The sequence below is a fragment of the Bacillus marinisedimentorum genome (genome assembly GCF_001644195.2).
In the GTDB taxonomy this organism is placed as follows: Bacteria; Bacillota; Bacilli; order Bacillales; family Bacillaceae_O; genus Bacillus_BL; species Bacillus_BL marinisedimentorum.
Map to the genome: position 1 here is coordinate 1 of NZ_LWBL02000066.1, position 55,716 is coordinate 55,716.

Here is a 55,716-nt window from a genome sequence, read left to right on the forward strand (position 1 = left end):
GAAAGAAAGATTTCAGGCAAGAACAGTGTCCAGCACCAGTCGCAAGTTGCTATCGCCCTAACTGGTGATCCTCTCCGGAAGGGAATACTGCCTTCCTTCGGTCATTCCCCAATATGCATACGCCGATAAACGGGCGGCTGGCACATTTCTTGCCCGATGGGAAATTGCCGGCAAGGAGGTTATTGACGCAGGGCCAATTTTAAGAAAGATAATGGCCACCTGTGACTTTGTCTTCGTTTTAGGTGTGATAGTCGGCTTTTGGGCATGAATTCGGCGGTATTGCGCGTGAAAAACATATCACTCGGCGTGAAAGAACCGGGAATCCGCGTGAAAGTGCATCCCCTTGACCGCGGCTGTTCGTGAACGGCGTGAAATGCTCTTGGTATGGCGCGAAAGGACAGGCATCCGGCGTGAAATATGCCAACATGAAAGAAGAACAAATTGTTTTTTTATAAAATCAGACAAATCCGCCAGGTCTCCATCCAAAAAGGGGGTTCCTGTGATTACGTACATGAGTAAACAGCTGGCTTTTTGCCGCGGGCTTGCTTTATTCAGTGAACGGTCGTGCGAATTTCCATCCTGGGGAACTCAGTTCGTGCTGTCCATATCGGGATGCAGATCAATCGAAGCGTGAAAACAGGGAGGTTCGGCGTGAAAGTGAGGATGTACGGCGTGAAATAGTCACAACGGCGTGAAAGTCAGGCTGTTGGGCATGAATTCGGCGGTATTGCGCGTGAAAAACATATCATTCGGCGTGAAAGAACCGGGAATCCGCGTGAAAGTGCACCCCTTGACCGCGGCTGTTCGTGAAGGGCGTGAAATGCTCTTGGTATGGCGCGAAAGGACAGTCATCCGGCGTGAAATATGCCAACATGAAAGAAGAGCAAATTGTTTTTTTTTATAAAATCAGTCAAATCCGCCAGGTCTCCATCTATACAAGGGACTTCCCGTGATACCGCAACTGAGTAAATAGCTGGTTTTTGGCCCTCGGCTTGCTTTATACGGTGAATGGACGGCTGTCCGCCTTAAAAAACATCTTCCTGCGGGTACCGCTTATGCTTACACCGCTAAACGGACTCCCTGCGCTTTTCTTACACTTCTCGTGTGGCTGAACACGAGTTCCCGGGCGAAAACTCCCTTATTTTTCGCAGTCTGCGCGCAAAATCACTCCTTTTGACTAGAAAAAGTTACATGGGTTATGACGGCAAAATATATCCACAATAATAACACCATGTTTGTGAAGGGGGCAGAAGATGACTACCTTTACCCATTTAAAAAATGAATTGCTGCTTGCAAAATACGAGTTGGAACAACAGCTTACCGGATATAGCAGGGCAGACAGCACCGGTGGTTTATTGGTCGTTGACGATGAGAAAAAACAATTCATCCGGAAGCAAATCGAACAGGAGCTCTGTGACGTGGAGGCGGCACTTGCCAAATTTGACAATGAAACATATGGCTTTTGTGAAAACAGCGGCAAAAAAATTCCGCAATGGCAACTGGAAATCCAGCCTGCTGCCCGGTGTGCTGATGAGCCGCCCGCCCTTTATATTGCCCATTTGAAAACAGAATAAAGCGGGGCCTTGCGCCTGAATTTGAATCAATTAAAGCACTGGAAAAACGGTAAATATATGAAGACCATTGCCGAGGGGTGCGCCGACAGATTGTTTAACGGAGGAACGTGTGCTAAAATGCAATGGTACAGTTGTTCGCCCGCCGGCACATTTTCTGAATGGAGGCACTCCAGTGTTATATTATTTCATTGCATTTATTACGGTCATCATTGACCAGGTGACAAAGTGGCTGGTTGTCACAAACATGGAATTAGGCCAGCGTATCACCCTTATAGATGGTTTTCTGTATTTTACTTCTCACCGCAACAGGGGGGCAGCGTGGGGAATATTGCAAAACCAGATGTGGTTCTTTTATATCATCACAGTAATTGTCGTCGTGGCTGTCATTTATTATATGGAAAAGCATGCGAGCGGCAAACGGCTTGAACAGTGGGCATTCACCCTTATATTAGGCGGGGCAGTCGGTAACTTCATCGACAGGTTGTTCCGCAAAGAAGTGGTTGATTTCATTGATGTGCATATTTTTACATATGATTATCCGATCTTCAATGTCGCAGATTCCGCACTTGTAATCGGCGTGGCGCTGTTTTTTATTTATGCGCTTTTTTATGAAGGAAAAGAGAAGAAGGAGGCCTGAAATGGAAGCAGAAGTTTATTCGTTAACCGCAGGGCCTGAACACGAAAATACAAGAATTGATAAACTGGTCACCGATCAGGAAAGCGATTGGTCGCGGTCCCAGGTGCAGCAGTGGATAAAAGACGGCCTGGTGCTTGTTAACGATAAAGCCGTCAAAGGAAACTACAAAACCAGGTGTGGCGATCAAATCCGGATTACCGTTCCTGAACCCGAAGAGGTCAACGTGCTTCCTGAAGCAATAGAACTTGATGTCCGATATGAAGATCAAGATGTAATTGTTGTGAACAAATCGCGCGGCATGGTCGTCCATCCTGGGCCAGGGCATTCGTCCGGGACGCTTGTGAATGCGCTTCTCCATCATTGTGAGGATCTTTCCGGCATCAATGGGGAGCTGAGGCCGGGGATTGTCCATCGGATCGATATGGATACATCGGGTTTGATCATAGTCGCCAAAAATGATGCGGCACACCAGCACCTTGCCCGCCAGCTCTCAGAGAAGACCGTCACGAGGAAGTATAAAGCGATCGCTCACGGGGTTGTCAGCCATGATAAAGGTACAATCGATGCACCGCTCGGCCGAGACAAAAACGACAGGAAAAAGATGACAGTTACAGATGAAAACAGCCGGAATGCTGTCACACATTTCGAGGTGCTGGAACGGTTCCAGAATTATACGTATGTGGAATGCGTACTGGAAACAGGGCGGACTCACCAGATCAGGGTCCATATGAAATATATCGGCCATCCGCTTGCAGGGGATCCTAAATATGGACCGAAAAAGACGCTGCCGATTGAAGGACAGGCACTCCATGCTGAGGTTCTCGGATTCATTCATCCGCGGACAGGCGAATATGTAGAACTTCAAGCGGAACTTCCGGAGGATATGGAGAAATTGCTCGAACGGCTGCGCAAAACGAGTTGACATATCCGTTTAATTTTGTGATAATTACATTTGAAAACAAAATGAACCTTTAAGACAGTCCCGTGAGGCTGAGAAGGACCCGGTTCGGATGACAGGCTGCATGTCCCCTGCATCCATTTATTATGACAGAACCCGCAATCCTCCTGCCTTGCTGCTGGGGGATTTTTTAATGGAGGTGAAGGACAGTTGAACCAAAAAGCAGTGGTATTGGATGAACAGGCAATTCGCCGGGCCCTGACGAGAATTGCCCACGAAATTATTGAACATAATAAAGGAATTGAGGATTGTATCCTCGTCGGAATCAAAACCCGCGGCATATACATTGCTAACAGGTTAGCCGAGAGGATTGAACAAATCGAAGGGAAAAGCATACCTGTCGGGGAAGTCGATATTACGCTATACCGTGACGACTTAAGTAAAAAGAATGAAAGCAAAGACCCGGAATTGCACGGTACGAAAATACATGAAGACATTTTTGACAAGAAAGTGATTCTCGTAGATGACGTTCTTTACACAGGGAGGACGGTCAGGGCGGCGATGGATGCGGTCATGGATATCGGCCGGCCGGCCCAGATTCAGTTGGCGGTCCTTGTTGACAGAGGTCACCGGGAACTGCCGATAAGGCCTGACTATATCGGGAAAAACATTCCGACATCAAACTCAGAAATCATCATGGTGAAAATGACTGAGGTCGATGAGCTCGATCAAGTCAGCATATATGAACGTGACTAACCCTTTTAATTAAGTCCCGAGAGGCTTGGAAGGGGGCAGGATACGACGAAGCAGAATATCTGCGGAACACACGGCTGGTCCGTACGCAGTCTGTTGCTGTATCTTTAGCCTCTTTGCGCCTCTCGCAAAGAGGCTTTTCTTTTATCCGAAAATACTATATTCCGGGGAGGAATTATGCATGGAAAAAAATAATATCAAAATGGATGTCAGAGAGGTTCCAAAACTGCATGAGTGGCTGACGTTGAGCCTGCAGCACTTATTCGCGATGTTCGGTGCGACGGTGCTTGTGCCTTTCCTTACAGGATTAAGCCCGGCGGTAGCCCTCATTTCCAGCGGGCTCGGTACACTATCATACTTGCTGATCACAAAAGGGCGCATACCTGCATATCTAGGTTCGTCGTTTGCATTCATCGGTCCGATTATCGCGGCTTCTGCGGCAGGCGGCCCTGAAGCAGCTATGATCGGAAGCTTTATGGCAGGGCTGGTGTACGGAATTGTCGCTGTTCTTATAAAAATGCTGGGGCTGCGCTGGCTGCTTCACCTGCTTCCGCCGGTCGTTGTCGGCCCCGTCATTATTGTCATCGGGCTTGGCCTCGCAAGTGTCGCAATCGACATGGCCATGTATGTACCCGGAACAGAGGACTACAGCCTGACCCACTTTTCAGTAGCGCTTGTCACGCTTGCCATCACAGTAATCGGCTCGATTTTCTTCCGCGGTTTTTTCGGGCTGATTCCAATTCTAATAGGTATTATCGGCGGCTATACATTTGCATATATCATGGGGCTTGTTGATCTGGCAGCCGTCAAAGAAGCAGCCTGGCTGCAGGCACCGGAGTTCATCATTCCATTTATCACGTACTCGCCGGCTGAAGTTTTCAGCTGGGAAATTGGATTGATCATCGTTCCGGTGGCTATCGTTACAATTGCGGAACACATCGGCGACCAGATGGTTCTGAGCAAGATAGCCGGAAGAAACTTCCTTACGAAACCGGGCTTGCATCGATCGATTCTTGGTGACGGTGTTGCAACAATGATTGCTTCATTCATCGGCGGCCCGCCAAATACGACGTACGGTGAAAATATTGGTGTTCTGGCCATCACAAGAGTGTTCAGCGTCTTTGTCATCGGCGGTGCAGCTGCTTCAGCAATCATGTTCGGATTTATTGGAAAGATTTCAGCCCTGATTGAGTCTATCCCAACAGCTGTCATGGGAGGCGTTTCAATCCTCCTGTTCGGTATCATCGCCTCATCCGGTCTTCGGATGCTCATTGATAACCGGGTCGACCTCGGCGAGAAGAGAAATCTTGTCATCTCATCCGTCATTCTTGTGATCGGCGTCGGCGGAGCGTTCGTCCAGCTGTCTGATAATCTGCAAATTGCCGGAATGGCGCTGGCTGCCATTACTGGTGTCATTCTAAATCTTGTCCTGCCTGGCAAGGAAAGCGCCCAGGGAGATATGAGAATGTTTGAGAGAGAGGCAGACGGAAAAGAGGAAGTTGCATAAAAATACATCTTTAATTGAAGTCCGGAGAGGCTTTAAAGGTGTGGATAAAGGAAAGTTACATCTTCCGCACCCCGTATATGAAGAACGGGGCGCTTTTTTAAAAAATAGAACTTTTAAAGGGGATGGTGTAAAAATGTATAATTTATTAACAATGATGGATTTAAATACAGATGAAATCATGGTAATGTTAAAAGAAGCACAACATTTTGCCGAAGGCGGTGTATGGACTCCGGATGATAAACGGTTCGTTGCCAATCTTTTTTTTGAACCGAGCACGCGGACGCGTTTCAGTTTCGAGGTTGCGGAAAAGAAACTGGGACTTGAAGTGCTGAATTTCGAAGCAGGATCATCCAGTGTACAAAAGGGAGAAACTTTGTATGACACGGTACAGACCATGGCTGCAATCGGAGCTGATGCAGCAGTCATCCGCCATCCCCGGGACAGTTATTTCGAAGAGCTGGCAGGCAAGGTTGATATTCCGATTATCAATGCCGGTGACGGATGCGGAAACCATCCGACACAATCCCTCCTTGATTTATTGACCATTTACCAGGAATTTGGCCGGTTTTCAGGTCTGAATGTTGTGATAGCTGGCGATATCCGCCATAGCAGAGTTGCAAGATCGAACGAAGAAATCTTGAATCGTCTTGGTGCAAATGTATATTTTTCCGCACCCGGCCAGTGGCAGTCACATGTGTCCGCTCCCGGCCAGTACATTCCCATGGATGAAGCAGTGGAAAAGGCTGATGTCATGATGCTTCTCCGCATTCAGCATGAACGCCACCAATTAAAGGCAGTCCACTCATCTGAGGAATACCACCTGCAATACGGCCTCACGGCAGACCGTGCCAAACGGATGAAGCGGGAGAGCATCATTATGCATCCAGCACCTGTCAATAGAGGTGTTGAAATAGCAGATGAGCTTGTTGAAAGCAAACAGTCGCGAATTTTCAAGCAAATGAAAAACGGCGTATATGTCAGAATGGCTGTATTGAAGCGGGCGTTACAAATGAAGGGGGACTATGCACATGGATACTATCTTGAAAAATGTTAACGTACTGAATGAAGACGGAAAGCTGATGAAGCAAGATATCCGCATCGCTTCCGGCCGGATAGAAAAAATCGCTGAGACAATTGAACCTTCAGGAAGTGAAGAAGTTAAAGATGCCGGAGGCCTGTTTGCGGCACCGGGACTTGTCGACCTCCATGTCCATTTGCGGGAACCAGGCGGGGAAAAGAAAGAAACGATTGCGAGCGGAACCAGAGCTGCTGCACTTGGCGGTTTCACCACTATCGCCGCTATGCCGAACACAAGGCCGGTGCCGGATCATCCTGACAGGCTGGATTGGCTTAACAGGCGCATACAGGAGACAGCAGCAGTCCGCGTTCTCCCATATGCATCCATTACTGTACGGGAAGCAGGAAAGGAACTGACCGACTTTTCGGCCCTCTCGGAAAAAGGAGCGTTCGCTTTTACGGATGATGGTGTAGGCGTGCAGTCAGCCGGAATGATGCTTTCCGCAATGAAGAAGGCTGCATCGCTCGGAAAGGCGATTGTCGCCCACTGTGAAGATGACACGCTGAAAAACAACGGTGCGGTCCACGATGGACGTTTTGCTGAAAAACACCAGCTGCGGGGGATCCCGTCTGTTGCAGAATCAGTCCATATCGCAAGAGACGTGCTGCTTGCAGAAGCTTCAGGCTGCCATTATCACGTTTGCCATATAAGCACGAAAGAATCTGTCAGGGTCGTCCGTGACGCCAAGCGGGCAGGCATCCGGGTGACAGCGGAAGTCACGCCGCACCATTTGCTTCTGTCAGAAGATGACATCCCCGGACTTGATTCTAATTTCAAAATGAATCCCCCTTTGAGAAGCAGGGAGGATAAGGAGGCTCTGCTTCAAGGGCTGAAGGATGGAACAATCGATTTTATTGCTACGGACCATGCTCCCCACACCGAAGCTGAAAAAGCGGAAGGAATGGAACTGGCGCCGTTTGGGATTACCGGGCTGGAGACAGCTTTTCCTCTTTTGTATACCTATCTTGTGGAAACAGGGGAAATCAGCTTGAAGGAACTGGTCGAATATCTGACAGTGAAACCATCTGGCACCTTCGGACTGCCTTACGGCACACTGGAAGCCGGTAAGCCGGCAGATATCGTTTTAATCGATTTGGATCATGAAAAAGTGATTGATCCGGAACGTTTCGCATCGAAAGGAAAAAACACACCGTTTGGAGGCTGGAAATGCAAAGGCTGGCCAGCCGTCACATATGTTAATGGGAAACTTGTCTGGGAGAAAGGAAGTGTGCCTGAATGAAACGGCAGCTTATTTTAGAAGATGGATCAGTATTTATCGGAGAAGGTTTTGGAAGCCTTGAGGAAAAAGAAGGGGAAGTCGTTTTCAATACAGGCATGACAGGCTATCAGGAAATCCTGACCGACCCTTCATACTGCGGGCAAATAGTGACGCTGACCTATCCGCTTATCGGAAACTACGGGGTCAACAGGGATGACTTTGAAACGATAAAACCGGCAGTTCACGGGCTAATTGTAAAAGAAGCGGCCGAGTACCCTTCAAATTGGCGGTCAAAAGAACCGATCGGACAATTTTTAAAGGAAAGAGGGATTCCGGCTATCAGCGGCATTGATACACGAAAATTGACAAGAATCATTCGGGAACACGGAACATTGAAAGGCAAAATCTGTTCTATGGATAGTGATCCGGCTGCAGTGGCCGCTGAACTGCGCGCGAAAGACATGCCTCGGAACCAGGTTGAAAAAGTTTCAGCAAAGGATCCGTACCCGAGTCCAGGAACTGGATACCGGGTGGTTCTGGTCGATTTCGGGATGAAACACGGTATTCTGAGGGAACTTAACCAGCGCGGTTTTGATGTCGTCGTTGTGCCTTATAATACGACTGCTGAGGAAATTCTGAGGCTTCATCCTGACGGGATCATGCTGTCAAATGGACCAGGGGATCCGAAAGATGTCCCGGAAGCAGCTGAAATGATACAGGCGCTGCTCGGCAAAGTGCCGATTTTCGGCATTTGCCTTGGCCATCAGCTGTTTGCCCTGGCGTGCGGCGCCAATACAAAGAAAATGAAGTTCGGGCACCGCGGCGCGAATCATCCGGTCGTCGATCTTCAGACAGGAAAAGTTGCCCTCACATCTCAAAATCACGGCTATACCGTAACAGGTGATTCAGTGGATCAGACGGAGCTGATTGTAACCCACAAGGCGCTTAATGATGAAACGATTGAAGGCTTGCGCCATATACGGTATCCGGCTTTCACGGTTCAATACCATCCTGAAGCATCGCCCGGGCCGCATGATGCCAATCAGCTATTTGAAGACTTTCTCAGCATGATCGAAACGGAACAGAAGAAAGGGGAACAGACATGCCAAAGCGTAAAGATATAAACAAAATACTAGTGATCGGTTCAGGACCAATCATCATTGGCCAGGCGGCTGAGTTTGATTACGCCGGGACACAGGCATGCCAGGCTCTTAAAGAAGAAGGATATGAAGTCATTCTTGTCAATTCGAATCCGGCAACAATCATGACAGATACAAATATTGCCGACCGTGTCTATATTGAGCCGCTTACCCTTGATTTTGTCAGCAGGATCATCCGGAAAGAGCGACCTGATGCCCTTGTGCCGACACTAGGCGGACAAACCGGCCTGAACATGGCTGTCGAGCTTCATGAATCGGGTGTTCTTGAAGAGTGCGGAGTGGAAATACTGGGCACGAAATTATCGGCAATCCAAAAAGCGGAAGACCGCGAAGCGTTCCGCCAGCTTATGGGTGACCTCAACCAGCCGGTTCCGGAAAGTGAAATCATCCATTCGATCCCTGAAGCTTATGATTTCGTCGGCAAAGTCGGCTACCCGATCATCGTGCGGCCGGCATATACACTCGGCGGCACTGGAGGGGGGATTTGTAAAAATGATGAGGAACTTGAGGAAATCGTCGCGAGCGGCTTGAAAAACAGTCCGGTCAATCAGTGCCTGCTCGAAAAAAGCATTGCCGGGTATAAAGAAATTGAATATGAAGTTATGAGGGACAAAGACGATAATGCCATTGTTGTCTGTAATATGGAAAATATCGATCCTGTCGGTGTCCATACCGGTGACTCCATTGTTGTAGCGCCGAGCCAGACGCTCAGTGACAGGGAATACCAGCTCCTCCGCAATGTTTCGTTAACCATTATCAGGGCGCTTGAAATAGAGGGCGGGTGCAACGTGCAGCTTGCCCTTGATCCTGACAGTTTCGACTACTACGTCATTGAAGTGAATCCGAGGGTCAGCCGTTCGTCTGCACTGGCATCGAAAGCGACCGGTTATCCAATTGCCAAGCTGGCAGCCAAAATCGCTGTCGGCCTGACGCTAGCGGAGATGAAGAACCCGGTCACTGGTAAAACGGTCGCCTGTTTTGAACCGGCCCTTGATTATGTCGTAACGAAGATTCCGCGCTGGCCTTTCGATAAATTTGAATCAGCCAACCGGAAACTCGGCACCCAGATGAAGGCAACCGGTGAAGTGATGGCGATTGGCCGCAATTTTGAAGAGTCACTTTTAAAAGCGGTAAGATCTCTTGAAACAGGTGTGTATGACCTTGTGATGGAAGGAACTTCTGAACTGACGGATCAGGAAATCGAGGCAAGGATACGCACTGCTGACGATTCCCGCCTGTTTATCGTCGCAGAAGCATTCCGGAGGGGCTTTGACATTGAAACAATCTGGTCCTGGAGCAAAATCGACCGATTTTTTCTTCATAAAATCAGCAAGCTTGTCAGCATGGAAAACGAGCTCCGCGCCAATCCGGGCAATGCAAGTGTTTTGGATAAAGCGAAACACAGCGGGTACAGTGACAAGGGGATTGCCGGCCTGTGGGGAATGGACGAAGAGGAAGTGTACAAAATCCGTAAAGAAAGCGGCTTAATGCCGGTTTATAAAATGGTTGATACCTGTGCGGCGGAATTTGAGTCCCTGACCCCTTACTTTTATGGTACGTATGAAGAGGAGAACGAATCGGGGAAAACCGATAAGGAAAGCGTGCTGGTCCTCGGCTCAGGCCCGATAAGGATTGGCCAGGGGATCGAGTTTGACTATGCGACTGTTCATTCGGTCTGGGCGATAAAAGAAGCCGGTTATGAAGCGATTATCATCAACAATAACCCGGAAACCGTTTCGACCGACTTCAGCGTCTCCGACAAGCTGTATTTCGAGCCGCTTACAATCGAAGACGTCATGCATGTCATCGAAATTGAACAGCCGGCCGGCGTCGTCGTCCAGTTCGGAGGTCAAACGGCCATCAATCTGGCAGACGGTCTTGCCAGACGGGGAGTGAAAATCCTTGGCACGTCGCTTGAGAACATGGACCGTGCGGAAGACAGGGACAAGTTCGAACAGGCGCTTCTTGCACTGAACGTTCCCCAGCCGCTTGGCAAGACTGCGGTATCCGTCGAAGAAGCGGTTGCCATCGCGGAAGACATCGGGTATCCGGTTCTCGTCCGCCCATCTTATGTCCTTGGGGGCAGGGCGATGGAAATCGTCGACAGGAAGGAAGAGCTGCTGCGCTACATGGCAAACGCCGTCAAAGTCAGCCCTGCCCATCCGGTTCTCATCGACCGTTATATGATAGGCAAGGAAATCGAAGTCGATGCAGTATCTGACGGAGAAAATGTCCTCATTCCAGGAATCATGGAACATATCGAAAGGGCAGGGGTCCACTCCGGTGATTCAATTGCAGTTTATCCGCCGCAAAGCCTGACAGATGAAATCAAAAGCCAGATCATTGACTATACAACCTCTATCGCGCGCGGACTTGATATCAAAGGCCTTTTGAACATCCAATTTGTTGTCTATCAGAATCGGGCGTATGTGCTGGAAGTCAATCCGCGTTCAAGCAGGACGGTTCCATTCCTGAGTAAAATTACCGGAATCCCGATGGCGAATCTCGCGGCAAAAATTATTCTTGGCAAAACCCTGATCGAACTCGGTTATGCCGGGGGCTATCATCCTGAACCTGCCGACGTGTTTGTGAAAGTTCCTGTTTTCTCCTTTGCAAAATTGCGGAGAGTGGATATTACACTCGGACCTGAAATGAAATCAACAGGAGAAGTGATGGGGCGCGACCGGACGCTTGAAAAGGCACTGTATAAAGGCTTGATTGCTTCCGGCATCGACATTCCGACTTATGGTTCTGTTCTCTTCACAGTTGCTGATAAAGATAAAGAAGAAGCGCTGCCGCTTGTTGAGCGTTTTTATAAGATCGGTTACCAGATTCTTGCGACAGAAGGAACGGCAAGTCACATCCAGGAAGCAGGCATTCCGGTCACGGTTGTCAATAAAATCGGTGCACCGAGCCAAAACCTTTTGGATATCATCAGGCAGGGCGGCACTCAGTTTGTCGTCAATACACTCACGAAAGGGAAGCAGCCGGCACGTGACGGCTTCCGCATCCGCCGGGAATCTGTCGAAAATGGCATTGCCTGCCTGACATCACTCGATACGGCCGAAGCGATTTTGCGAGTCCTCGAATCGATGACTTTTTCTGCAGAATCCATTCATCTATTGGAACGAAATGAGGTCATGGGAGTATGAAAAGGACGGAAAGAATGAAGGTTGTTTCTCAAAAACTCATTGCTGAAGACATTTATGAACTGGTGCTTACCGGTACACTTGTAGAAGAGATGGGTGAACCCGGGCAGTTTGTGCACATCAAAGTGAGCGACGGTAACGATCCGCTGTTGAGGAGACCGATCAGCATTTGTGACATCGACCATGAGGCACAAACATTTACGGTGGTTTACCGGAAAGAGGGGAGAGGGACAGCCGTTCTTTCCGAAAAAAAGCAGGGAGCGGAAGTGGACGTGCTCGGACCGCTGGGCAATGGATTCCCGGCGGCTGCAACAGACGGAGGGCAGACAGCCCTTCTTGTCGGAGGCGGAATCGGCGTACCGCCGCTCTACTATCTTTCTAAAAAACTGAAGAAGCTCGGTGTGAAGGTCATTCATGTTCTCGGCTTCAAGACGGAAGGCGCAGTATTTTATGAAAAGGAATTCAACGCTCTCGGAATGACACATATCACGACAGAGGACGGCAGTTTTGGAACAAAAGGATTTGTCACTGATGTCATCGAAAAGGAAAACCTTTTATTCGATACGATGTACGCTTGCGGCCCAACTGCCATGCTTAAGGCGGTCAGCAGCGGGAAATCGGACAGCAGCGTCTTTATCTCTCTTGAAGAAAGAATGGGATGCGGAATTGGCGCCTGTTTTGCCTGCGTGTGCCACACAGCGGATGATCCTGATGGGTTTTCATATAAGAAGGTTTGCAGTGACGGACCGGTATTCCGTGCAGGAGAGGTGGTGCTTCCATGAATCGTTTAAGTGTCGATCTGCCGGGGCTTCAACTTAAAAATCCGGTGATGCCGGCATCAGGCTGTTTCGGCTTCGGGAAGGAATTTGCAGAGTTCTTTGATCTTTCTGTGCTCGGGGCTATCATGATCAAAGCGACCACAGAAGAGCCCCGCTTCGGCAATCCGACACCAAGGGTGGCGGAAACACCGGGCGGGATGCTGAACGCAATCGGCCTTCAAAATCCCGGTCTCATAAAAGTGATGGAAGAAGAGCTGCCGTGGCTCGAACAGTTCAATGTACCAATCATCGCAAACGTAGCAGGTTCACAGGTAAAAGATTATGTAAAGGTGGCTGAAACCGTTTCGGCAGCTCCGAACGTAGCTGCACTGGAGCTTAATATTTCCTGTCCGAATGTAAAGCAGGGAGGCATCACGTTCGGAACGATCCCTGCCGTGGCGGCGGAACTGACAGCAAAAGTTAAGGAAGTATCCGCCGTTCCCGTATACGTGAAGCTGTCGCCAAATGTGACCGATATCGTCGAAATGGCCAAAGCGGTCGAACAGGCGGGGGCCGACGGGATTACAATGATCAACACTCTTCTCGGCATGCGCCTTGATTTAAAAACGGCACGGCCTGTTTTGGCAAATGGGAGCGGTGGTCTCTCGGGTCCGGCGGTAAAACCGGTTGCCGTGAGAATGGTTTATGAAGTGAGCCGGAATGTGTCGATTCCCATTATCGGAATGGGTGGAATCCAGACAGCTGAAGACGCACTTGAGTTGATTTATGCTGGTGCCAGTGCTGTTGCGGTAGGCACAGCCAATTTTGTAGATCCATTCGTAACGCCAAAAATCATTGAGGCGCTGCCGGATGTGCTTGATCAATATGAAATCGGCCATATTTCCGAAGCGGTTGGGAGGAGTTGGAAACAGTATGGAACAGTCCCTCATTGTTGCACTTGATTTTTCCGGCCAAAAAGAAACGGCTGATTTTTTACGCAAGTTTAAGCATGAGCCTCTTTTTGTGAAAGTCGGGATGGAATTGTTTTACAAGGAAGGGCCGGCTGTTATGGAGATGCTTAAACAGGATGGGCACCGTATATTTTTGGACTTGAAGCTTCATGATATTCCGAATACGGTTTACAGAGCCATGAAAAATCTTGCTGCACTTGGGGCTGACATGGTTAACGTCCATGCTGCAGGGGGAAGCAGCATGATGGAACATGCTGTCGAAGGTCTGGAAGCCGGCACCCCCGCTGGTACAGACCGTCCCAGCTGTATTGCCGTCACACAGCTGACAAGCACCGATGAGCATATGCTTTTTCATGAACTCCAGATCCAAAGACCGCTTGAGGAAGTTGTCCTTCATTATGCAGGTCTTGCGCAAAGGAGCGGATTGGACGGCGTCGTTTGCTCTGTACATGAGTCCGCTTCTATAAGCAAGTCATTCGGACGGGAATTCATAAAGGTGACCCCGGGCATACGGCCGGCCGGAAGCGGAGCCGGGGACCAAAAACGAATCGCTATGCCCCATGAAGCAAAAAAGGCCGGCAGCACGGCGATTGTAGTAGGACGTGCGATTACACAAGCGGACGACCCGGTTTCCGCTTATCAGTCGATTAAAAAGGAATGGATGGGATACGATGAGTAAACAAATTGCCAGGCACCTTCTTGATATAGGTGCTGTCGCTTTGCGGCCCGAACAGCCGTTCACGTGGTCGTCCGGAATGAAATCGCCGATTTATTGCGATAACCGTCTCACACTTTCTTTTCCGGATATCAGGTCGGACATCGCTGCCGGTTTCAAGAAGCTGATCGAAGAAAAGTTTCCAGAAGCTGAGCTCATCGCCGGTACGGCTACTGCCGGAATCCCTCATGCCGCCCTTGTCAGCGATCTGCTGAACCTGCCGATGTGCTATGTCCGCTCAAAAGCGAAGGGACACGGGAAAGGGAATCAGATTGAAGGGGTAGCGACTTCAGGGCAAAAGGCGGTTGTCATTGAAGACTTGATTTCTACAGGCGGAAGTGCGCTCGCTGCAGCTTCAGCTTTGCGTGAAGCAGGAGTGGAAGTGCTTGGCATAGCGGCGATTTTCACATACGGCCTTGAAAAAGGGGAAAAGAATTTCCGGGAGGCGGGAATCCCGTTTTATACGCTGACTGAATTCGAAGAATTGATGACGGCTGCCCTCGAAATAGATAAGTTGAAAGCCGAAGATGTTGAAAAGCTGCATAAGTGGAAACGGAACCCGGCCGCTGAAGAGTGGATGGCTTAATTGATGATTGGATTAGAAAAACGCACCGGGCCGGTGCGTTTTCTTATACGGAATGGTTATAAATTCATCAGTTCAAGCAGGACTCTTGAATAATACTGGATTCAGTCAACAACAAGCAATCAGGATTCTGGCTTTTTCAGCCGGTAGACAAGGTCTTCATCAGGAGTCACAAAAACCGTCTGCTGATTATCGTAAGTTACATAGCCGGGTTTGGCCCCGTGTGGTTTGCGAACATTTTTTATCAATGTATAGTCGACAGGCACAGAACTCGAAGAACGGGCTTTACTGAAATAGGCCGCTAGATTAGCTGCTTCTATGATTGTTTGCTCCGATGGATTTTTCGCTCTGATAACAACGTGAGAACCGGGGATATCCTTCGTATGGAACCACAGTTCATCTTTACCGGCTAAACGGTTTGTCAAATATTCATTTTGTTTATTGTTTTTCCCCACGAACACTTCGTGTCCTTCTGAGCTGATATATCGCTCAAGGGAAGGTTTCGACGGCCTGGATTTGGTTTTGGAGCCGCTGCGGCTCCTTTTTTTCAGATACCCCTGGTCGGCCAGTTCTTCCCTGATTTCTTCAATATCTTTCGGTGCCGCTGTTTCCACCTGCTGAAGCAATGTTTCCAGGTACTTGATTTCTTCTTCCGTTTTATCCATCTGTCCTGTAATGACTGTAACGGAGTTTTTGGCCTTCTGGTATTTTTGAAAATAGGCCTGCGCGTTTTCTGACGGCGATTTTTGCGGGTCGAGCGGAATGTCGATTTGCCCGCCGTTTTCATCGTAATAGTTTGTCACTGTCACGCTCTTATCACCTCGGCTGACTGCATAGATGTGGGCGGTCAGCAGTTCGCCGTACAATTTCCATTTATCCGCATTTCGGCTGTCGGCAAGGGTTTTTTGCAGTTTTTTGATCTTCTTTTTGTATTTGTTTATTTCGTTTTTAAGAAGCCGCTCAAAATCGTTTCCCTGCTGTTTGACGCGGTCCCGCTCCGCTTTACCGTAATAAAATCGGTCGAGCATTTCACTTACAGAGCCATATGTGGTCCGGTCTCCATTCACGTGATCCAAGTCGGTAATGTAAAATACATCTTTGCCCCCATGCCTGATGATTTGCGGTGTATAATCATGCTGTTTCAGCCTGTCCATGAACCGAATGAAACTGGCAGGAAGAGTTTGCCTGTTAGGAAGTCCTGCACGATGGACGATTTCTTTTGCAGCAAGAGGAGACAGTCCGGCGAATTGCTGGACAAGCTGCATATGGAGCTTGCCGCTGTTGAAATCGATTTTCCGGACGATGTCTTCCTGTGACATATCGAACGGGTCGGCTTTATGCTGTTCAGGCGGTGCGATGTACTCCCTGCCCGGCATGACCGTCCGGTGCCGGTTGACAGCAGGGCTCAAATGCTTGATGCTGTCGAAGATGATTCCTTTTTCACTGTCCACCAGTATAATATTGCTGTGCCGGCCCATTATCTCAACGATGAGCTTTTTATATGAAAAGTCCCCGATTTCATTTTTTGACTTCATATGAAAGACAAGGATCCTGTCCATGTCCTGCTGTTCGATTTTTTCAATGATGCTGCCTTCCAGGTGTTTGCGCAGCAGCATGCAAAACATCGGCGGTTCCGCCGGGTTTTCGTATTGCTCTTTTGTCAGATGGACCCTTGCATAGCTTGGGTTGGCCGACAGCAGCAATTTATGTTTTCTTCCGGATGCCCGGATATGGAAAAGAAGATCGTATTTATACGGTTGATAAATTTTGGCTATCCGCCCGGTGCCGATTGCATTTTGCAACTCAAAAGCAGCAGCGCGCGTCAATAAACCATCATAAGACATGTAAGTCACCTCATCATTTCTCGGTCTTCAAGCAGGTATAGGTATGAAAATTACGGATGAGCCGATTCAGTTCGGCTGTTGATTGTGTACGCCGCTAAACGGAGCTCTCCGCATTTCGTCGTGTCCAGCTGCGAGCACCAGCGGCTAGCGACATAAGCAGTGGCCCCCTCCAGAAGGAAAGGGCGCCTTCCTGCGGGTACCCCTGCTTATGCGTACGCCGCTAAACGGTGCTCTCCGCATTTCGTCGTGTCCAGCTGCAGGCGCCAGCGGCTAGTGACATAAGCAGCCCATCCTCTGAAGGGAAAGAGCGCCCTTCCTGAGGACGTTCTGCTTATGCATACGCCGCTAACCAGGCGCCTTCCGCATTTCGCAGTGTCCAGCTGCGAGCACCAGCGGCTAGCGACATAAGCAGTGGCCCCCTCCGGAAGGAAAGGGCGCCTTCCTGCGGGAACCCCTGCTTATGCGTACGCCGCTAAACGGTGCTCTCCGCATTTCGTTTAATTATATCATTATTTCTTATTTTTCGAAGGTGTGAGGGTTTTGGGTGGGGGAATTATCATACATTACTTGTTGAAGATAGCAAAATTATATAAAATAGTGAAGTGGATGTGATAAGATGATAAAAAGTATGACTGGATACGGCAGAACAAAAAAAGAATCTGATCAGTTCGCTGTGACGGCCGAAATCAAATCGGTCAATCATCGGTTCAATGAAATTTCAGTGCGCATGCCGAGGCAAATGATGATGTTTGAAGATAAAATCAAACGGGTCATCGGCCGCGTGACGGCACGCGGTAAAATCGATGTCTTCATTTCTCTGGAAGGGGAAGGGGCTGTCAGCAGGGACCTTGAAGTGGATTGGACGCTGCTGGATGCCTACTATGAACAAATCAAATCCATAGCCGGCCGCTATCAGTTAAATGAAGAGATTCGCCTGTCGCATCTCATGAACTTGAAAGATGCATTCCAGGTAGTGGAACGGGAGGGCAATTCGGCAGAACTGGAGGGCGTCCTGCTCCAGGCTGTTGAGGAAGCGGCTTTGAAACTTGTAGACATGCGGTTAGAAGAGGGCCGTCAGCTTTATAAGGACATCTCTGCTCTTTTGGAGAAAATCAGCACGATCGTACAGGATCTGTCGGACTATAAGGATACTGTCGCGGATAAATATCGGACCCGCCTCATCGGGAAAATCGAGGATTTTTTGAATGGGACGGGGGAAATCGATGAAACAAGAGTTATTCAGGAAGTTGCGATCTTTGCGGAAAAGGCGGATATTAATGAAGAGCTTACAAGGCTCTGCAGCCACATCGAACAATTCAGTACGGCATTACATAGTGATGACTCCGTTGGGCGGAAGCTTGATTTTCTTGTGCAGGAAATGAATCGGGAAATGAACACGATCGGTTCAAAAGCGAATGATGCCGGAATCAGCCGCCAGGTTGTGGAAATGAAAAGCGCGCTTGAAAAAATCAAGGAGCAGGTGCAAAATATTGAATGACCATGAAGACGGTTAGCCGCTTTCATGTCGGGGAATAATAGACAATTGACCAGTAGGAGGACAACCGGATGAGCATTAAATTAATTAATATCGGCTTTGGTAATATCGTATCAGCCAATCGCATCATTTCTATTGTAAGTCCTGAATCTGCACCGATTAAACGGATTATACAGGAAGCGCGTGACCGAAATATGCTGGTTGATGCCACATACGGCCGAAGAACACGTGCGGTGATCATCGCTGACAGTGACCACGTGATATTATCTGCTGTCCAGCCGGAAACAGTGGCGCAGCGGCTGTTGAATAAAGAGGACATTCAGGACGAAGGGTAGGTTATTATCGTTATATGAAACAAAAAGGTTTGTTAATCGTACTTTCCGGGCCTTCCGGAGTAGGAAAGGGCACTGTCCGCAAGGCGCTGTTTGAAAAGGAAGAAACAAAGCTCCAATACTCCATTTCCATGACCACCCGCAAACCGCGTGAAGGGGAAGTCGACGGTGTCGATTATTTTTTTAAATCAAAAGAAGAGTTTGAAGAACTGATCCGCAACGATAAACTGCTGGAGTGGGCTGAATATGTAGGCAACTACTATGGGACCCCTGTGGATTATGTAAGGCAAACCCTTGATGAAGGCAAGGATGTGCTGCTGGAAATTGAAGTGCAGGGAGCACTGCAAGTACGCAAAAGGTTTCCGGAAGGCGTCTTTTTGTTCCTTGCACCGCCGAGCCTTGACGAGCTGCGCTCTCGCATTGAAAATCGCGGGACCGAAACTGAGGAACTCATTCTAAACAGAATGAACGTTGCCCGCGATGAGATTGAAATGATGTCGGCATATGATTATGTCGTTGTCAACGATGAAATTAATAATGCCTGTGACCGAATCAACGCCATCGTGACTGCCGAGCATTGTAAAAGGGAACGGGTGGAAGAACAATTTAAACAGATGATGGGAGCTGAGTAGATTATGATGCTTTATCCTTCAATTGACACATTAATGGAGAAAATCGATTCTAAATATACACTCGTTACACTGGCAGCCAAAAGAGCGAGACAAATCCAGGAGGACCGGAGAACGCTCATAGACAGTCCTTCGTCAAACAAGTACGTCGGGATGGCGCTCGAAGAAATACAGGATGGTAAATTGAAAGTTGATGTTCCTGAATAATTATCGTCAGTCTAACAACCTGTGTTTTTGCACATAGGTTGTTATTTTTTTCGTTTCCCTGTGAAGGTCCGAAATAGATGAAAGAGCAGAGAAAAATATTCCCATAACTTCCGGTTATGCCATCTTTGCTAAATATGGGATGTTAAAAAGAGAGGGGCATTGTTATGATGGAAGGCAAAAATATTTTGTTATGTGTAAGCGGCGGCATCGCCGTTTATAAGGCTGCGGCTTTGGCCAGCAAGCTTTCCCAGACTGGTGCGAATGTAAAGGTGATTATGACGGATTCAGCCCGGCAATTCGTATCTCCGCTCACGTTTCAATCGCTTTCCCGCAATCCGGTCTACACGGATACATTTGATGAAAAAGATGCAGCGGTCATCGCCCATATTGATCTCGCCGACTGGGCTGACCTCGTGATTGTCGCGCCTGCAACAGCGAATGTCATTGGGAAACTGGCCAACGGGATTGCCGATGACATGTTATCGACCACCCTGCTGGCTGTCCGCGCCCCGGTCTGGCTTGCCCCGGCAATGAATGTCCATATGTACGCCCACCCGGCAGTCCGGGAAAACATGGATAAGCTGGCCGAAAGAGGACACCAGTTCATTGAACCGGGTGAAGGATATCTCGCATGCGGTTATACTGGCAAGGGCCGCCTGGAAGAGCCTGAGACCATCGCCGGACACGCGGCCGAATATTTCCGTAAATCAGGTTCGCTCAAAGGGAAAAAGCTGATTGTGACGGCCGGCCCTACTGTTGAAAGGGTTGATCCTGTCAGGTTTTTCACAAACAGGTCAACAGGAAAGATGGGTTTCGCCATCGCTGAAGAGGCGGCTGAGCAAGGGGCCGAAGTCGTTCTCGTTTCAGGTCCTGTTTCGCTGGCTGATCCGCCGGGTGTCCATGTCGTAAGGGTGGAAACGGCCGAAGAAATGTTCAATGCGGTAATGGATCATTACGAACGGGCTGACATTGTCGTAAAAGCTGCCGCTGTTGCCGATTATCGTCCTGTTGAGATTCATGGGCAGAAAATGAAGAAGAGCGAAGGGTCTCTCATGCTCGAAATGGAACGGACAAAGGACATCCTGAAGACGCTTGGCAGCCAAAAAAGCGGGCAGGTGCTTGTCGGTTTTGCTGCCGAGAGTGAACGGGTCGAAGAATATGCCCGCAAGAAACTTGAAAGCAAAAACCTTGATATCATTGTCGCAAACAACATCAATGAAGCGGGGTCGGGCTTCGGTTCAGACACGAATTCGGTTCAAATTTATAAAAGGGACGGCTCTTCAAGGGAACTGCCGCTATTGGCAAAAAGGGAAGTCGCAAAGGTTATTCTTGCAGAAGCAGTCGAATTAATAAAGGGGAAACATGAATGATAGTAGCAAAAATAATAGTGGATGTGCCGGCCAACCAGACGGACAGGCCGTTTGATTATCTGGTTCCGGAACAATGGCAGCAGGTCATCAGGCCGGGCATGCGGGTAGCTGTCCCGTTCGGCCCCCGGAAACTGCAAGGTTTTGTCGTCGGGTTACAGGAAGGAAGCACTGTGAAACGGCTGAAGGAGATTGAAGAGATTCTTGATCCTGAGCCCGTATTAACCGGCGAACTGCTTGATCTCGGGTTCTGGCTGAGTGAAAACACCCTTTCTTTTGCCATCACTGCCTTTCAGGTTATGCTGCCGGCGGCGATGAAAGCAAAATACGAGAAAGAAGTGGCGTTGAGCGATGGGGTCGGCCAGGAGGATTTACACCCATCTGTGAGACCGCTATTCGAAGGGAAACAATCGATCCGCTGGAAGGATGCCGATCCACAACTATATGTTGAGCTTCAAAAAGAAATTACCGCAAAACATCTCGATGTCGTTTATCATGTAAAGGATCGGGCCGGGAAAAAAACGGACAGATACATCAAGCCTGCCTTTACCGGGGCAGCACTCGACCAATTGATGAAGGCTTTGAACAAGCAGGCGGTGAAACAGAAAAAGGTCCTTGCTTATTTCTCAGAATCGGAAAAACCGGTATTGCTGAAGGAATTGCTCGATGCCGCTGGAACTACGGAAGCACCTGTCAAAGCCCTTATCGAAAAAGGCATACTGATTGAAGAAGAAGTAGAAGCATTCAGAGATCCTTATGGAGAACAGGAATTCACCAGGACAGAAGCCTTACAGCTTTCAGACGAACAGCAGCGTGCATTTCGTTCCATATCCAGAGAAATTGAACGGGAGAACCATAAAGTATTTCTGTTGCATGGAATTACAGGAAGCGGTAAGACTGAAGTGTATCTGCAGGCAATCGATGAAGTTCTTAAGCAGGGAAAAGAAGCCATTGTCCTTGTTCCGGAAATTTCGCTTACTCCCCAGATGGTTGAGCGTTTCAAAGGAAGGTTCGGATCGCTTGTAGCCGTGCTGCACAGCGGACTTTCCATCGGAGAGAAATATGACGAATGGCGAAAAATTCAGCAAGGACGGGTAAAGGTTGCAGTCGGTGCCCGCTCGGCTGTTTTTGCGCCGTTTGAAAACCTCGGCATGATTATCATAGATGAAGAACATGAAACGAGCTATAAACAGGAAGAAAACCCGCGCTACCATGCGCGCAATGTTGCAATACAGCGGGGGATGCATCATCATTGCCCGGTCGTGCTCGGGAGCGCGACACCTTCTCTCGAATCGTATGCCAGAGCATCCAAAGGGGTTTACGAACTGCTTGAACTGGAAAACCGGCACAACGATCAAATGCTGCCTGAAGTGAAAATTGTGGACATGAGGGAGGAGCTGCGCGGCGGAAATCGGTCGATGTTTTCACGCGAACTTTTCGGAAAGCTTCAGGACCGGATTGAAAAAGGGGAGCAAAGTGTCCTGTTCCTGAACCGGCGCGGTTTTTCCACATTTGTCATGTGCAGGGACTGCGGATATGTGATAGAGTGTCCACATTGTGATATATCCCTCACATACCATAAACGCCATGGCAGCATGAAATGCCATTATTGCGGTTATGAAACGCGGCTGCCCCGTCAGTGCCCGGAGTGTGAAAGCGAGCATATACGCTTTTTCGGAACTGGAACGCAAAAAGTGGAAGAAGAGCTGAATAAGGTGCTGCCTGAAGCGAGGGTGCTGCGCATGGATGTCGATACGACCCGGCGCAAAGGAGCGCATGAAAAACTGCTCGGCACTTTTGGCAGCGGGAAAGCCGATATTCTTCTCGGAACCCAGATGATCGCAAAGGGGCTCGATTTTCCGAATGTGACGCTAGTAGGTGTCCTTGCCGCTGACACGATGCTGCACTTGCCTGATTTCCGGGCAGCGGAAAAAACGTTCCAGCTTCTGACTCAGGTGAGCGGGCGTGCAGGGCGTCATAAGCTTCCGGGTGAAGTGGTTGTACAGACATATACGCCTGAGCATTACAGCGTAGACCTCGCATCCCGTCATGATTATGGATCGTTTTATAACAGGGAAATGCTTATGCGGAAGCAGCACGAGTATCCGCCGTTTTACTTCCTGGCACTTATCAGCGTATCCCATCCGGAATTGGTGCAGGCAGCGGATACGACCGATAAGATCACAGCTTACCTGAAATCCCGGCTCTCCCCAAAGGCTGTCGTTTTGGGGCCTGTGGCTTCAGCTGTACCAAGGATTAAGGATAGATATCGCTATCAATGCATGATAAAATACAAGAATGAACCAAATCTGGCTTCCGTTTTGAGGGAGCTCAATAAACAGTATGCAAAACAGATGCAAAACGGAAATTTGCAAATTTCCATTGACATGAATCCGTATATGCTGATGTAAACGGAAAAAGAAATTGCAATTGAAAGGAACAAGCAGCCAATATGAGTATTTTAAAAATCGTCGAGTATCCGGCAGACATCCTGACCAGAAAATGTGAGCAAGTGGAGCAGTTTGACAGGGAGCTGTCGGTTTTTATTGATAATATGTTTGAAACGATGGATGCTGCGGACGGCGTCGGCCTTGCCGCCCCGCAAGTCGATGTTGCAAAACGCATAGCAGTCGTTGATGTCGGTGATGAAAACGGCAGAATCGAATTGGTCAACCCGGTCATTTTAAAAACAGCCGGAATGCAGACAGGACCTGAAGGCTGTCTGAGCTTCCCCGGCTTGTATGGTGAAGTGAAGCGGCCGGATTATGTGAAGCTGAAGGCGCGTGACCGGCACGGCAAAACATACATGCTTGAAGCGGATGGGTTTCTTGCCAGGGCGTTATTGCACGAAATCGACCATCTTGACGGAATCCTGTTTACGGAGAAAGTGACTCGCTATTTTGAACCGGAAGAGCTGGATGTTCAAGAGTAAACCTTGCTGAAAAGGATGAGACAGATGACGAGAATTATTTTTATGGGGACGCCTGACTTTGCGGTGCCTGTCCTCCGTCAGATAATCGAAGACGGATATGAAGTGGCGGCAGTCGTCACGCAGCCGGACAGGCCGGTCGGCCGTAAACGGGTCATCACCCCGCCGCCTGTGAAAGTGGAGGCAGAAAAGCACGGAATTCCGGTATTCCAGCCGGAAAAAATCAAGAATGAAAAAGAATATAAGCCTATCCTTGCTCTTAATCCGGATCTGATCGTCACAGCAGCTTTTGGGCAAATACTTCCAAAAGCGATTCTTGAAGCCCCTCCGTACGGATGCATAAATGTGCATGCATCCCTCTTGCCGGAGCTGAGGGGCGGAGCACCGATTCATTATGCCATACTTGAAGGAAAAGAAAAAACGGGAATCACAATTATGTATATGGCAGAAAAACTGGATGCTGGCGATATCCTCACCCAGGTCGAAGTGCCGATTGACGAAAATGACAGCACGGGGTCCCTGCATAATAAGCTTAGTGCCGCAGGAGCCAGGCTGCTTTCTGAAACAGTTCCGGAGCTGTTGGACGGCAACTTGAAGCCTGTCATCCAGGATGAAGAAAAAGCGACATTCGCCCCTACTATCAAGCGCGATATGGAGCGGATTAATTGGACAAAGACCGGTGAAGAGATTTATAACAAAATCCGCGCGCTTCATCCATGGCCAGTGGCATTCACCACTTATAATGGAAAGCCTTTGAAAATCTGGTGGGCTGAAAAAGTGCCCGGGACCTCAGGCGATCCCGGTTCGGTGCTTGCGGTGGAAACGGACGGATTCGTTGTGGCGGCGGGCAATGATACGGCAATAAAAGTGACTGACCTTCAACCGTCAGGAAAAAAAAGGATGACCGGAGAGCAGTTTTTGCGGGGTGCCGGCTCCTCTTTAGAATCCGGTGTAAAACTCGGTGATGCAAATGGCTGATAAAAATGTGCGGGAGGCGGCCCTCGATATCCTTCTGAAAATCGAAGAGCAGCAATCCTACAGCAATCTGCTTTTAAACCGAAAACTCAATGAATACAAACTGGATGCCAGGGATGCCGGCCTGCTTACCGAAATCGTCTACGGCACAATCCAGCGGAAGTACACACTGGATTACTATCTTGGCCCGTTTCTGAAAAACCCCCGCAAATTAGATAAATGGGTTCTCATTTTATTGAGGCTTTCCCTTTATCAGATGCAGTACCTCGATCGTGTGCCGGAGCGGGCTGTCATTCACCAGGCGGTTGAAATCGCAAAGAAGCGGGGCCACCGCGGAATCTCAGGCATGGTCAATGGCGTTTTAAGGAATATCCAGAGAAAAGGAGTTCCCGCCCTCGAGGAGATTTCCGGTCCTGTCAAACGGCTGGCAACGGCTACAAGCCATCCCGAATGGCTCGTAAGTCGATGGGTGGAACGATACGGTTTTGAAACGACAGAACAAATGTGCCAAACGAATCTGGAAGCACCGCCTGTAACTGCAAGGGTGAACGTGGACAGAGCCACCCGTGACGAGGTGATTGCGATCATGAAAGAGGAAGGCATTGAAGCAGAGGCCGGTGAGCTTTCCGATGATGCGATCAGAATTTTGAAAGGAAATGCCGCTGCCACATCAGCATTTAAAAACGGGCTCATAAGCATCCAGGATGAAAGCTCGATGCTGGTTGCCCGCGCGCTTGATCCGCGTCCTGATGAAGCGGTTCTTGACAGCTGTGCAGCCCCTGGCGGAAAATCGACGCATATTGCTGAGCGCATGCACAACACTGGAAAAGTGGTATCGCTCGACCTTCATGAACATAAAGTGAAGCTCATCCAGGATCAGAGTGAGCGACTTGGACTTTCGAATATAGAAGCAAAAGCGCTTGACAGCCGGAAAGCAGGAGAGGCATTCCACAAGGAAAGTTTTGACAGGGTTCTCGTTGATGCCCCGTGTTCAGGTCTAGGGGTTGTTAGACGGAAACCGGATATAAAATACAGCAAACAGGAAAAGGATATAAAGAGGCTGGCTGATATCCAGCTGGATATTTTGGAAGCGGCTGCTCCGCTTGTCAAGCAGGGCGGCACCATCATATACAGCACCTGTACAGTTGATGAGGAAGAAAACGGGGAACTGGTGAGGACGTTCCTCGGCAGGAATGAACAATTTGAATTTGATGAGTCCCTGATTGACAGGATGCCGGAAAAGGTGAAAGAACGTTTTCCGGATGCCAGAGGTGAAATCCAACTGATGCCCCAGCATTTCGGCAGTGACGGATTTTACATCGCAGCATTAAGGAAGAAGGTGTTACCAACATGATGGAACAAAATAAAGAAATAGTAAAAAAGGAAACGACAGAGGAGACCGGGCAGAAACCGTCGATTTATTCACTTGAGTTTGATGAAATTAAGGACTGGATGAAGGAGAGCGGTGAACCTTCCTTCCGTGCAGGCCAGCTGTTTGATTGGCTTTATATTAAGCGCGCATCCAGTTTCGAGGAAATGACGAATCTTTCGAAAGGGCTCCGTGAGAAGCTGGCTGCAGCTTTTACATTGACTACGCTGAAAACGATCATCCAGCAGACGGCTTCGGACGGCACGATGAAGTTTTTGTTCGAGCTTCATGACGGCTATTCAATCGAAACGGTGCTGATGCGTCATGAATACGGAAACAGCATATGTGTCACCACCCAGGTTGGCTGCCGAATCGGCTGTACGTTCTGCGCTTCCACGCTGGGCGGACTGAAGCGCAATCTTGAAGCGGGTGAAATCGTCGCCCAGGTCATGAAAGTCCAGAAGGCTCTTGATGAGACTGATGAACGCGTCAGCCAGGTTGTCGTAATGGGAATCGGTGAGCCGTTTGATAATTACAGTGAACTGATGTCCTTCTTGAGGACGATCAACCATGAAAAAGGGCTGAATATCGGCGCCCGCCATATCACGATTTCGACAAGCGGCATCATTCCGAAAATTTACGACTTTGCGGATGAAGGAATGCAGATCAATTTCGCAATTTCCCTGCATGCGCCGAACAGTGAGCTCCGCAGCAGGCTTATGCCGATCAATAAAGCCTATAAACTTCCTGAACTGATGGATGCGGTCAATTATTACACCGAAAAAACAGGCAGGCGCATCACGTTTGAGTATGGCTTGTTTGGAGGAGTGAACGACCAGGTTGAACATGCGGAAGAATTGGCACAGCTTGTCAAAGGGGTGAAGTGCCATATCAATTTGATTCCGGTAAATTACGTTCCGGAAAGGGATTATGTAAGGACACCGCGAAATCAAATATTTAAGTTCGAACGCACGCTCAAAGACCATGGAGTGAATGTGACGATTCGCCGTGAACAGGGCCACGATATTGATGCTGCATGCGGACAGCTTAGGGCCAAGGAGCGAGAGAAAGAGACGAGGTGACCGAAAATGGAATCGATTTTCATGACGGACAGGGGCAAAGTGCGTCCCCATAATGAAGACAGCGGCGGAGCGTTTCACAGTGAAAACGGTCCGCTTCTGGCTGTTGTGGCTGATGGGATGGGGGGGCATCGGGCCGGGGATGTTGCAAGTTTGATGGCTGTATCCCTTTTAAAAGAAAGCTGGGATTCTGCAGCACAGGTAGATAACCCGGGACATGCTGAAACGCTCTTGGAAAGTGTATTTCAAAAAGTGAATAGCGCCGTATTTGAATATGCCCGTGATCACAGCGAATGTGAAGGTATGGGGACAACGATGGTCGGGGCTGTGTGCACAGCTGACTTTTTTACAATCGCAAGTGTCGGGGACAGCAGAGGATATATATTCAATCAGAACGGATTCAGGCAGGTAACCGAAGATCATTCCCTTGTTCAGGAGCTTGTGAAATCCGGTGAGATCACACAGGAAGATGCTGAGCATCATCCCCGCAAAAATGTTCTTACACGAGCGATCGGCACTGAACCAGCCATCACAGCGGACATTAATACGATCGGCTGGGATGAAGGCGATGCGCTGCTTTTGTGTTCTGACGGATTATCCAACAAAGTGACAATCGAGCAGATGAATAAAGTTCTTGCAGAGGAAGGGCCTCTCCACAGCAAAGCTGAAAAGCTGATTGAAATGGCGAATGATCTGGGCGGAGAAGACAATATAACCCTGGCAATCGTCAGGAACACGGCCCCTGAAAGCAGGTGAATGCCCGATGATGATTGGCAAGCGTTTAAACGGCCGCTATAAACTGCTCGAAGCAATCGGCGGCGGCGGAATGGCAAATGTATACCGCGCCAAAGACATGATACTCGACAGGATTGTTGCAGTTAAGGTACTGCGGCCCGAATATTCGAATGATGAGGAATTCATCAAACGGTTCCGCCGGGAAGCGCAATCGGCAACCAGCCTTGTACATAACCATGTTGTTTCCATTTTTGATGTCGGAGAAGAAGACGATATTTACTTCATCGTCATGGAATATGTTGAAGGCATGACATTGAAGAAATATATTCAGCAGAACGGTCCTCTGCCGATCGATGAAGCGCTGTCCATCATGAAACAGGTCTGTTCAGCAGTGGATCATGCCCATCATAACCATATTGTCCATCGTGATATCAAACCGCAAAATATTTTAATTGATGATGAGGGGACAATCAAAATAACCGATTTCGGGATTGCGATGGCGCTGAGTGCCACAGCGATCACACAAACAAATTCCGTTCTCGGCTCGGTCCATTATCTTTCTCCTGAACAGGCGCGGGGCGGACTCGCGACAAACAAGTCAGACATTTACTCACTCGGCATTGTCATGTTTGAACTGCTGACAGGAAGACTGCCGTTTTCAGGAGAATCGGCAGTATCAATCGCCTTGAAACATTTACAGACCGAAACGCCTTCAGTTAGGCGCTGGAACCCGGACATTCCGCAAAGTGTCGAAAACATCATTCTTAAGGCGACGGCGAAGGATCCGTTCCATCGTTACCGTTCGATTGATGAAATGGAACAGGACCTTGAGACAGCGCTTGATGCCGATCGGCTGAATGAGCAGCGTTTTGCGCCTCCTGAGGAAGATGATGAAGAAGTCACCAAAGCGATTCCTGTTGTGACAGATGACAGGTTTGACGAACACGACGGCGAAACAATCATCCATGCGGATAACGGCAGTAAGGCCCCTCCTCCTGATGATGGAAACGGCGGTGACAAGAAAAAACAGGGCAAGTGGAAAAAGGTGCTGGCCGTCCTGTTTATCACCCTCCTCTTGCTCGGGGCAGCGGCTGCGGCCGCATTCACTATCCTCCCTTCCATGTTCGCGGCTAAAGATGTGACCATTCCGGAAGTTGCGGGTATGGAGTACGAGGATGCATTAAATGAGCTGACCGCTGCCGGGCTTAAAGTGAAACGGGAAAAACGAAATGACGATGAAGTCGGGGCCGGCCTGGTCATCCTTACCGAACCGGATGCGGGTACAACCGTAAAGGAAGGCTATGAAGTTACAGTCGTCGAAAGCCTCGGGAAAGAAAAGATGAGTTTCGGAGATTATACGGGAATGCAATTTGATGCTGTCAAGAAAGAGCTTATCCTGAAAGGGTTTAAAGAAGAGAACATAAAGGAATACGAGCAGGACAGTGATGAGCAGGAAGGCACCATTTTGCGCCAAACCCAGCCTTCCCCGGGAGATGAAGTGATTCCTGAAGAAGCGTATGTCATTTTTGAAGTTTCTAAAGGTCCGCCGAAGATAGAGTTGGAGGATATGGCCGGGTGGAGCAAGGACAGGGTTTATGATTATATAGAACGTAATACCATTAGCCTTGATGAAAAAGAAGAATATTCAGATTCGGTTCCCGCAGGCCAGGCAATCAAACAGTCGCCGAAAGCAGGTACGGTTCTAGAAGAGGGATCTAAAATCACCGTCATCTTCTCAAAGGGTTCAGAACCGGAGCCTGAACCTGAACCGGAGCCGAAACGCACCACCATTGAAGTGGAAGTGCCTTACGAACCGGAAGAAGAAGGGGACGGGCAGACCGTCAAGATTTATATTGGTGATGAGCAAAATGATATCAGTGATGTATTCAAAAAAGAAGAAATTAAGAATGATAAGGTCGTGAATATTGATCTTGTCGTACCTTATGAGGGGAGCGCCTCCTACAAGGTGACGCGCGACGGCGAAGTCATTGAGGAAGCTACGGTTCGTTATGAAGATCTTTAATCATAAAAGATGGAGTTGAAAGCATGGCAGAAGGAAAGATCATTAAATCATTGAGCGGTTTTTACTACGTCCTCAACGAAGATGGAATAACGAGATGCCGCGGACGCGGTGTGTTCCGCAAAAACAAAATCACGCCGCTTGTCGGCGATGAGGTCGTTTTCGAAGCAGGTGAGGATACCGAAGGATATATCATGGAAGTGAAACCCCGCAAAAATGAATTGGTCAGGCCGCCGATTTCCAACGTCGATCAGGCCATCCTTGTGTTTTCTGCTGCCGAGCCTGATTTTTCCGCAAGCCTGCTGGACCGTTTTCTCGTTTTGATCGAAGCGAACGACATCAAGCCGGTGATCGTCATCACAAAGATGGATTTACTGTCCGCCGGCACGAAGGAAGAGATCGAACGATATGCCGAAGACTATCGTGCTGCCGGATATGACGTCCTCCTCGTTTCAAATTTGACGGGTGAAGGCATCACGAAAATCAAACCTTTTTTGAAAGACCGGATTACGGTCGCAGCCGGCCAGTCAGGTGTGGGGAAATCATCGCTCTTAAACACCCTCATTCCCGATCTCGACCTTGAGACGAGTATGATATCCGAAAGTCTTGGCCGGGGGAAACATACGACAAGGCATGTGGAGCTGATCGATTATAACGGAGGTTTGATCGCGGACACGCCGGGATTCAGTTCGCTTGACTTCCAGGATATCGAAGCTGAGGATTTGACCTTTTATTTTCCTGAAATGAGGGAACGCTTGAATGATTGCAAGTTCAGGGGCTGCATCCATATCAACGAGCCGAAATGCGCCGTGAAACGGGCAGTCGATGAAGGCGAAATCCCAATTTACCGGTATGAACACTATAAAGCGTTCTTTAATGAAATTAAAGACCAGAAACGGAGGTACTGACTATGGTGAAAATTGCACCATCGATTCTGTCTGCCGACTTTGCGAAGCTCGGCGATGAGATCAAAGAGGTGGAACGCGGCGGAGCCGATTACATTCATGTGGATGTGATGGACGGGCACTTTGTTCCGAATATCACAATCGGCCCGCTCATCGTAGAAGCCATCAGGCCTGTCACAGACCTGCCGCTTGATGTCCATTTGATGATTGAAAATCCTGACCGCTATATTCCGCAATTCGTCAAGGCAGGTGCCGATATAATTACTGTCCATGCAGAAGCTTGCCCGCATTTGCACAGGACGATCCAGCTCATTAAAAACGAAGGTGCCAAAGCGGGCGTCGTCCTTAATCCGGCAACATCGGTTGATGTCATCAAACATGTCATTGAAGATATTGATATGATTCTTTTGATGACCGTCAATCCCGGTTTTGGCGGACAGTCCTTTATTTCGTCTGTCGTTCCGAAAATCCGCGAAGCTGCACGGCTTGTGGATGAAAGAAATCCGAAAGTGGAAATTGAAGTGGATGGCGGCATCAATCCGGACACAGCCCGTACAGTGACTGAAGCGGGGGCAACCGTCCTTGTTGCCGGCTCTGCTGTTTTCAATAAAGAGGACCGCACAGGGGCGATTCAGGCTTTACGCGGATAAATAGGACGATGCTGGCGCCGCTCCGATGAAGAGCGGCGCTTTCAATTCACCGAAAGTGTTTTTCAGGCAAACTGCCGCCCAGCCGGCAGAAATAAACTTGTAAAGCGGGGCTATGATGTTGAAGACAATCGTGATTGCTGCCGGAAGCCCGGAGATCTCTTTCGAAGCTCTTCCCGAAATAAGCGGTGAGGTCATCTGGGCGGGGGCAGACAGGGGGGTATATCACCTTCTGAAGGCAGGTATCGTGCCGGAACAGGCATTTGGAGACTTTGATTCTCTTGCAGATGAAGAACTTGAATGGGTACGAAGCAAGCTTGAACCGATGCAAATTAAAATTTACCCGAAAGAAAAAGATAAAACAGATCTGGAACTGGCGGTGGAATGGGCACTGGCCGAGCCGGAAACGGACGCCGTCCATATCATCGGAGCGACGGGCGGCAGGCTTGATCATACGATGTCAAATATCCAGCTGCTGTTAAAAGGAGTGGAGGCAAACATCCCAATCATCCTCTCCGATGCTTTCAACCGGCTTGAACTGCTGATTCCCGGCAGCTATGAAACAGCTCGTAAGCCCGGCTATGACTACATTTCGTTTCTCCCTTTTACTGAAAAGGTCGAAGGACTTACACTGAACGGCTTCAAGTATCCCCTCAAAAATGAGACGATCCGCTGGGGGGCAACCCTGACAGTCTCGAACGAATTGGCGGCCGAAAATGGTACTTTTTCATTTAAGACCGGCATATTATTGGTGATAAAGAGCAAGGATTAATTTCGGGTTGAGGGTACTATTTTTCTCAGTCTGAATATATTTATGAAAGAGATGTCCTTTTTATTGTTCATAATATGTGCAGGATTAACCGGTTTGAGGAGGGGGAAACATGAAGTTTTATACAATTAAACTTCCTAAGTTCATCGGGGGATTTGTAAGGGCGATATTGGGATCTTTCAAAAAGGAATGAACAAAAAAAGCACCTTGGTCAGGTGCTTTTTTTGTTTATGCGAAAAGCATGCTTGATTATACGCGTTCTACTTTTCCGGATTTAAGGGCACGGGCAGAAACATAAACGCGTTTCGGTTTGCCGTCAACCATGATGCGAACCTTTTGGACATTCGCACCCCATTTGCGTTTAGAAGCATTCATTGCGTGTGAACGCTTGTTGCCTTTGCGTGTCTGCCGGCCGGTAACTACACATTTGCGAGCCATGAAAGAACCTCCTTATCAACGAACATATTGCTTATTTTCAAGAAATACTAATTAAACTTATCACACCTTATAGAAGAAATCAATACTCATCGAACAACCGTTTCAAGAAAATTTCCTTGACAACTTGAAATCCGGTATGATGTATATAATAGTGGCGTTTATATAGCTCTGCAAATCGGGCACTTTATTATTGATATTGTATATAGTAAAATGAGATTAGCTTTACCTGCTAATCGAAAAGGAGGATTCTCTATGACTATTGAGATGCGAACTGACTACGGCAATATCGATATAAGCAATGAAGTCATCGGCACAATTGCCGGCGGAGCTGCAGTTGACAGTTATGGGATTGTCGGCATGGCATCCAGGAAACAGCTGAAGGACGGCCTGTCAGATATCCTGGGCCGGGAAAACCTGGCCAAAGGTGTTGTCGTACGCCAGAATGAAGAAGACGAAATACATATTGATGCCTATATCATTGTGAGTTACGGCACGAAAATTTCGGAAGTGGCCCACAATGTTCAGACAAAAGTGAAATACACCTTAAATAAAACATTAGGAATTTCAGTGGACTCCGTGAATGTGTATGTGCAGGGAGTCCGGGTGACAAACCCGTAGTGTGAGGAGGAAGCTTTGTGACTATGATGAAATTGGATGGAGAACGTTTTGCGCAAATGGTGCTGCAGGGTGCGGAAAACCTGTCCAGAAATGCAGAAATGGTAGATGCGCTTAACGTTTTCCCTGTACCGGATGGAGATACAGGGACAAACATGAACTTATCCATGACTTCCGGTGCGAAAGAAGTGAGGAATAACCCGGCCGATCATATCGGAAAGGTAGCCGGCCATCTGGCACGCGGCCTTTTGATGGGGGCGCGCGGAAATTCGGGCGTTATTCTGTCCCAGTTATTCCGCGGTTTTTCCAAAGCGATGGAGAATAAAGAAACGGTGAACAGCACCGAGTTCGCAAAGGCATTTGAAGCAGGTGTTGAAACAGCATATAAAGCTGTAATGAAACCGGTTGAAGGCACAATACTGACAGTGGCCAAAGACGCTGCGAAAAGAGCGGTGCAGACGGCCAAGAAACAACAGGACATTACGGCTGTCATGGAAGAGACACTGAAGGAAGCGAAGGCATCACTGGAACGGACTCCGGACCTCCTGCCTGTATTGAAAGAAGTGGGTGTCGTGGACAGTGGTGGACAGGGTCTTGTCGTCATATATGAAGGATTCAATGCCGTCCTGAAAGGGGAAGCCCTTCCGGAAACATCGATATCTGCTCCTTCCATGGATGAGCTTGTGAATGCTGAGCATCACAAAAGTGTACACAGCCATATGTCAACTGAGGATATCGAGTTTGGATATTGTACTGAATTCATGGTGCGTCTGGAAGATGAAAAGCTGAAGGACAACCCTTTCAGTGAAGATGATTTCCGCAATGAGATCAGCAATTACGGTGATTCACTTCTTGTCGTTTCAAGCGATGACATCGTGAAAGTCCATATCCATGCCGAACAGCCGGGTGATGTGCTAAGCTATGGACAGAAGTATGGCAGTTTGATCAATATGAAAATTGAAAATATGCGGCAGCAGCATACAGAACTTGTTGAAAAAGATAGGTCCGCCGGTGGCCAAGAACCTGCTCCGGCCCCAGCCCGCAAAGAAAAATTCGGCATCATAACTGTGGCGATGGGCGATGGAATCAGCGAGATGTTCAAGAGCCTGGGCGCCACAGCCGTTATAGAAGGCGGACAGACGATGAATCCGAGCACGGAAGATATCCTCAAGGCAATCGAAGATGCAAATGCAGAAGAAATCATTATTCTGCCAAATAACAAAAATATCATAATGGCTGCCGAACAGGCGGCTTCGGTTGTGGAAAGCAAAGTGGAAGTCGTCAAAACGAAGACCGTTCCACAGGGGATGAGCGCCCTTCTCGCGTTTAACCCTTCCCAGACACTGGAAGAGAATGCAGAGTCGATGTCCGAATCTGCATCAGCCGTCAAAACCGGTCAGGTAACTTTTGCTGTCCGAGATACGTCAATTGAAGGCTTCGAAATCAAAAAAGACGATTTCATGGGGATTGCAGATGGAAAAATCGTAGCGGCCGACAAAAATATGAATGAGGCAACGAAATTGCTTCTGGATCAGCTGTTGGATGAAGATGATGAAATCATTACTGTCATTGTCGGACAGGATGCTTCAGAAGATGATGTGGAAGGGCTCACACAGTATATTGAAGATAAATTCGAAGACATTGAAATTGAAGTGCATGAAGGCGGCCAGCCGCTTTACTCGTATATTTTCTCGGTTGAATAATCGAATGGAATAAAGATAAACCGATAAATAGAAGGGGCAAACCCTTCTATTTATTTGCGAATGCGGCATTTTTATCAGGCCAGTTCTGTCTTTGGGAGGAAAGGAAATGAAATATAAAAGTGTTTTTGATATTATTGGCCCTGTCATGATCGGCCCGTCCAGTTCCCATACGGCAGGTGCGGCACGGATCGGGCGGGTTGCCCGCAACTTATTCGGCGGGAAGCCGGAAACAGCTGAAATCACATTTTATGGTTCCTTTGCAAAAACGTATCGCGGCCATGGTACAGACGTGGCAATCGTTGGTGGAATTCTTGATTTCGATACGGATGATGAGCGGATTGTCAATTCCCTTCAACATGCCCGTGCGGAAGGAATCAATGTCCGGATAAAAGAAGCGGATGACTTGACCGATCATCCGAATACGGCAAAAGTGGTTCTTGTAAATGAGGATAACCGCATGGAACTGACCGGGATTTCGATCGGCGGAGGTAAAATAGAAATTATCGAACTCGATGGCTTCGAGCTAAGGGTTTCCGGCAACACCCCTGCGATCACGGTCATTCATCATGACAGATATGGATGCATCGCGAATGTAGCCGCCGTCATTGCTAAGCATCAGCTGAACATCGGGCATATGGATGTATCCCGAAAGGACAAAGGGCAAAAAGCGCTTATGACAATAGAGGTCGACCATGATATCGAAGAAGAAGTAATGAAAGAAATCAGGGAATTGCCGAATATCGTCCAGGTTTCTAAAATTGTTGAATAGCATTAGCATACAGTGCATTGGTACAGTCATTAGAGAAGGAGGAAGGACATGTTCAGAACAGCAGCAGAACTGGTAGAACTCGCCGAAACAAGCGGGAAGAAAATCTCTGAAGTGATGATAGAGCAGGAGATGGAAGTGAAGAAGCTAAACCATGAAGAAGTATTGAGCTTTATGGACCGCAATCTTCAAGTGATGGAAGAGGCTGTGAAAAAAGGTCTTGAAGGTGTGGTATCCCATTCAGGATTGACCGGGGGCGATGCAGTCCTGCTGCAAAAGTATATCGCCAAAGGCAACACATTATCAGGCCTCACTGTACTTGATGCTGTAAGTAAAGCGGTTGCCACGAATGAAGTGAATGCGGCGATGGGAACCATTTGTGCGACACCGACCGCAGGTTCTGCGGGAGTCGTTCCCGGTACGCTGTTTGCCGTCAAGGAAAAGCTCAATCCTACCCGGGAAGAAATGCTGAATTTCCTGTTCACCTCAGGTGCGTTCGGCATTGTAGTGGCCAATAACGCTTCAATCTCCGGAGCTGCCGGCGGCTGCCAGGCTGAAGTCGGTTCTGCAAGCGGAATGGCATCCGCTGCCATAGTTGAAATGGCTGGCGGCACACCTTCGCAATCTGCTGAAGCGATGGCCATAACATTGAAAAACATGCTGGGGCTTGTCTGTGACCCGGTTGCAGGCCTGGTGGAGGTGCCTTGTGTTAAACGGAATGCGATGGGAGCGGCACTTGCGATGACCGCTGCTGATATGGCCCTTGCCGGCATAACAAGCCGCATTCCATGTGATGAAGTCATCGATGCAATGTATAAAATCGGCCAGTCAATGCCGGGTGCGTTAAGAGAAACGGCACTTGGCGGACTTGCCGCAACACCGACAGGACGGGAACTGGAAGCGAAAATTTTCGGATTATCCCTTGATAAAAAGTGAGTGATTACAAAATGGAACAACAACCGGTGACAGCGGTAAAAGGAATAGGCCCTGAATCAGCCAAAACATTGGCGGAAATGGGGATTGAAAAGGTGTCCGATTTGCTGGAACATTTCCCCTACCGGTATGAAGACTACGAAGTGAAAGACATCACAGAAATCAAACACGAGGAAAGAGTAACGCTTGAAGGGAAGGTCCATAGTGAACCTTCTCTTCGCTATTTCGGCAGGAAAAAGTCACGGATGACTGTCCGTTTCATGACTGGACGGTATTTGATCAAGGCGGTGTTCTTCAACCAGCCGTTTTATAAGCAGCATTTGAACCCGGGGGAAACTGTAACCATCACCGGTAAGTGGGATCAGCACCGGCAGACGATCACCGTGTCCGAAATGAAAAAAGGCCAGTTGGAAACCGCGCGGAAAATAAAGCCGGTTTACTCGGTGAAGGGCAGTGTGACCCAGAAGTCGATGCATAAGTGGATCACAAATGCACTGAACGATTTTGGTTCTGCAGTGACAGAAATCCTCCCGCAAACTTTACTCTCCACCTATCGTCTTCCTGACCGGATGCAAGCGCTGAAGGTGATGCATAATCCAGCCAGCCACCAGCATTTGAAGCATGCGCGCCGCCGTTTTGTATATGAGGAGTTTTTGCTGTTCCAGCTGAAGCTCCAGGCATTTAAAAAACTGGAGCGGGAGCAGTCACCCGGAAAAGCCATGACCTTTTCTATGAAAAATGTACAGAACTTCATAGAAGGGCTGCCTTTTCCTCTAACAGGAGCACAGCAAAGGGTCGTAGGCGAAATCCTTGACGATTTGAAACAGCCTTATAGAATGAACCGGCTGCTGCAAGGGGATGTCGGATCTGGCAAAACGGTGGTAGCTGCAATCGCTCTTATAGCCGCAGTTGATGCTGGATACCAGGGGGCGATGATGGCCCCTACCGAAATACTGGCCGATCAGCACAGGCAGTCGCTTGAACCGCTTCTTGCTGCAAACGGCATCCATGCAGCCCTTTTGACGAGTTCAGTCAAAGGAAAACAGCGCAAGGAACTTCTTGCCCGTCTTCAAACCGGCGAAATTGATGTCCTGATCGGCACACATGCCCTCATTCAAGACGAAGTTGATTTCAATCATTTAGGGTTGGTCATCACCGATGAACAACACCGCTTCGGAGTCGGCCAGCGCCGGCTGCTCCGCGAAAAAGGACCGGAACCGGATGTTCTTTTCATGACAGCGACTCCGATTCCCCGGACGCTGGCGATATCGGTCTTCGGGGACATGGACGTATCAATCATAGATGAAATGCCGGCCGGCCGAAAAACGATTGAAACGTATTGGGCTAAGCATGACATGCTCCCGCGCGTCCTTGATTTCATGGAAAAAGAAATCCGGAGCGGCCGGCAGGCTTATGTCATCTGCCCGCTGATCGAAGAGTCGGAAAAGCTTGATGTCCAAAATGCCATCGATGTCCATGCCATGCTCACACAGCATTTTCAGGGGCGATACGATGTCGGCCTCATGCACGGCCGCCTGTCTGCTGCGGAGAAAGATGATGTGATGCAGCAGTTCGGTGAAAACAACCTGCAGGTACTCGTGTCTACAACTGTCGTTGAGGTTGGCGTCAATGTACCGAATGCAACTGTGATGGTCATTTATGATGCTGAACGGTTCGGGCTTGCCCAGCTTCATCAGCTCCGGGGACGGGTTGGGAGAGGCAGTGAACAGAGTTACTGCATCCTGCTTGCCGATCCGAAGTCGGAAACGGGCAAGGAGCGGATGAGGGTGATGACGGAAACAAACGACGGCTTCGAACTTTCAGAACGGGATCTCGAATTGCGCGGACCCGGGGATTTTTTTGGGGTGAAACAAAGCGGTCTGCCCGATTTTAAAGTTGCTGACGTTGTGCATGACTACCGGGCCCTTGAAACAGCCCGCAGTGATGCAGCTGCGATGGTTCGCTCAGAAGGGTTCTGGAATGCGCCGGAATATGAGGGGCTGCGCAGATATTTGCAGGGTGAAGGTGTATTTAACACATCGAAACTGGATTGAGAAATCTATTGCAAATAAAAACAAGAAATTATATACTACTTTTAGTACCTAGTCATAGAACCGGACGGTGTCTACAAATGAAACGAACAAAAAAAGACAGACAATTACAGCTGAAAACAACGATCGAAACAAACCCGTTCATTACAGATGATGAACTGGCCCGGCAATTCGATGTAAGCGTGCAGACGATACGGCTTGACCGGATGGAACTCGCGATTCCCGAGCTGCGCGAACGGATCAAGCATGTCGCTGAAAACCGCTGGGAAGAGGAAGTGCGGGCGCTGCCGCTTGAGGAAGTGATCGGTGAAGTCATCGACCTTAACCTTGATGAAAGCGCGATTTCGATTTTGGATGTCGGGCCTGAGCACGTATTTTCCCGAAATAAAATCGCCCGCGGCCATCACCTGTTTGCCCAGGCTAACTCCTTAGCAGTCGCAGTAATAGATGATGAACTGGCGCTTACCGCCAAAGCAGATATCCGTTTTACGAGGCAAGTAAAGGAAAAAGAACGGGTCGTCGCCAAAGCGCGCGTGCAAAGTACCGATGACGAAAGGGGAAGGACCTCTGTGTCGGTGGAAAGCTATGTCGGCAACGAACTGGTTTTCAGCGGGTTATTCAACATGTATCGATCAAATAAAGGAAAGAAGGCCAGGTACAATGAAAATAGCAATTGACGCAATGGGAGGGGACAATGCCCCTGAACAAATTGTAAAAGGGGCGGAGCTTGCTGTCGGAGAGTTTCCCGGTCTCGAAGTTTTACTGGTCGGAAAAGAAACCGAAATTCGCAGCCATATGAGTACGGAAAACCCTGCCATATCGATTTTACATACTGATGAAGTAATTGAAGGAGAAGATGAACCGGTAAGAGCCGTCAGGCGCAAAAAAAATTCATCAATGGTTCTCGCAGCTGCAGAAGTGGCAGAGGGAAGAGCGGATGCCTGCATTTCAGCAGGGAACACAGGCGCCCTCATGACAGCCGGGCTTTTTGTGGTCGGACGGATCAAAGGAATTGACAGGCCGGCTCTGGCCCCTACTCTGCCGACGGTTGACGGCAAAGGGTTTCTGCTTCTGGATGCAGGAGCAAATGTTGATGCGAAACCGGAGCATTTGCTGCAGTTCGCCATAATGGGTTCGATCTATACCGAGAAGGTCAGGGGCATTAAGAACCCGACCGTTGGACTGATGAATATCGGTACAGAAGAGAAAAAAGGCAATGAACTGAGCCGCCTGACATTCGAAATGCTGAAAGAGGCGGATGTGAACTTTATCGGGAATGTCGAGTCCCGCGACTTGCTGACAGGCGGAGCGGATGTTGTCGTATGCGACGGATTTACCGGCAATATCGCCTTGAAGACGATTGAAGGCACAGCTATGGCCATTTTCAGTATGCTGAAGGAAGAACTGACTTCTTCATTTAAGAGCAAGGCTGCTGCTGCTGTGCTGAAACCGCAGTTCAAGAAATTAAAAGGGAAACTGGATTATTCGGAATATGGGGGCGCTGGATTATTCGGACTGAAGGCCCCGGTCATAAAAGCACATGGATCTTCTGATGCCAATGCGATTTTAAATGCGGTCAGGCAGGCAAAGAATATGGCAGACCAGAATGTGGCCGGTCTGATCGGAGAACAGGCAGTTAAACAATCCTGAAACTAAGACGACCTGAGGAGCGTGAAAATGTGAGTAAAACAGCTTTTGTTTTCCCGGGCCAGGGAGCCCAGGCGGTCGGAATGGGGAAAGAAGCGGCGGACCACAGCAGCCGTGCGTCAAATATTTTCAAAGAGGCAGATGAGCGGCTCGGTTTTTCGCTCAGCAAGACCATTTTTGAAGGGCCTGATCATGAACTGAAACAAACAGCTATTACCCAGCCTGCTTTATTGACAGCGAGCATTGCCATTTATGCAGCCTTTGCTGAATATGGCGTAAAACCGGATTATACAGCAGGCCACAGTCTCGGCGAATATAGTGCACTTGTGGCAGCTGATTCCCTTTCATTTGCCGATGCAGTCTTCGCGGTCCATAAGCGCGGCACGTTAATGGAAGAAGCGGTCCCATCAGGTGAAGGTTCCATGGCAGCTGTCATGGGAATGGATGCTGCACAGCTTGAAGGCATCACCCGTGAAATTACAGGGGCGGGCCAGGCGGTGCAGCTCGCCAACTTGAACAGTCCAGGACAGATTGTTATCAGCGGCACTGCTGAAGGGGTGCGTCAGGCCGGTGAGCTAGCGAAGGAAAAAGGGGCAAGACGTGTCATCCCTTTGAATGTGAGCGGACCGTTTCACTCCTCATTGATGAAACCTGCGGCTGAGAAGTTTACCGGAATCCTTGATGGCATAACGGTAAAAGATGCTTCTGTCCCGGTCATCGCCAATGTGGATGGGCAGCCGGTGCAGGCGGCACAGGAAATCCGCCGTAAACTGGTTGAACAGCTCTTTTCACCGGTACGCTGGGAAGAATCGGTCAACACATTGATCGATCTCGGGGTTGATACATTCGTTGAAGTCGGTCCGGGTAAAGTCCTTTCCGGCCTGATAAAAAAAATTGACAGGTCTGTAACCGTGCTCCCGGTCTACGATATGGAAACGATTGAAAAAGCGGCGGATGCCTTAAAGGGAGGAGAATGACGATGCTGACAGGTAAATCAGTGCTCGTGACCGGAGGGTCAAGAGGCATCGGACGCGCCATAGCTCTAATGCTTGCTGAGCAGGGTGCGAAAGTGGCGGTCAACTATGCCGGAAATGAAGAGAAAGCCAATGAAGTGGCGGATGAAATCAAAAGCGGCGGAGGCGAAGCGCTCGCTATCCGTGCTGACGTCAGTTCTGCCGAAGAAGTGAAGCAGATGGTGAAAACGGTCATTGAAACGTTCGGATCCCTGGATATCCTGGTGAACAATGCGGGCATTACAAAAGACAATCTCCTTATGAGAATGAAAGAAGAGGAATGGGATTCTGTCATCGATACGAATCTGAAAGGTGTATTCAACTGCACAAAAGCGGTCACCCGCCAGATGATGAAGCAGCGCCAGGGGAGAATCATCAATGTCGCTTCTGTCGTGGGCATCGTCGGCAACCCGGGCCAGGCCAACTATGTTGCAGCCAAAGCGGGTGTCATCGGTCTGACGAAGACAACCGCACGGGAACTGGCAGCCCGGAACATAACGGTCAATGCTGTGGCGCCAGGATTCATCTCAACGGATATGACCGACAAACTTCCTGATGATGTGAAAGAAGAGATGCTGAAACAAATTCCGCTGAGCCGTTTTGGGTCGCCTGCAGATATCGCTGCTGTGGTTAAATTTCTCGCTTCCGAAGACAGCGCCTATATCACCGGCCAGACCTTGCAGGTTGACGGCGGCATGGTGATGTCCTAAAAATTCTAAAATCACCCGATATCACTTTTACAATAAAGGATAATCGACTATAATGACTTGAGGGGAGGTGAAGTGTCATGGCAGATGTTTTAGATCGCGTAGCGAAAATCGTTGTGGATCGTCTTGGAGTTGATGAGTCGGAAGTGAAACCTGAAGCTAAATTTAAAGATGACCTCGGCGCTGATTCCCTTGATGTGGTCGAGCTCGTCATGGAATTAGAAGACGAATTCGATATGGAGATTTCCGATGAAGACGCTGAAAAAATTGAAACAGTAGGCGATGCAGTGAACTACATAAAAGCCAATCAATAGATCAGCGATACATGAAGTCCCGTTATCAATTAACGGGGCTTTCTCCGCTTTTATGCCGGCCGGAAATCTGCTGCCTGACCAGAAATCATAGTAGCAGTACTGGAGGGAACAACATTAATGTCTGTCCGCTATCCATATAAAAGAACAGGTGGAAATCAGAAAATGAAATTTGATAAGTTACAGCAGCAGCTTGGCATTGAGTTTGAAAATGAAAAGCTTTTAAAACAGGCGTTCACCCATTCATCTTATGTGAATGAGCATCGAAAAGGGCCGTTTTCGGATAATGAAAGACTTGAATTTCTTGGCGATGCCGTCCTGGAATTGACAGTTTCCCAATATCTTTTCAACAAGTATCCGGCGATGAGCGAAGGGGAACTGACCAAACTCCGCGCTGCGATTGTGTGCGAGGCTTCACTCGTGAATTTTGCCCATTCCCTGTCGTTCGGAGAATTCATTTTGCTGGGAAAAGGCGAGGAAATGACCGGGGGCCGTGAGCGGCCGGCACTGCTTGCCGATGTGTTTGAAGCGTTCATCGGGGCTCTGTATCTAGACAGAGGGCTCGATGATGTTCTGGCTGTGCTTGATAAAGTCGTATATCCGAAAATTGATGAAGGTGCTTTTTCTCATGTGATGGATTATAAAAGCCAGCTGCAGGAAGTCATCCAGCGGGAAGGCGCGGGGATGATCGTGTACAGGATCGTTGAAGAAAAAGGTCCTGCCCATAACCGTGAATTCATTTCCGAAATCAATTTGAACGGCCGGATTTTGGGAAGAGGCACAGGCCGGTCCAAAAAAGAGGCTGAGCAGATGGCTGCAAAAGCTGCGCTTGCAGACCTGGAAACGTGAAACATCTATCGGGAATTCCTGACAAAACAAAAGGACAATCCGCCTGGATTGTCCTTTTTGCTGTGAAAGATTGATCTCCTATTTACCGGTATGCCCGCTGTAAGCTTAGCAGGCACCTTATTTTCTTAGTCTGCCCAGTTCTGCTATAAGGGCTTGCATCTCGCTGACGGAGATGTTGTTTTTGCTTTTAACCATGCTGTAGATGTCTTTGATCTCATCATAGTCTTCCAGCTGGAAATTCTCTGGCTTAATGGCTTCACGATTAACGACTTGCAGTTCGTTTGCAAGGTCTTCAATCATGAAGGAAAGATTTTCACGGTTTTTTTCTTCAAGATTCATCGTATCATCCTTTCCCGGGACTTCATTTCGTGTCGGAATGCAGTTTCCAGCAATGCAAAGGATAATGCCTGTGCTGGGAAACTGAAAAACAGTTATCTCTATCATACATGAACTTCCGCCAAGTTCCCAACTCTGTTTACTGAAAGTGGTGCGGAAGTGTATGTTCCTCAATTTCATCCTTTTTTGCAAACTCAGTTATGGCAAAGGATGCCCCGTCTGGTGAAAACCGTGCTAAAATACGATTTAACATAGCCTTCATATAAGATGGGATGCTTTTATGATAAAATATTAAAGTCATATTATGACTAGCTGAATGTTGCAAGGAGGAAAACAAATGTTCCTCAAACGATTAGACGTTGTGGGATTTAAATCATTTGCAGAACGGGTATCAGTAGATTTTGTTCCGGGAGTGACGGCTGTTGTCGGTCCGAATGGAAGCGGAAAAAGTAATATTACCGATGCAATCCGCTGGGTTCTGGGTGAACAGTCAGCCAAATCGCTGCGCGGCTCCAAAATGGAAGATATCATTTTTGCCGGGAGCGACACGAGAAAGTCGCTGAATGTGGCTGAGGTCGCCCTGACCCTGGATAATACAGACCGCTTTTTCCCGACAGATTACTCGGAAATTACCGTGACAAGGCGTGTGTACCGGTCAGGGGAGAGCGAATTTTTCATTAATAAACAATCATGCAGGCTGAAGGATATTGTAGATTTATTCATGGATTCGGGTCTTGGCAGAGAAGCATTCTCCATTATCAGCCAGGGCCGTGTCGAAGAAATTTTAAGCAGCAAGTCAGAGGACCGGCGCACTATATTTGAGGAAGCTGCCGGTGTCCTGAAATATAAACACCGAAAAAGAAAAGCGGAGCAAAAATTGAATGAAACCCAGGAGAACCTCCATCGAGTGGAAGATATTATTCATGAGCTGGAGGGCCAGCTTGAACCCCTGAAAATCCAGGCATCGATCGCCCGTGATTATTTGGAGAAAAAAGCTGAACTGAAGGAAATTGAAGTTGCGCTCACTGTGCATGAGATTGAGGAACTCCATGAACAGTGGGAGGCTCAAAAGGCTGATTTCGCACGCAACAGCGATCTTGAAATCAGGCTTGGAGCAGAAATCCAGAAAAAGGAAGCGCGGCTGGAAGAACTCCGTGACACGATGCTGGCAATTGATGAATCGGTAAACGATTTGCAGGAAGTCCTTCTCATTGCAAGCAAAGACCTTGAGAAGCTGGAAGGACGCAAAGAGGTCCTGAAAGAGAGGAAGAAAAATTATCATCAGCACAGGGAGTCCTATAAGCAGCAAATCCGTGACGGCGAAGAAAAAGCCGCCCGTCTTGAAATGAATCTGAAGCAAGAAAACCAAAAGCTCGCCGATTATCAGTCTGAACTGTCAGCCATCGGGGAAAAACTGAAACAGAAGCAAACGGAACTCACGGTTAGCGACCAGAATATCGAAGAGGCCATCGAGAACATGAAGACGGATTACATCGATTTGCTGAACCGCCAGGCGGCGTTCCGTAATGAAATCCGCTACATTGAAGAACAGCTCACTCAAGAACAAAGCAAGAACAGCCGGCTTGATGAAGATTCCCATAAGTATTCCTCCAGGCTGGAAGAAATCCGGAACCGGAAGGCTGAAATTGAAGAAAAGCTTGAAGAAAAGGGGAAGGAAATCGAAGCGCAGGCTGCCGAGTTCCATCAATTCCAGCAAAAGCTTGAGAAAAACAGGCAGAGCTATTCATCCAGTGAATCAAAACTTTACCAGGCTTATCAGTACATCCAGCAGTTCAGATCAAAAAAAGAAGTGCTTGAGGACATGCAGGACGACTACTCGGGTTTTTTCCAGGGGGTCAAGGAAGTTTTGAAAGCGCGTGACCGGATTCCGGGAATAGCGGGTGCAGTTGCCGAATTGATTACAGTTCCGAAAGAGTATGAAACTGCCATTGAAACGGCACTGGGCGGAGCGATGCAGCACATTGTCATCGATAACGAAAAAAATGCCCGTTCAGCGATCGGCTTCTTGAAAAAAATGCGGTACGGAAGGGCGACTTTCCTCCCGATGACTGTCCTGAAAGGAAGGAGCATTCCTGCAGGGCAGCTGGAAGCAGTCAGCGGACACCCTGCTTTTATCGGCGTTGGTGCCGAACTTGTCAAACATGAAGACCGATACTCCCCTGTTATTTCCAATCTGCTCGGCAATGTCATTGTCACAAGCGATTTGAAGGGTGCCAATGATTTGGCCCGCATGCTTAACTACCGGTACCGGATTGTTACAGCAGAAGGGGATGTGGTGAACCCGGGCGGCTCGATGACAGGTGGTGCGGCAAAGCAAAAAGGCAACTCCCTTTTAAGCCGCCAGCGTGAACTTGAACACCTGAAGAGAAAATTGGCTGAAGCGGAAAAGCAGACGGGGCAGCTTGAAAAGCGCGTAAAGTCTTTGAAAGAAACCATCTCAGCGGATGAAAAGAGAATGGACGAATGGCGCGAAAAAATCAGCCGGGCCAAAATGGATGAACAGGCGTTGAAAAGCGGACTCAGGGAAGTGGAAATGGAAGAACGCAATGCTTCTGAGAGACTGTCGCTTTACGAGCATGAAATGCAAAGCTACCAGCAGGACAGGCAGCAAAAAAGCGAAAAGCTGGATAAGCTGAAAAAGGAATTGGCTGCCAGCACCCTCGAGGCAAAAGAATTGGAGCAGACGATCGAACAATTGACAAAGCAAAAATCCGTCCAGCAGCATTCAAAAGAAGCGCTGCAGAGTGATGTGACCGAATTGAAAGTTACATATGCCGAAAAGCAGCAAATGGCAGCCAATCAGGAGAACACAGTAGCAAGAATTGCAGCAGAACAAGCGGAGACGAAAGAGCTCCTCGAAAACGCGAAAGAAGAATTTATTCTGCTTGAAGAAGAAATGAACTCCAACTCTTCCGGAGAGGAAAAACTTGAAGAAGAGATCATCCGCAAACGGAGGGAAAAGGATGAAAGTGTCTCACTTATTTCGAATCGCCGCGAAGAACGGATGAAACACCAACAGAAGCATGATGATATTGAACGGGAATTGAAGGAAGAAAAACGGCAGTACAAACAGCTGACCGAGCTGCTTAGGGATGAGGAAGTCAAAATCAACCGCCTTGATGTCGGGCTTGAAAACAGGCTCGACCACCTGCGTGACGAATATGCGCTGTCGTTTGATGCTGCCAAAGCAGAATACGAACTGACCGTCACCGCTGAAGAAGCAAGGACAAAAGTGAAACTGATTAAACTAGCCATCGAAGAGCTTGGCTCTGTGAATACAGGCGCAATTGAAGAATACGAACGGATTGCGGAGCGTTTCAGTTTCCTTGAAGAGCAGCGGAACGATCTGATGGAAGCGAAAGAAACCCTGCATACCGTCATAGCGGAAATGGATGAAGAAATGACAAGAAGGTTCCAGTCGGTCTTTTATGATATCCGCGAGCATTTCGGCACCGTATTTGCCGAGCTGTTCGGGGGCGGACGTGCCGATCTTCTGCTCACCGATCCAGACAATATGCTGACTACCGGTGTCGATATCGTAGCGCAGCCGCCGGGCAAGAAGCTGCAAAACCTCAACCTTCTTTCAGGAGGGGAACGGGCGCTTACGGCTATCGCGCTGCTGTTTGCCATTTTGAAAGTGCGGCCGGTTCCGTTTTGCGTCCTGGATGAGGTGGAAGCCGCCCTCGATGATGCGAATGTACACCGCTTTGCAGCTTTTCTGAAACAGTTCAGCGCCGAATCGCAGTTCATCGTCATCACCCACCGAAAAGGCACAATGGAAGAAGCGGATGTTTTATACGGTGTTACCATGCAGGAATCTGGCGTTTCAAAGCTTGTTTCCGTCCGACTGGAAGAATCCAAGCAGCTCGTGCAGGGGCAGCAAGCTTAAAGGAAGCGGCGGCTGCGGTCCTGAATCTGCACAGCCTGGTTATATTTCCATACTAATTCAACAGATTAAAAAGTGCCGGACTGCAGGAATGGGGAGGCCGGCTCGGTGAATGACAGGAAACTATTCTCATGGGCACGCGTGTCCTGCGCTGGAACAGTCCGGCACATACTATTTTGGAAAGCTGGCGGATCTCACGACTGGTTCTCAATATCGATCTCATCGTAAACCAGCCGTTATCAAAAAGGCGCTGTTATATGATGAGGTTGATTTTGCAAGGCTGGGCAAGCCCCTTGAAAACTGCTCCGGATTTTCTTCATGCGGTGATGACTTTAGGATATTATTCAAATCAACGTCCAGCGGAAGGGGCCGGAAAAGTGAGACCCTGTAAGAGCGTAAGCAATCATAAGGTTCACCCCGCCCCGCGGCGAAGAAGACACCGTGAATGTGACCGAAGTGAAGCAAGAACAGATGGCGCAATTGTGATTTGGTGAAAGCGAGTATCTGCTGCGGAAATCAACAGCCGCATTCTGCAGAACCAGTAAAGAAGGAAAGGATGTGCATGTATGAGCTTTTTCAAGAAGTTGAAGGATAAACTGACGAAACAGACAAATGACACAACAGATAAGTTCAAGGACGGCTTGACCAAGACGAGGGATTCTTTTACAGGCCGTATCAATGAACTTGTTGCCCAATATCGTAAAGTCGATGAGGAGTTTTTTGAGGAACTAGAAGAAATCATGATCAGTGCGGATGTCGGTGTCGCGACTGTCATGGACTTAATCGAGGAACTGAAAGATGAAGTGAAGCTCCGTAATATCAAAGACCCGAAAGAAGTCCAGGCAGTGATCTCGGAAAAGCTTGTGGAACTCTTCCATGAAGAAGACACCGGTGGAAATCCCGGCTTGAATATGGAAGAGGGCGGACTTACCGTCATCCTGTTTGTCGGTGTCAACGGCGTCGGGAAAACGACAACAATCGGAAAGATGGCGCACAATTTCAAAGAAGAAGGCAAAAAGGTTGTGCTTGCTGCCGGAGACACCTTCCGGGCAGGGGCGATCGAACAGCTTGAAGTCTGGGGAGAACGTGTCGGTGTGGAAGTGATCAAGCAAGCTGCGGGTTCAGACCCGGCTGCCGTTATGTTTGATGCCGTTAAGGCGGCGCAGTCCCGCAAAGCTGATGTCCTTCTTTGCGATACAGCCGGCCGCCTGCAAAATAAAGTGAACTTGATGAACGAGCTCGGGAAAGTGAAAAAAGTGCTGTCCAGGGAAATTCCGGGCGCTCCACATGAAACACTGCTTGTCGTCGATGCGACAACAGGCCAGAATGCGATGAGCCAGGCTAAAATTTTCAATGACACTACCGAGCTGAGCGGGATCGTCCTCACCAAACTGGACGGAACGGCAAAAGGCGGTATTGTCCTGGCCATCCGTCATGAACTCCAGATTCCGATCAAGTTTGTCGGTCTTGGCGAAAGAATGGATGATCTGCAGGAGTTCGATGCCGAGCAATTCGTTTATGGCCTGTTTTCAGATATGGTGGACAAAGCGGGAGACGAGGAAGAAGAGGAAGACGAAGAATAGGTTAGGGAATAACTCGCGGATTTTTGCTATCGATCTCTGTTAAGATAAAAACTTGACATGGATTGCACGAGCATGTATTATAATATTTCGTAAAGGCGTTTTACTTAACATAGGGAGTGTCCGCCATGTCGCTGGAAAAAACGACGAGAATGAATTATCTGTTCGATTTTTATCAGGAACTGCTGACGCCCAAGCAGCGGAACTATATGGCATTCTATTATCTGGACGATTATTCCCTTGGTGAAATCGCTGAAGAATACCAGGTCAGCCGCCAGGCTGTATACGACAATATCAAACGGACGGAAGCAATGCTTGAGCAATATGAAGAAAAACTGCTGTTATTTAAGAAGTTCCAGGAAAGAAAACAGCTGCTCGGGCTGCTCAAATCCGGCCTTGCCGAAATCGGCGGGCCGAAAGAAAAATTGTTCCGTATTGTGGAAGATATCGACAAACTGGACTAGGGAGGGCGGCACGATATGGCATTTGAAGGATTAGCCGACCGACTGCAAAGCACCATTCAGAAAATAAAGGGCAAGGGGAAAGTGAGCGAAGCCGATGTCAAGGCGATGATGCGTGAAGTCCGGCTTGCCCTGCTTGAAGCCGATGTCAACTTCAAGGTCGTCAAAGATTTTGTCAAACGCGTCAATGAACGTGCAGTCGGCCAGGAAGTCATGGAATCGTTGACACCGGGCCAGCAGGTCATCAAGGTCGTCAAAGAGGAATTGACTGAACTGATGGGCGGGGAACAAAGCAAAATCAAGACGGCCAAACGGCCGCCGACGGTGATCATGATGGTCGGCCTGCAAGGTGCAGGTAAAACGACCACCACCGGCAAGCTGGCAAATCACCTGCGCAAAAAGCATAACCGCAAGCCGCTTCTTGCAGCTGCCGACATATACCGTCCGGCTGCGATTAACCAGCTGGAAACGATCGGAAAGCAGCTCAGCATGCCTGTCTTCTCGCTTGGGGACAAAGTAAGCCCTGTTGAAATCGCCCAGAAGGCGATCGATAAGGCGAAAGAAGAGCATAATGACTATGTCATTATCGATACCGCAGGCCGCCTTCATGTTGATGAAGCTTTGATGGATGAATTGAAGCAAATCAAGGAAACGGTCACTCCGGATGAAATTTTCCTTGTCGTAGATGCAATGACGGGCCAGGATGCTGTAAATGTCGCGCAAAGCTTCAATGAACAGCTGGGCCTCACGGGGGTTGTCCTGACGAAACTTGACGGCGATACGAGGGGCGGTGCTGCACTTTCGGTCAAATCAGTTACAGACACACCGATCAAATTTGTCGGTATGGGCGAAAAACTTGACCAGCTTGAGCCGTTCCATCCTGACAGGATGGCATCAAGGATCCTCGGCATGGGTGATATGCTGACGCTCATCGAAAAGGCGCAGAAGGACGTCGACGAAACAAAGGCGAGAGAAATGGAAGAAAAGATGCGAACCATGTCTTTCACCTTTGATGACTTTCTCGAACAGCTTGGCCAGGTCCGCAACATGGGACCGCTTGACGAGCTGATCAAAATGATGCCGGGTGCCAATAAAATCAAAGGCCTTGATAATGTACAGGTGGATGAGAAACAGATTGGCCACATTGAAGCGATCATCCAATCGATGACCAAAGATGAAAAGATCCACCCGGAAACCATCAATGCGAGCCGCAAGAAACGGATCGCAAAGGGAAGCGGAACTTCCGTACAGGAAGTGAACCGCTTGCTGAAACAGTTTGAAGATATGAAGAAAATGATGAAACAAATGACAAATATGCAAAAAGGAAAAGGCAAAAAAGGGATGAAGTTCCCGTTCATGTAAGGTGTTAATATTTTTTCCTTTACACATCTTAAGTCATTTGGTAATATTAAAACTTGTGTGGAAACAAATTCGGAGGTGCATGTAATAATGGCAACAAAAATTCGTTTAAAGCGCATGGGCGCTAAAAAATCACCATATTATCGTTTGGTAGTCGCAGATTCACGTTCACCGCGTGACGGCCGTTTCATCGAAGAGATCGGCACATACAACCCGGTTGCAAAACCGGCAGCGGTAAACATCGATGAAGAGCGCGCCCTGCACTGGCTGCAGACGGGTGCCAAGCCGTCTGACACGGTCCGCAACCTGTTCTCAAATGCCGGCATTATGGAAAAATTCCATAACGCTAAAAACCAGAAGTAATCAGGGTAATTGGACATGGTAGAATTAATTTCAACCATCGTAAAAGCCCTTGTGGATCACCCTGAAGATGTTACGGTTAAAGTAATTGAAGGCGACCGCAAAATTACGTACCAGCTGAGTGTCCATCAGGAGGATACCGGTAAAGTTATCGGAAAACAGGGGCGTGTCGCCAGAGCGATCCGCACTGTTGTATACGCAGCCGGTGTGAACCTTGATAAAAAGATTCATCTGGAAATTTTGTAAGGGCGGGGATTTTTTCCTCTCCCTTTTTTGCATTTAGTGTATGATGCATTGAAAATTCCAGGAAAAGATAAGGTCGACCGGGCAACCACAGGGCCTGCTGGCCCCGGTGGGCGGTCAGGTTTTCTTTATAGGAGGCGAATCGGCAGTTTGCCGGTTTGCCCTGCCTGAAGCCGGAGGTGTGCGATGAAGATTCTGGTCAAAGTCCTTATTAAGCAAGTGCTGACGGATAAAAGCCGTAAGAAGCTGCGTGAGTCATTTGCCAGGCAAATCGGTCAGCTTGAAACGGAATGCAGACAGCTGCAATTCGAGATGAAAAAGCTGCAAAAGAATGAAAAAATGAATCGAGGCCGGATAGCGGAACGCTTCAATGAAGAAATCGAACGGCGAATGGATAAAATAAAAAAAATGGAGTTTAATTTAGATGAACTCGACCGGCTCCCGGATGGAAGTGAACTTATCCAGGAAGAATCAGAAACATATGTCGATGTCAGTGTCGGCGATAAATGGGACAGCATAACAAAAGACCGATCCATCATCGTTAAGGATGGTGTCATCGTGGCGATCGAGTAAAACCCAGGGGAGGTTTGCCTGTTGACTGCATGGCTGAACGTAGGCAAAATTGTCAATACACACGGTATTAAAGGTGAGGTCCGTGTCATTTCACGCACAGACTTCCATGAGGAAAGATACAAAGCGGGTAATACATTATATGTGGAAATGCCTGACAGCGGAGAATTGTATGAAGTGACGGTGAAGCATCACCGGAAGCATAAACAGTTTGATCTCCTTCAATTTGAAGGGCACAATAATGTGAATGATGTTGAGCGGTACAAAGGCGCCCTGTTGAAAATAAGGACGGAACAGCTTGGTGAGTTGGAGGATAATGAATTTTATTATCATGAAGTCATCGGCTGCCGAGTCGTTGATGAAGCCGGGGAAGAAATCGGCAGAATCAAGGAAATTTTATCGCCCGGCGCCAACGATGTCTGGGTGGTTCAGCGGAAAGGCGAAAGAGATTTACTGATTCCCTACATTGAAGGTGTCGTGCTTCATGTCGATATCCGGCAGCAGATTGTCAAAATCCATCTGATGGAAGGATTGCTGTAATGCTTAAAATTGATTTTCTCACCTTGTTCCCCGAGATGTTTCCCGGCATCCTTGACAACTCCATATTGAAAAAGGCTCAGGAAAAAAAAGCCGTCCGATTCGCTGTCCATAATTTCCGCGAATTCTCAGAGAACAAACATAATAAAGTGGATGATTATCCATATGGCGGCGGTGCAGGCATGGTTTTGTCACCCCAGCCGCTGTTCAGTGCTGTTGAACAACTCACAGAACAAAGCGAATCCGAAAAGCCCCGCGTAGTCCTTTTGTGCCCTCAGGGAGAACGGTATACCCAGCGGAAAGCGGAGGAGCTTGCGCAAGAAGATCAACTGATTTTTATTTGCGGCCATTATGAGGGATACGATGAGCGAATACGCGAGCATCTAGTGACAGATGAATTATCAATCGGTGATTTTGTTTTGACGGGCGGAGAGCTGGGGGCTATGGTTATTGCCGACAGTGTAACCCGTCTGCTGCCCGGTGTTCTCGGCAATGCCGCATCGCCTGAACTTGATTCATATTCAAGCGGCTTGCTGGAACATCCGCAGTACACCCGGCCGGCTGAATTTCGAGGGATGAAAGTGCCTGATATCCTTTTGTCAGGAGACCATGCCAAAATAGAGGAATGGCGTGAAAAAGAATCGTTCCGCCGCACCTTCACTAGAAGGCCAGACCTCCTGGAGGGCATTGCGCTTACAGAAAAGCAGACAGCCTGGATTGAAGAATTTAAAAAAGAAATGGAATAGTATTGAAACGGCATTTCTGTTATGCTATGATATTTCTTGTGACTTGGATATCGAACGGTGTCCGGTTTTGAGAACGATATTCCGCTGATATGATCTAATAGCATAATCATGAATGTCTGTTGGAAGGAGTGAAACAGCGATGCAACAATTGATTGAAGAAATTACAAAAGAGCAGCTTAGAACTGACCTGCCAGATTTCCGTCCCGGCGATACTGTGCGTATTGATGTAAAAGTTGTCGAGGGTACACGTGAACGTATCCAGGTGTTCGAAGGTGTTGTAATCAAGCGTCGCGGCGGCGGCATCAGTGAAACATTCACTGTCCGCAAAGTGTCATACGGTGTTGGAGTTGAACGTACATTCCCGCTGCACACGCCACGTATTGCAAAGATCAACGTTGTGCGACGCGGTAAAGTGCGCCGTGCCAAGCTTTACTACCTGCGTAACCTGCGCGGTAAAGCAGCCCGTATCAAAGAAATCAGATATTAAGCAAAAAGGGAGCTTGTGTACAGCAAGCTCCTTTTTTCACTTTAAATGATGATAAAAATTTTTTTATAGTGAAATTATAGAGGGATTGACACTTTTTGAATGAAAAACTTTTAATATGCCGGTAAAATGGGAATAACCTGCAAGGGACTAAGACAAGCCCGCAATACATCGAAAAAGAGAGTGGAGGATCAGCATGGCAACCGAAAAACGTGAAGCGTGGGAATGGATCAAAGCACTGGCGATTGCTGTTATTCTTGCGGGTGTGATCCGCTTCTACTTGTTTGCACCTATTGTGGTGGACGGCGAATCCATGATGCCGACCCTTGAAGATCAGGACCGCATGATTGTGAACAAAGCGAGCTATCTGATCGGGGAACCGGAACGGTTCGATATTGTTGTATTTAGAGCCAGTGAAGAGAAAGACTATATAAAGAGAGTGATCGGATTGCCGGGTGACCATGTGGAATACCGGGATGATACACTCTTCGTAAATGGTGAACCGCTTGAAGAGCCTTTTTTAAAAGACTTCAAACGGCGGACGGATGAAGGGAATTTGACGTTCGATTTCACTCTGGAAGAAATTCTCCAGGAAGGGAAAGTCCCAGAAGGGCAGTTGTTTGTCATGGGTGATAACAGGCGTTACAGCAAGGACAGCCGGATTATCGGAACTGTCCCGATGGACCGTGTCATCGGTGAAGCGAATGTCATTTATTGGCCCCCTTCCCATATTGAGTTTGTTGATTAAACAGGCGATAACAAAGAGGGTGACAGTATGACAATTCAATGGTTTCCGGGTCATATGGCGAAGGCTAAACGCCAGGCGATGGAAAAGATCAAATTGATTGATGTAGTGATTGAGCTGGTGGATGCCCGCCTGCCGATGTCCTCCCGCAATCCGATGATTGATGAAATCGCAGGAGATAAGCCGCGGCTTGTCATTCTTAACAAGTCGGACCTGGCCGATCCCCGGGCGACAACTGAATGGATACAATACTTCAAAGGGCAAGGGTTTGCCGCGCTCGCTGTCAATTCGCAGACCGGAAGCGGCGTGAAAAATATCATCGAACAGTCACGCCTGCTCGTCAAAGAAAAATTCGAAAAGATGCAGGCTAAAGGTATCCGGAACCCAAGAGCGGTACGGGCGCTTATACTCGGAATTCCGAACGTCGGCAAATCGACGCTCATCAACCGGCTCGCAAACAAAAAAGCGGCAAAAACAGGCGATCGTCCAGGAGTGACAACAGCCCAGCAATGGATTAAAGTCGGAAAAGAATTCGAGCTGCTGGATACACCCGGCATATTATGGCCGAAATTCGAGGATGAAACAGTCGGCTCCCGCCTGGCTGTGACAGGCGCGATCAAGGACCCCCTCCTTGATTTCGGGGAACTGTCCGTGTTCCTGCTCCGCTTTTTGAAAGGGGAATATCCCGAACTGCTCAAAGAACGCTACAGTCTTGAAGAGCTTCCGGACGATGTCATTGAACTGTTTGATGCGATTGCTGCCAAGCGGGGCTTTTTGATGGGGGGCGGCATTCCTGACTATGACAGGACATCTGAGATGCTGCTCAGGGAACTCCGCTCAGGTAAAATCGGGAGAATCACTTTTGAACGCCCTTAAAATCGACTGGCAGCCTATTTACGGGCTGCCTTTTTTGCTGTTAAGGAAATTAAAAAAATTTTGCGTCGTGGATAAAAAAACGAGAAGGGAGTCATCCAGCTCCAGGTGCCAGCAGCTATCGTCATTAGCGGTGATCCCCTCCGGAAGGAAAGATCACCTTCCTGCGGGTACCCCG

58 protein-coding genes are annotated in these 55,716 nt (G+C 48.6%); 55 read left to right on the forward strand and 3 right to left on the reverse strand.

The features are described 5' to 3' along the window. The first annotated feature begins 511 nt into the window (after nucleotides 1-511). From A4U59_RS22435 to pyrE, 15 genes are all read left to right on the forward strand, one after another. Nucleotides 512-634, forward strand: coding sequence for a hypothetical protein (locus tag A4U59_RS22435; RefSeq protein ID WP_281183838.1), 123 nt, complete (start codon nucleotides 512-514; stop codon nucleotides 632-634). Nucleotides 635-815: 181 nt separating this feature from the next. Then, complete coding sequence (locus A4U59_RS21920) at nucleotides 816-953, forward strand: hypothetical protein (RefSeq protein ID WP_169824005.1); 138 nt, start codon at nucleotides 816-818, stop codon at nucleotides 951-953. 300 nt (nucleotides 954-1,253) lie between these two features. Continuing rightward, the gene (locus A4U59_RS18565) at nucleotides 1,254-1,574 is read left to right on the forward strand and encodes a TraR/DksA family transcriptional regulator (protein ID WP_066175061.1); all 321 of its coding nucleotides are present in this window, start codon (nucleotides 1,254-1,256) and stop codon (nucleotides 1,572-1,574) included. Nucleotides 1,575-1,746: 172 nt separating this feature from the next. Next, nucleotides 1,747-2,211: a signal peptidase II gene (lspA, locus tag A4U59_RS18570; protein WP_066175063.1), complete on the forward strand. Its 465-nt coding sequence runs from the start codon at nucleotides 1,747-1,749 to the stop codon at nucleotides 2,209-2,211. Nucleotide 2,212: 1 nt separating this feature from the next. Next, nucleotides 2,213-3,133 carry an RluA family pseudouridine synthase gene (locus tag A4U59_RS18575; protein ID WP_066175065.1) on the forward strand — a complete coding sequence of 307 codons (921 nt, stop codon included), beginning with the start codon at nucleotides 2,213-2,215 and terminating at the stop codon, nucleotides 3,131-3,133. A gap of 186 nt (nucleotides 3,134-3,319) precedes the next feature. Beyond that, nucleotides 3,320-3,865: a bifunctional pyr operon transcriptional regulator/uracil phosphoribosyltransferase PyrR gene (pyrR, locus tag A4U59_RS18580; protein ID WP_066175067.1), complete on the forward strand. Its 546-nt coding sequence runs from the start codon at nucleotides 3,320-3,322 to the stop codon at nucleotides 3,863-3,865. A gap of 178 nt (nucleotides 3,866-4,043) precedes the next feature. Next, a complete protein-coding gene (locus A4U59_RS18585; RefSeq protein WP_066175069.1) occupies nucleotides 4,044-5,369 on the forward strand; it encodes a solute carrier family 23 protein in 1,326 nt (441 codons plus the stop codon). Nucleotides 5,370-5,502: 133 nt separating this feature from the next. Next, nucleotides 5,503-6,423, forward strand: coding sequence for an aspartate carbamoyltransferase catalytic subunit (locus A4U59_RS18590; protein WP_066175166.1), 921 nt, complete (start codon nucleotides 5,503-5,505; stop codon nucleotides 6,421-6,423). Next, nucleotides 6,398-7,687 carry a dihydroorotase gene (locus A4U59_RS18595; protein WP_066175071.1) on the forward strand — a complete coding sequence of 430 codons (1,290 nt, stop codon included), beginning with the start codon at nucleotides 6,398-6,400 and terminating at the stop codon, nucleotides 7,685-7,687. The genes A4U59_RS18590 and A4U59_RS18595 overlap by 26 nt, the downstream gene beginning before the upstream one ends. After that, a complete protein-coding gene (locus A4U59_RS18600; protein WP_066175072.1) occupies nucleotides 7,684-8,790 on the forward strand; it encodes a carbamoyl phosphate synthase small subunit in 1,107 nt (368 codons plus the stop codon). Before A4U59_RS18595 ends, A4U59_RS18600 begins: the two co-directional genes overlap by 4 nt. Continuing rightward, on the forward strand, nucleotides 8,769-11,978 hold the full coding sequence (gene carB, locus A4U59_RS18605) for a carbamoyl-phosphate synthase large subunit (protein WP_066175073.1): 3,210 nt from the start codon (nucleotides 8,769-8,771) through the stop codon (nucleotides 11,976-11,978). The genes A4U59_RS18600 and carB overlap by 22 nt, the downstream gene beginning before the upstream one ends. Next, nucleotides 11,975-12,757, forward strand: coding sequence for a dihydroorotate dehydrogenase electron transfer subunit (locus A4U59_RS18610; protein WP_066175076.1), 783 nt, complete (start codon nucleotides 11,975-11,977; stop codon nucleotides 12,755-12,757). Before carB ends, A4U59_RS18610 begins: the two co-directional genes overlap by 4 nt. Further along, nucleotides 12,754-13,695 carry a dihydroorotate dehydrogenase gene (locus A4U59_RS18615; protein ID WP_066175078.1) on the forward strand — a complete coding sequence of 314 codons (942 nt, stop codon included), beginning with the start codon at nucleotides 12,754-12,756 and terminating at the stop codon, nucleotides 13,693-13,695. The genes A4U59_RS18610 and A4U59_RS18615 overlap by 4 nt, the downstream gene beginning before the upstream one ends. Beyond that, nucleotides 13,667-14,383 carry an orotidine-5'-phosphate decarboxylase gene (gene pyrF, locus A4U59_RS18620; protein ID WP_066175079.1) on the forward strand — a complete coding sequence of 239 codons (717 nt, stop codon included), beginning with the start codon at nucleotides 13,667-13,669 and terminating at the stop codon, nucleotides 14,381-14,383. The genes A4U59_RS18615 and pyrF overlap by 29 nt, the downstream gene beginning before the upstream one ends. Further along, nucleotides 14,376-15,005 carry an orotate phosphoribosyltransferase gene (gene pyrE / locus A4U59_RS18625; protein WP_066175081.1) on the forward strand — a complete coding sequence of 210 codons (630 nt, stop codon included), beginning with the start codon at nucleotides 14,376-14,378 and terminating at the stop codon, nucleotides 15,003-15,005. Before pyrF ends, pyrE begins: the two co-directional genes overlap by 8 nt. A 119-nt stretch (nucleotides 15,006-15,124) precedes the next feature. On the opposite strand, the gene A4U59_RS18630 is transcribed toward pyrE, so the two are convergent. Further along, a complete protein-coding gene (locus A4U59_RS18630; RefSeq protein ID WP_066175083.1) occupies nucleotides 15,125-16,846 on the reverse strand; it encodes an Rqc2 family fibronectin-binding protein in 1,722 nt (573 codons plus the stop codon). Nucleotides 16,847-17,462: 616 nt separating this feature from the next. Here A4U59_RS18630 and A4U59_RS18635 point away from each other — a divergent pair. From A4U59_RS18635 to spoVM, 16 genes are all read left to right on the forward strand, one after another. Continuing rightward, on the forward strand, nucleotides 17,463-18,344 hold the full coding sequence (locus tag A4U59_RS18635) for a YicC/YloC family endoribonuclease (RefSeq protein WP_066175085.1): 882 nt from the start codon (nucleotides 17,463-17,465) through the stop codon (nucleotides 18,342-18,344). A 68-nt stretch (nucleotides 18,345-18,412) separates the two neighbouring features. Continuing rightward, nucleotides 18,413-18,676 (forward strand): extracellular matrix/biofilm regulator RemA, encoded by a 264-nt coding sequence (gene remA, locus A4U59_RS18640; protein WP_066175087.1) that lies wholly within the window; start codon nucleotides 18,413-18,415, stop codon nucleotides 18,674-18,676. 14 nt (nucleotides 18,677-18,690) lie between these two features. Further along, on the forward strand, nucleotides 18,691-19,305 hold the full coding sequence (gene gmk / locus A4U59_RS18645) for a guanylate kinase (RefSeq protein ID WP_066175089.1): 615 nt from the start codon (nucleotides 18,691-18,693) through the stop codon (nucleotides 19,303-19,305). A 6-nt stretch (nucleotides 19,306-19,311) separates the two neighbouring features. Then, nucleotides 19,312-19,509, forward strand: coding sequence for a DNA-directed RNA polymerase subunit omega (gene rpoZ / locus A4U59_RS18650; protein WP_083270944.1), 198 nt, complete (start codon nucleotides 19,312-19,314; stop codon nucleotides 19,507-19,509). 164 nt (nucleotides 19,510-19,673) lie between these two features. After that, complete coding sequence (gene coaBC / locus A4U59_RS18655) at nucleotides 19,674-20,879, forward strand: bifunctional phosphopantothenoylcysteine decarboxylase/phosphopantothenate--cysteine ligase CoaBC (protein WP_066175092.1); 1,206 nt, start codon at nucleotides 19,674-19,676, stop codon at nucleotides 20,877-20,879. Further along, nucleotides 20,876-23,287: a primosomal protein N' gene (priA, locus tag A4U59_RS18660; RefSeq protein ID WP_066175094.1), complete on the forward strand. Its 2,412-nt coding sequence runs from the start codon at nucleotides 20,876-20,878 to the stop codon at nucleotides 23,285-23,287. The genes coaBC and priA overlap by 4 nt, the downstream gene beginning before the upstream one ends. A gap of 41 nt (nucleotides 23,288-23,328) precedes the next feature. Next, nucleotides 23,329-23,808, forward strand: coding sequence for a peptide deformylase (def, locus tag A4U59_RS18665; RefSeq protein WP_066175096.1), 480 nt, complete (start codon nucleotides 23,329-23,331; stop codon nucleotides 23,806-23,808). A 24-nt stretch (nucleotides 23,809-23,832) separates the two neighbouring features. Beyond that, complete coding sequence (gene fmt / locus A4U59_RS18670) at nucleotides 23,833-24,783, forward strand: methionyl-tRNA formyltransferase (RefSeq protein ID WP_066175098.1); 951 nt, start codon at nucleotides 23,833-23,835, stop codon at nucleotides 24,781-24,783. Next, the gene (gene rsmB / locus A4U59_RS18675; RefSeq protein WP_066175099.1) at nucleotides 24,776-26,134 is read left to right on the forward strand and encodes a 16S rRNA (cytosine(967)-C(5))-methyltransferase RsmB; all 1,359 of its coding nucleotides are present in this window, start codon (nucleotides 24,776-24,778) and stop codon (nucleotides 26,132-26,134) included. Before fmt ends, rsmB begins: the two co-directional genes overlap by 8 nt. Beyond that, nucleotides 26,131-27,231, forward strand: coding sequence for a dual-specificity RNA methyltransferase RlmN (gene rlmN, locus A4U59_RS18680; RefSeq protein ID WP_066175101.1), 1,101 nt, complete (start codon nucleotides 26,131-26,133; stop codon nucleotides 27,229-27,231). Before rsmB ends, rlmN begins: the two co-directional genes overlap by 4 nt. 6 nt (nucleotides 27,232-27,237) lie before the next feature. Continuing rightward, entirely contained in the window at nucleotides 27,238-27,984 is a 747-nt protein-coding gene (locus A4U59_RS18685; RefSeq protein ID WP_066175104.1) for a Stp1/IreP family PP2C-type Ser/Thr phosphatase, read from the forward strand. A gap of 7 nt (nucleotides 27,985-27,991) precedes the next feature. Then, entirely contained in the window at nucleotides 27,992-29,986 is a 1,995-nt protein-coding gene (gene pknB, locus A4U59_RS18690) for a Stk1 family PASTA domain-containing Ser/Thr kinase (protein ID WP_066175106.1), read from the forward strand. Between the two features lie 23 nt (nucleotides 29,987-30,009). Further along, entirely contained in the window at nucleotides 30,010-30,891 is an 882-nt protein-coding gene (gene rsgA / locus A4U59_RS18695; RefSeq protein WP_066175108.1) for a ribosome small subunit-dependent GTPase A, read from the forward strand. Between the two features lie 2 nt (nucleotides 30,892-30,893). Beyond that, on the forward strand, nucleotides 30,894-31,538 hold the full coding sequence (gene rpe, locus A4U59_RS18700; RefSeq protein ID WP_066175110.1) for a ribulose-phosphate 3-epimerase: 645 nt from the start codon (nucleotides 30,894-30,896) through the stop codon (nucleotides 31,536-31,538). Between the two features lie 115 nt (nucleotides 31,539-31,653). Further along, entirely contained in the window at nucleotides 31,654-32,307 is a 654-nt protein-coding gene (locus A4U59_RS18705; RefSeq protein WP_083270943.1) for a thiamine diphosphokinase, read from the forward strand. A gap of 109 nt (nucleotides 32,308-32,416) precedes the next feature. After that, on the forward strand, nucleotides 32,417-32,497 hold the full coding sequence (gene spoVM / locus A4U59_RS18710; RefSeq protein ID WP_066175112.1) for a stage V sporulation protein SpoVM: 81 nt from the start codon (nucleotides 32,417-32,419) through the stop codon (nucleotides 32,495-32,497). 56 nt (nucleotides 32,498-32,553) lie between these two features. Here spoVM and rpmB read toward each other — a convergent pair whose 3' ends face one another. Next, nucleotides 32,554-32,742: a 50S ribosomal protein L28 gene (gene rpmB, locus A4U59_RS18715; protein WP_066175117.1), complete on the reverse strand. Its 189-nt coding sequence runs from the start codon at nucleotides 32,740-32,742 to the stop codon at nucleotides 32,554-32,556. 252 nt (nucleotides 32,743-32,994) lie between these two features. Here rpmB and A4U59_RS18720 point away from each other — a divergent pair, with 252 nt between their 5' ends. The 11 genes from A4U59_RS18720 (at nucleotide 32,995) to rnc (ending at nucleotide 43,337) form a co-directional block, all read left to right on the forward strand. After that, nucleotides 32,995-33,360 carry an Asp23/Gls24 family envelope stress response protein gene (locus A4U59_RS18720; protein WP_066175119.1) on the forward strand — a complete coding sequence of 122 codons (366 nt, stop codon included), beginning with the start codon at nucleotides 32,995-32,997 and terminating at the stop codon, nucleotides 33,358-33,360. A gap of 17 nt (nucleotides 33,361-33,377) precedes the next feature. Beyond that, nucleotides 33,378-35,060, forward strand: coding sequence for a DAK2 domain-containing protein (locus A4U59_RS18725; RefSeq protein ID WP_066175121.1), 1,683 nt, complete (start codon nucleotides 33,378-33,380; stop codon nucleotides 35,058-35,060). Nucleotides 35,061-35,166: 106 nt separating this feature from the next. Then, a complete protein-coding gene (gene sdaAB, locus A4U59_RS18730; RefSeq protein ID WP_066175123.1) occupies nucleotides 35,167-35,829 on the forward strand; it encodes an L-serine ammonia-lyase, iron-sulfur-dependent subunit beta in 663 nt (220 codons plus the stop codon). A 48-nt stretch (nucleotides 35,830-35,877) separates the two neighbouring features. Continuing rightward, complete coding sequence (gene sdaAA, locus A4U59_RS18735) at nucleotides 35,878-36,762, forward strand: L-serine ammonia-lyase, iron-sulfur-dependent, subunit alpha (protein WP_066175125.1); 885 nt, start codon at nucleotides 35,878-35,880, stop codon at nucleotides 36,760-36,762. An 11-nt stretch (nucleotides 36,763-36,773) separates the two neighbouring features. Then, nucleotides 36,774-38,813: an ATP-dependent DNA helicase RecG gene (gene recG, locus A4U59_RS18740; protein WP_066175127.1), complete on the forward strand. Its 2,040-nt coding sequence runs from the start codon at nucleotides 36,774-36,776 to the stop codon at nucleotides 38,811-38,813. 77 nt (nucleotides 38,814-38,890) lie between these two features. Continuing rightward, nucleotides 38,891-39,487: a transcription factor FapR gene (gene fapR, locus A4U59_RS18745; protein WP_066175129.1), complete on the forward strand. Its 597-nt coding sequence runs from the start codon at nucleotides 38,891-38,893 to the stop codon at nucleotides 39,485-39,487. Further along, the gene (plsX, locus tag A4U59_RS18750; protein WP_066175131.1) at nucleotides 39,471-40,460 is read left to right on the forward strand and encodes a phosphate acyltransferase PlsX; all 990 of its coding nucleotides are present in this window, start codon (nucleotides 39,471-39,473) and stop codon (nucleotides 40,458-40,460) included. Before fapR ends, plsX begins: the two co-directional genes overlap by 17 nt. A gap of 29 nt (nucleotides 40,461-40,489) precedes the next feature. After that, a complete protein-coding gene (gene fabD / locus A4U59_RS18755) occupies nucleotides 40,490-41,434 on the forward strand; it encodes an ACP S-malonyltransferase (RefSeq protein ID WP_066175133.1) in 945 nt (314 codons plus the stop codon). Between the two features lie 2 nt (nucleotides 41,435-41,436). Then, the gene (gene fabG, locus A4U59_RS18760) at nucleotides 41,437-42,180 is read left to right on the forward strand and encodes a 3-oxoacyl-[acyl-carrier-protein] reductase (protein ID WP_066175135.1); all 744 of its coding nucleotides are present in this window, start codon (nucleotides 41,437-41,439) and stop codon (nucleotides 42,178-42,180) included. 77 nt (nucleotides 42,181-42,257) lie between these two features. Then, nucleotides 42,258-42,491, forward strand: coding sequence for an acyl carrier protein (acpP, locus tag A4U59_RS18765; protein WP_066175136.1), 234 nt, complete (start codon nucleotides 42,258-42,260; stop codon nucleotides 42,489-42,491). A 162-nt stretch (nucleotides 42,492-42,653) separates the two neighbouring features. Next, nucleotides 42,654-43,337 carry a ribonuclease III gene (gene rnc, locus A4U59_RS18770; RefSeq protein WP_245680592.1) on the forward strand — a complete coding sequence of 228 codons (684 nt, stop codon included), beginning with the start codon at nucleotides 42,654-42,656 and terminating at the stop codon, nucleotides 43,335-43,337. A gap of 117 nt (nucleotides 43,338-43,454) precedes the next feature. Here the strand turns inward: rnc and A4U59_RS18775 are convergent, their stop codons facing one another. Next, on the reverse strand, nucleotides 43,455-43,676 hold the full coding sequence (locus A4U59_RS18775; protein WP_066175171.1) for a DUF1128 domain-containing protein: 222 nt from the start codon (nucleotides 43,674-43,676) through the stop codon (nucleotides 43,455-43,457). 334 nt (nucleotides 43,677-44,010) lie between these two features. Between A4U59_RS18775 and smc the strand changes: the two genes are divergently transcribed. The 13 genes from smc (at nucleotide 44,011) to ylqF (ending at nucleotide 55,541) form a co-directional block, all read left to right on the forward strand. Next, the gene (smc, locus tag A4U59_RS18780) at nucleotides 44,011-47,583 is read left to right on the forward strand and encodes a chromosome segregation protein SMC (RefSeq protein WP_066175140.1); all 3,573 of its coding nucleotides are present in this window, start codon (nucleotides 44,011-44,013) and stop codon (nucleotides 47,581-47,583) included. A gap of 109 nt (nucleotides 47,584-47,692) precedes the next feature. Further along, nucleotides 47,693-47,971 carry a hypothetical protein gene (locus A4U59_RS18785; RefSeq protein ID WP_066175142.1) on the forward strand — a complete coding sequence of 93 codons (279 nt, stop codon included), beginning with the start codon at nucleotides 47,693-47,695 and terminating at the stop codon, nucleotides 47,969-47,971. Between the two features lie 175 nt (nucleotides 47,972-48,146). After that, nucleotides 48,147-49,163, forward strand: a complete 1,017-nt coding sequence (gene ftsY, locus A4U59_RS18790) for a signal recognition particle-docking protein FtsY (RefSeq protein ID WP_066175144.1) — start codon at nucleotides 48,147-48,149, stop codon at nucleotides 49,161-49,163. Between the two features lie 125 nt (nucleotides 49,164-49,288). Then, entirely contained in the window at nucleotides 49,289-49,624 is a 336-nt protein-coding gene (locus A4U59_RS18795; RefSeq protein ID WP_066175145.1) for a putative DNA-binding protein, read from the forward strand. Nucleotides 49,625-49,639: 15 nt separating this feature from the next. Next, a complete protein-coding gene (gene ffh / locus A4U59_RS18800; protein ID WP_066175146.1) occupies nucleotides 49,640-50,983 on the forward strand; it encodes a signal recognition particle protein in 1,344 nt (447 codons plus the stop codon). Between the two features lie 87 nt (nucleotides 50,984-51,070). Then, the gene (gene rpsP, locus A4U59_RS18805; protein WP_066175148.1) at nucleotides 51,071-51,343 is read left to right on the forward strand and encodes a 30S ribosomal protein S16; all 273 of its coding nucleotides are present in this window, start codon (nucleotides 51,071-51,073) and stop codon (nucleotides 51,341-51,343) included. A 15-nt stretch (nucleotides 51,344-51,358) separates the two neighbouring features. Continuing rightward, nucleotides 51,359-51,586 (forward strand): KH domain-containing protein, encoded by a 228-nt coding sequence (locus tag A4U59_RS18810; RefSeq protein ID WP_066175150.1) that lies wholly within the window; start codon nucleotides 51,359-51,361, stop codon nucleotides 51,584-51,586. Nucleotides 51,587-51,769: 183 nt separating this feature from the next. Next, a complete protein-coding gene (locus A4U59_RS21490; RefSeq protein ID WP_066175152.1) occupies nucleotides 51,770-52,156 on the forward strand; it encodes a YlqD family protein in 387 nt (128 codons plus the stop codon). 21 nt (nucleotides 52,157-52,177) lie between these two features. Continuing rightward, nucleotides 52,178-52,693, forward strand: a complete 516-nt coding sequence (gene rimM, locus A4U59_RS21495) for a ribosome maturation factor RimM (protein ID WP_066175154.1) — start codon at nucleotides 52,178-52,180, stop codon at nucleotides 52,691-52,693. Beyond that, nucleotides 52,693-53,436, forward strand: coding sequence for a tRNA (guanosine(37)-N1)-methyltransferase TrmD (trmD, locus tag A4U59_RS18825; RefSeq protein ID WP_066175156.1), 744 nt, complete (start codon nucleotides 52,693-52,695; stop codon nucleotides 53,434-53,436). The genes rimM and trmD overlap by 1 nt, the downstream gene beginning before the upstream one ends. A gap of 139 nt (nucleotides 53,437-53,575) precedes the next feature. Next, nucleotides 53,576-53,923 (forward strand): 50S ribosomal protein L19, encoded by a 348-nt coding sequence (gene rplS, locus A4U59_RS18830; RefSeq protein WP_066175158.1) that lies wholly within the window; start codon nucleotides 53,576-53,578, stop codon nucleotides 53,921-53,923. Nucleotides 53,924-54,116: 193 nt separating this feature from the next. Next, nucleotides 54,117-54,668: a signal peptidase I gene (lepB, locus tag A4U59_RS18835; RefSeq protein ID WP_066175160.1), complete on the forward strand. Its 552-nt coding sequence runs from the start codon at nucleotides 54,117-54,119 to the stop codon at nucleotides 54,666-54,668. A 27-nt stretch (nucleotides 54,669-54,695) separates the two neighbouring features. Next, nucleotides 54,696-55,541: a ribosome biogenesis GTPase YlqF gene (ylqF, locus tag A4U59_RS18840; protein WP_066175164.1), complete on the forward strand. Its 846-nt coding sequence runs from the start codon at nucleotides 54,696-54,698 to the stop codon at nucleotides 55,539-55,541. The last annotated feature ends 175 nt before the right edge of the window (nucleotides 55,542-55,716 follow it).

Excerpts from the sequence above, each read along its gene's own strand:
- ylqF (WP_066175164.1), top strand. The coding sequence starts at position 54,696 with ATGACAATTCAATGGTTTCCGGGTCATATGGCGAAGGCTAAACGCCAG.
- A4U59_RS18585 (WP_066175069.1), top strand. The coding sequence starts at position 4,044 with ATGGAAAAAAATAATATCAAAATGGATGTCAGAGAGGTTCCAAAACTG.
- A4U59_RS18705 (WP_083270943.1), top strand. The coding sequence starts at position 31,654 with ATGTTGAAGACAATCGTGATTGCTGCCGGAAGCCCGGAGATCTCTTTC.
- plsX (WP_066175131.1), top strand. The coding sequence starts at position 39,471 with ATGAAAATAGCAATTGACGCAATGGGAGGGGACAATGCCCCTGAACAA.
- coaBC (WP_066175092.1), top strand. The coding sequence starts at position 19,674 with ATGATGGAAGGCAAAAATATTTTGTTATGTGTAAGCGGCGGCATCGCC.
- rpoZ (WP_083270944.1), top strand. The coding sequence starts at position 19,312 with ATGCTTTATCCTTCAATTGACACATTAATGGAGAAAATCGATTCTAAA.
- recG (WP_066175127.1), top strand. The coding sequence starts at position 36,774 with ATGGAACAACAACCGGTGACAGCGGTAAAAGGAATAGGCCCTGAATCA.
- rsgA (WP_066175108.1), top strand. The coding sequence starts at position 30,010 with ATGGCAGAAGGAAAGATCATTAAATCATTGAGCGGTTTTTACTACGTC.
- def (WP_066175096.1), top strand. The coding sequence starts at position 23,329 with ATGAGTATTTTAAAAATCGTCGAGTATCCGGCAGACATCCTGACCAGA.
- A4U59_RS18600 (WP_066175072.1), top strand. The coding sequence starts at position 7,684 with ATGAAACGGCAGCTTATTTTAGAAGATGGATCAGTATTTATCGGAGAA.
- pyrF (WP_066175079.1), top strand. The coding sequence starts at position 13,667 with ATGGAACAGTCCCTCATTGTTGCACTTGATTTTTCCGGCCAAAAAGAA.
- fmt (WP_066175098.1), top strand. The coding sequence starts at position 23,833 with ATGACGAGAATTATTTTTATGGGGACGCCTGACTTTGCGGTGCCTGTC.
- carB (WP_066175073.1), top strand. The coding sequence starts at position 8,769 with ATGCCAAAGCGTAAAGATATAAACAAAATACTAGTGATCGGTTCAGGA.
- A4U59_RS18615 (WP_066175078.1), top strand. The coding sequence starts at position 12,754 with ATGAATCGTTTAAGTGTCGATCTGCCGGGGCTTCAACTTAAAAATCCG.
- trmD (WP_066175156.1), top strand. The coding sequence starts at position 52,693 with ATGCTTAAAATTGATTTTCTCACCTTGTTCCCCGAGATGTTTCCCGGC.
- pyrE (WP_066175081.1), top strand. The coding sequence starts at position 14,376 with ATGAGTAAACAAATTGCCAGGCACCTTCTTGATATAGGTGCTGTCGCT.
- sdaAB (WP_066175123.1), top strand. The coding sequence starts at position 35,167 with ATGAAATATAAAAGTGTTTTTGATATTATTGGCCCTGTCATGATCGGC.
- spoVM (WP_066175112.1), top strand. The coding sequence starts at position 32,417 with ATGAAGTTTTATACAATTAAACTTCCTAAGTTCATCGGGGGATTTGTA.
- rpe (WP_066175110.1), top strand. The coding sequence starts at position 30,894 with ATGGTGAAAATTGCACCATCGATTCTGTCTGCCGACTTTGCGAAGCTC.
- rplS (WP_066175158.1), top strand. The coding sequence starts at position 53,576 with ATGCAACAATTGATTGAAGAAATTACAAAAGAGCAGCTTAGAACTGAC.
- acpP (WP_066175136.1), top strand. The coding sequence starts at position 42,258 with ATGGCAGATGTTTTAGATCGCGTAGCGAAAATCGTTGTGGATCGTCTT.
- fabG (WP_066175135.1), top strand. The coding sequence starts at position 41,437 with ATGCTGACAGGTAAATCAGTGCTCGTGACCGGAGGGTCAAGAGGCATC.
- rsmB (WP_066175099.1), top strand. The coding sequence starts at position 24,776 with ATGGCTGATAAAAATGTGCGGGAGGCGGCCCTCGATATCCTTCTGAAA.
- A4U59_RS18685 (WP_066175104.1), top strand. The coding sequence starts at position 27,238 with ATGGAATCGATTTTCATGACGGACAGGGGCAAAGTGCGTCCCCATAAT.
- A4U59_RS18630 (WP_066175083.1), bottom strand. The coding sequence starts at position 16,846 with ATGTCTTATGATGGTTTATTGACGCGCGCTGCTGCTTTTGAGTTGCAA.
- A4U59_RS18810 (WP_066175150.1), top strand. The coding sequence starts at position 51,359 with ATGGTAGAATTAATTTCAACCATCGTAAAAGCCCTTGTGGATCACCCT.
- rlmN (WP_066175101.1), top strand. The coding sequence starts at position 26,131 with ATGATGGAACAAAATAAAGAAATAGTAAAAAAGGAAACGACAGAGGAG.
- A4U59_RS18590 (WP_066175166.1), top strand. The coding sequence starts at position 5,503 with ATGTATAATTTATTAACAATGATGGATTTAAATACAGATGAAATCATG.
- gmk (WP_066175089.1), top strand. The coding sequence starts at position 18,691 with ATGAAACAAAAAGGTTTGTTAATCGTACTTTCCGGGCCTTCCGGAGTA.
- sdaAA (WP_066175125.1), top strand. The coding sequence starts at position 35,878 with ATGTTCAGAACAGCAGCAGAACTGGTAGAACTCGCCGAAACAAGCGGG.
- remA (WP_066175087.1), top strand. The coding sequence starts at position 18,413 with ATGAGCATTAAATTAATTAATATCGGCTTTGGTAATATCGTATCAGCC.
- A4U59_RS18720 (WP_066175119.1), top strand. The coding sequence starts at position 32,995 with ATGACTATTGAGATGCGAACTGACTACGGCAATATCGATATAAGCAAT.
- A4U59_RS18610 (WP_066175076.1), top strand. The coding sequence starts at position 11,975 with ATGAAAAGGACGGAAAGAATGAAGGTTGTTTCTCAAAAACTCATTGCT.
- A4U59_RS18635 (WP_066175085.1), top strand. The coding sequence starts at position 17,463 with ATGATAAAAAGTATGACTGGATACGGCAGAACAAAAAAAGAATCTGAT.
- priA (WP_066175094.1), top strand. The coding sequence starts at position 20,876 with ATGATAGTAGCAAAAATAATAGTGGATGTGCCGGCCAACCAGACGGAC.
- ffh (WP_066175146.1), top strand. The coding sequence starts at position 49,640 with ATGGCATTTGAAGGATTAGCCGACCGACTGCAAAGCACCATTCAGAAA.
- fapR (WP_066175129.1), top strand. The coding sequence starts at position 38,891 with ATGAAACGAACAAAAAAAGACAGACAATTACAGCTGAAAACAACGATC.
- rpmB (WP_066175117.1), bottom strand. The coding sequence starts at position 32,742 with ATGGCTCGCAAATGTGTAGTTACCGGCCGGCAGACACGCAAAGGCAAC.
- ftsY (WP_066175144.1), top strand. The coding sequence starts at position 48,147 with ATGAGCTTTTTCAAGAAGTTGAAGGATAAACTGACGAAACAGACAAAT.
- A4U59_RS21490 (WP_066175152.1), top strand. The coding sequence starts at position 51,770 with ATGAAGATTCTGGTCAAAGTCCTTATTAAGCAAGTGCTGACGGATAAA.
- pknB (WP_066175106.1), top strand. The coding sequence starts at position 27,992 with ATGATGATTGGCAAGCGTTTAAACGGCCGCTATAAACTGCTCGAAGCA.
- A4U59_RS18775 (WP_066175171.1), bottom strand. The coding sequence starts at position 43,676 with ATGAATCTTGAAGAAAAAAACCGTGAAAATCTTTCCTTCATGATTGAA.
- lepB (WP_066175160.1), top strand. The coding sequence starts at position 54,117 with ATGGCAACCGAAAAACGTGAAGCGTGGGAATGGATCAAAGCACTGGCG.
- smc (WP_066175140.1), top strand. The coding sequence starts at position 44,011 with ATGTTCCTCAAACGATTAGACGTTGTGGGATTTAAATCATTTGCAGAA.
- A4U59_RS18575 (WP_066175065.1), top strand. The coding sequence starts at position 2,213 with ATGGAAGCAGAAGTTTATTCGTTAACCGCAGGGCCTGAACACGAAAAT.
- A4U59_RS18785 (WP_066175142.1), top strand. The coding sequence starts at position 47,693 with ATGACAGGAAACTATTCTCATGGGCACGCGTGTCCTGCGCTGGAACAG.
- A4U59_RS18565 (WP_066175061.1), top strand. The coding sequence starts at position 1,254 with ATGACTACCTTTACCCATTTAAAAAATGAATTGCTGCTTGCAAAATAC.
- A4U59_RS22435 (WP_281183838.1), top strand. The coding sequence starts at position 512 with ATGAGTAAACAGCTGGCTTTTTGCCGCGGGCTTGCTTTATTCAGTGAA.
- A4U59_RS18595 (WP_066175071.1), top strand. The coding sequence starts at position 6,398 with ATGGATACTATCTTGAAAAATGTTAACGTACTGAATGAAGACGGAAAG.
- A4U59_RS18795 (WP_066175145.1), top strand. The coding sequence starts at position 49,289 with ATGTCGCTGGAAAAAACGACGAGAATGAATTATCTGTTCGATTTTTAT.
- rpsP (WP_066175148.1), top strand. The coding sequence starts at position 51,071 with ATGGCAACAAAAATTCGTTTAAAGCGCATGGGCGCTAAAAAATCACCA.
- rnc (WP_245680592.1), top strand. The coding sequence starts at position 42,654 with ATGAAATTTGATAAGTTACAGCAGCAGCTTGGCATTGAGTTTGAAAAT.